General features: G+C 69.1%; 52 protein-coding genes and 1 pseudogene (1 of these 53 cut by a window edge). 25 read left to right on the forward strand and 28 right to left on the reverse strand.

Going from position 1 to position 56,384, the window contains the following annotated elements:
* Together AC2D10_RS17790 and AC2D10_RS17795 are read right to left on the reverse strand one after the other, a co-directional pair.
* Positions 1-1,416: the 5' portion of a sensor histidine kinase gene (locus AC2D10_RS17790; protein ID WP_484711874.1), read on the reverse strand. The gene continues 60 nt to the left of window position 1, outside the view; 1,416 of the gene's 1,476 nt are visible here — the first part of the coding sequence; it begins with the start codon at positions 1,414-1,416; its stop codon lies off the left edge, out of view.
* A gap of 26 nt (positions 1,417-1,442) precedes the next feature.
* The gene (locus AC2D10_RS17795) at positions 1,443-2,171 is read right to left on the reverse strand and encodes a response regulator transcription factor (RefSeq protein WP_484709525.1); all 729 of its coding nucleotides are present in this window, start codon (positions 2,169-2,171) and stop codon (positions 1,443-1,445) included.
* A 184-nt stretch (positions 2,172-2,355) separates the two neighbouring features.
* On the opposite strand from AC2D10_RS17795, the gene AC2D10_RS17800 reads away from it, so the two are divergent.
* The gene (locus AC2D10_RS17800; RefSeq protein WP_484709526.1) at positions 2,356-3,825 is read left to right on the forward strand and encodes an ABC transporter permease; all 1,470 of its coding nucleotides are present in this window, start codon (positions 2,356-2,358) and stop codon (positions 3,823-3,825) included.
* Between the two features lie 44 nt (positions 3,826-3,869).
* Positions 3,870-4,595, forward strand: a complete 726-nt coding sequence (locus AC2D10_RS17805) for an ABC transporter ATP-binding protein (RefSeq protein WP_484709528.1) — start codon at positions 3,870-3,872, stop codon at positions 4,593-4,595.
* Positions 4,596-4,648: 53 nt separating this feature from the next.
* Here the strand turns inward: AC2D10_RS17805 and gndA are convergent, their stop codons facing one another.
* Entirely contained in the window at positions 4,649-6,097 is a 1,449-nt protein-coding gene (gene gndA, locus AC2D10_RS17810) for an NADP-dependent phosphogluconate dehydrogenase (RefSeq protein ID WP_484709529.1), read from the reverse strand.
* A gap of 171 nt (positions 6,098-6,268) precedes the next feature.
* Between gndA and AC2D10_RS17815 the strand changes: the two genes are divergently transcribed.
* Both AC2D10_RS17815 and AC2D10_RS17820 read left to right on the forward strand, forming a co-directional pair.
* Positions 6,269-7,327 (forward strand): D-2-hydroxyacid dehydrogenase, encoded by a 1,059-nt coding sequence (locus AC2D10_RS17815; RefSeq protein WP_484709530.1) that lies wholly within the window; start codon positions 6,269-6,271, stop codon positions 7,325-7,327.
* Positions 7,327-7,821 (forward strand): gluconokinase, encoded by a 495-nt coding sequence (locus AC2D10_RS17820; protein WP_484709531.1) that lies wholly within the window; start codon positions 7,327-7,329, stop codon positions 7,819-7,821. The genes AC2D10_RS17815 and AC2D10_RS17820 overlap by 1 nt, the downstream gene beginning before the upstream one ends.
* A 26-nt stretch (positions 7,822-7,847) precedes the next feature.
* Here the strand turns inward: AC2D10_RS17820 and AC2D10_RS17825 are convergent, their stop codons facing one another.
* Positions 7,848-7,973 (reverse strand): hypothetical protein, encoded by a 126-nt coding sequence (locus AC2D10_RS17825; protein ID WP_484709532.1) that lies wholly within the window; start codon positions 7,971-7,973, stop codon positions 7,848-7,850.
* A gap of 220 nt (positions 7,974-8,193) precedes the next feature.
* Between AC2D10_RS17825 and AC2D10_RS17830 the strand changes: the two genes are divergently transcribed.
* Positions 8,194-8,793, forward strand: a complete 600-nt coding sequence (locus AC2D10_RS17830; protein ID WP_484709533.1) for a 50S ribosomal protein L25/general stress protein Ctc — start codon at positions 8,194-8,196, stop codon at positions 8,791-8,793.
* 102 nt (positions 8,794-8,895) lie between these two features.
* Positions 8,896-9,476: pseudogene (pth, locus tag AC2D10_RS17835) on the forward strand (aminoacyl-tRNA hydrolase).
* Positions 9,477-9,500: 24 nt separating this feature from the next.
* On the opposite strand, the gene AC2D10_RS17840 reads toward pth, so the two are convergent.
* Both AC2D10_RS17840 and trpS read right to left on the reverse strand, forming a co-directional pair.
* On the reverse strand, positions 9,501-10,058 hold the full coding sequence (locus AC2D10_RS17840) for a hypothetical protein (protein ID WP_484709534.1): 558 nt from the start codon (positions 10,056-10,058) through the stop codon (positions 9,501-9,503).
* Positions 10,059-10,095: 37 nt separating this feature from the next.
* Positions 10,096-11,100 (reverse strand): tryptophan--tRNA ligase, encoded by a 1,005-nt coding sequence (gene trpS / locus AC2D10_RS17845; protein ID WP_484709535.1) that lies wholly within the window; start codon positions 11,098-11,100, stop codon positions 10,096-10,098.
* A gap of 93 nt (positions 11,101-11,193) precedes the next feature.
* Here trpS and AC2D10_RS17850 point away from each other — a divergent pair, with 93 nt between their 5' ends.
* Together AC2D10_RS17850 and AC2D10_RS17855 are read left to right on the forward strand one after the other, a co-directional pair.
* Positions 11,194-11,880, forward strand: a complete 687-nt coding sequence (locus AC2D10_RS17850) for a DUF4166 domain-containing protein (RefSeq protein ID WP_484709536.1) — start codon at positions 11,194-11,196, stop codon at positions 11,878-11,880.
* Positions 11,877-12,536, forward strand: coding sequence for a DUF4166 domain-containing protein (locus AC2D10_RS17855; protein ID WP_484709538.1), 660 nt, complete (start codon positions 11,877-11,879; stop codon positions 12,534-12,536). The genes AC2D10_RS17850 and AC2D10_RS17855 overlap by 4 nt, the downstream gene beginning before the upstream one ends.
* Here the strand turns inward: AC2D10_RS17855 and AC2D10_RS17860 are convergent.
* The 6 genes from AC2D10_RS17860 to sdhC form a co-directional block, all read right to left on the reverse strand.
* Complete coding sequence (locus AC2D10_RS17860) at positions 12,530-13,369, reverse strand: exodeoxyribonuclease III (RefSeq protein ID WP_484709540.1); 840 nt, start codon at positions 13,367-13,369, stop codon at positions 12,530-12,532. The genes AC2D10_RS17855 and AC2D10_RS17860 overlap by 7 nt on opposite strands.
* A gap of 9 nt (positions 13,370-13,378) precedes the next feature.
* Positions 13,379-13,606, reverse strand: a complete 228-nt coding sequence (locus AC2D10_RS17865; protein ID WP_484709543.1) for a hypothetical protein — start codon at positions 13,604-13,606, stop codon at positions 13,379-13,381.
* Positions 13,607-13,995: 389 nt separating this feature from the next.
* Positions 13,996-14,763 carry a succinate dehydrogenase iron-sulfur subunit gene (locus AC2D10_RS17870; RefSeq protein ID WP_484709545.1) on the reverse strand — a complete coding sequence of 256 codons (768 nt, stop codon included), beginning with the start codon at positions 14,761-14,763 and terminating at the stop codon, positions 13,996-13,998.
* 2 nt (positions 14,764-14,765) lie between these two features.
* Positions 14,766-16,592: a succinate dehydrogenase flavoprotein subunit gene (gene sdhA / locus AC2D10_RS17875; RefSeq protein ID WP_484709547.1), complete on the reverse strand. Its 1,827-nt coding sequence runs from the start codon at positions 16,590-16,592 to the stop codon at positions 14,766-14,768.
* Positions 16,593-16,611: 19 nt separating this feature from the next.
* Positions 16,612-17,055: a succinate dehydrogenase hydrophobic membrane anchor subunit gene (locus AC2D10_RS17880; protein ID WP_484709548.1), complete on the reverse strand. Its 444-nt coding sequence runs from the start codon at positions 17,053-17,055 to the stop codon at positions 16,612-16,614.
* On the reverse strand, positions 17,055-17,489 hold the full coding sequence (gene sdhC / locus AC2D10_RS17885) for a succinate dehydrogenase, cytochrome b556 subunit (protein WP_484709549.1): 435 nt from the start codon (positions 17,487-17,489) through the stop codon (positions 17,055-17,057). The genes AC2D10_RS17880 and sdhC overlap by 1 nt, the downstream gene beginning before the upstream one ends.
* A gap of 182 nt (positions 17,490-17,671) precedes the next feature.
* Here sdhC and AC2D10_RS17890 point away from each other — a divergent pair, with 182 nt between their 5' ends.
* The 9 genes from AC2D10_RS17890 to AC2D10_RS17930 all read left to right on the forward strand — a co-directional run bounded on the left by AC2D10_RS17890 (position 17,672) and on the right by AC2D10_RS17930 (position 28,274).
* Positions 17,672-18,787: a mannose-1-phosphate guanylyltransferase gene (locus AC2D10_RS17890; protein ID WP_484709551.1), complete on the forward strand. Its 1,116-nt coding sequence runs from the start codon at positions 17,672-17,674 to the stop codon at positions 18,785-18,787.
* A gap of 145 nt (positions 18,788-18,932) precedes the next feature.
* Positions 18,933-20,045 carry a BMP family lipoprotein gene (locus tag AC2D10_RS17895; RefSeq protein ID WP_484709552.1) on the forward strand — a complete coding sequence of 371 codons (1,113 nt, stop codon included), beginning with the start codon at positions 18,933-18,935 and terminating at the stop codon, positions 20,043-20,045.
* A gap of 107 nt (positions 20,046-20,152) precedes the next feature.
* A complete protein-coding gene (locus tag AC2D10_RS17900; RefSeq protein ID WP_484709553.1) occupies positions 20,153-21,667 on the forward strand; it encodes an ABC transporter ATP-binding protein in 1,515 nt (504 codons plus the stop codon).
* Positions 21,664-22,983, forward strand: coding sequence for an ABC transporter permease (locus AC2D10_RS17905; protein ID WP_484709556.1), 1,320 nt, complete (start codon positions 21,664-21,666; stop codon positions 22,981-22,983). Before AC2D10_RS17900 ends, AC2D10_RS17905 begins: the two co-directional genes overlap by 4 nt.
* The gene (locus tag AC2D10_RS17910) at positions 22,983-24,266 is read left to right on the forward strand and encodes an ABC transporter permease (RefSeq protein ID WP_484711875.1); all 1,284 of its coding nucleotides are present in this window, start codon (positions 22,983-22,985) and stop codon (positions 24,264-24,266) included. Before AC2D10_RS17905 ends, AC2D10_RS17910 begins: the two co-directional genes overlap by 1 nt.
* Positions 24,267-24,293: 27 nt before the next feature.
* Positions 24,294-24,707 carry a cytidine deaminase gene (locus AC2D10_RS17915; RefSeq protein ID WP_484709558.1) on the forward strand — a complete coding sequence of 138 codons (414 nt, stop codon included), beginning with the start codon at positions 24,294-24,296 and terminating at the stop codon, positions 24,705-24,707.
* 1 nt (position 24,708) lies between these two features.
* Complete coding sequence (locus tag AC2D10_RS17920; RefSeq protein WP_484709559.1) at positions 24,709-26,001, forward strand: thymidine phosphorylase; 1,293 nt, start codon at positions 24,709-24,711, stop codon at positions 25,999-26,001.
* A gap of 51 nt (positions 26,002-26,052) precedes the next feature.
* The gene (locus tag AC2D10_RS17925; RefSeq protein ID WP_484709560.1) at positions 26,053-27,168 is read left to right on the forward strand and encodes an adenosine deaminase; all 1,116 of its coding nucleotides are present in this window, start codon (positions 26,053-26,055) and stop codon (positions 27,166-27,168) included.
* Positions 27,169-27,170: 2 nt separating this feature from the next.
* The gene (locus AC2D10_RS17930) at positions 27,171-28,274 is read left to right on the forward strand and encodes a polysaccharide deacetylase family protein (protein WP_484709562.1); all 1,104 of its coding nucleotides are present in this window, start codon (positions 27,171-27,173) and stop codon (positions 28,272-28,274) included.
* Positions 28,275-28,297: 23 nt separating this feature from the next.
* Here the strand turns inward: AC2D10_RS17930 and AC2D10_RS17935 are convergent, their stop codons facing one another.
* From AC2D10_RS17935 to AC2D10_RS17965, 7 genes are all read right to left on the reverse strand, one after another.
* Complete coding sequence (locus AC2D10_RS17935; protein ID WP_484709563.1) at positions 28,298-29,050, reverse strand: alpha/beta hydrolase; 753 nt, start codon at positions 29,048-29,050, stop codon at positions 28,298-28,300.
* Positions 29,051-29,101: 51 nt separating this feature from the next.
* Positions 29,102-30,259, reverse strand: a complete 1,158-nt coding sequence (locus AC2D10_RS17940; protein WP_484711876.1) for a mannitol-1-phosphate 5-dehydrogenase — start codon at positions 30,257-30,259, stop codon at positions 29,102-29,104.
* Positions 30,260-30,276: 17 nt separating this feature from the next.
* Complete coding sequence (locus tag AC2D10_RS17945) at positions 30,277-30,708, reverse strand: PTS mannitol transporter subunit IIA (protein WP_484709565.1); 432 nt, start codon at positions 30,706-30,708, stop codon at positions 30,277-30,279.
* Positions 30,709-30,789: 81 nt separating this feature from the next.
* Positions 30,790-32,409, reverse strand: coding sequence for a PTS mannitol transporter subunit IIBC (locus tag AC2D10_RS17950; protein WP_484709566.1), 1,620 nt, complete (start codon positions 32,407-32,409; stop codon positions 30,790-30,792).
* Positions 32,406-34,091: a phosphoenolpyruvate--protein phosphotransferase gene (gene ptsP, locus AC2D10_RS17955; protein ID WP_484709567.1), complete on the reverse strand. Its 1,686-nt coding sequence runs from the start codon at positions 34,089-34,091 to the stop codon at positions 32,406-32,408. Before ptsP ends, AC2D10_RS17950 begins: the two co-directional genes overlap by 4 nt.
* Positions 34,088-34,369 carry an HPr family phosphocarrier protein gene (locus AC2D10_RS17960; RefSeq protein WP_484709568.1) on the reverse strand — a complete coding sequence of 94 codons (282 nt, stop codon included), beginning with the start codon at positions 34,367-34,369 and terminating at the stop codon, positions 34,088-34,090. Before AC2D10_RS17960 ends, ptsP begins: the two co-directional genes overlap by 4 nt.
* Positions 34,366-34,680, reverse strand: a complete 315-nt coding sequence (locus tag AC2D10_RS17965; protein WP_484709569.1) for a PTS sugar transporter subunit IIB — start codon at positions 34,678-34,680, stop codon at positions 34,366-34,368. The genes AC2D10_RS17960 and AC2D10_RS17965 overlap by 4 nt, the downstream gene beginning before the upstream one ends.
* A 169-nt stretch (positions 34,681-34,849) precedes the next feature.
* On the opposite strand from AC2D10_RS17965, the gene AC2D10_RS17970 reads away from it, so the two are divergent.
* Positions 34,850-36,772 (forward strand): BglG family transcription antiterminator, encoded by a 1,923-nt coding sequence (locus AC2D10_RS17970; RefSeq protein ID WP_484709570.1) that lies wholly within the window; start codon positions 34,850-34,852, stop codon positions 36,770-36,772.
* A gap of 4 nt (positions 36,773-36,776) precedes the next feature.
* Here the strand turns inward: AC2D10_RS17970 and AC2D10_RS17975 are convergent, their stop codons facing one another.
* Genes AC2D10_RS17975 through AC2D10_RS17985 form a run of 3 tightly spaced genes read right to left on the reverse strand, consistent with a single transcriptional unit; the run spans position 36,777 to position 39,601 of the window.
* Positions 36,777-37,040: an HPr family phosphocarrier protein gene (locus AC2D10_RS17975; RefSeq protein ID WP_484709571.1), complete on the reverse strand. Its 264-nt coding sequence runs from the start codon at positions 37,038-37,040 to the stop codon at positions 36,777-36,779.
* 60 nt (positions 37,041-37,100) lie between these two features.
* Positions 37,101-38,771, reverse strand: coding sequence for a phospho-sugar mutase (locus AC2D10_RS17980; protein ID WP_484709572.1), 1,671 nt, complete (start codon positions 38,769-38,771; stop codon positions 37,101-37,103).
* Positions 38,768-39,601, reverse strand: a complete 834-nt coding sequence (locus tag AC2D10_RS17985; protein ID WP_484709574.1) for a purine-nucleoside phosphorylase — start codon at positions 39,599-39,601, stop codon at positions 38,768-38,770. Before AC2D10_RS17985 ends, AC2D10_RS17980 begins: the two co-directional genes overlap by 4 nt.
* 48 nt (positions 39,602-39,649) lie before the next feature.
* On the opposite strand from AC2D10_RS17985, the gene AC2D10_RS17990 reads away from it, so the two are divergent.
* The gene (locus AC2D10_RS17990) at positions 39,650-41,098 is read left to right on the forward strand and encodes an NAD(P)H-quinone dehydrogenase (RefSeq protein WP_484709577.1); all 1,449 of its coding nucleotides are present in this window, start codon (positions 39,650-39,652) and stop codon (positions 41,096-41,098) included.
* A gap of 55 nt (positions 41,099-41,153) precedes the next feature.
* Here AC2D10_RS17990 and AC2D10_RS17995 read toward each other — a convergent pair whose 3' ends face one another.
* Both AC2D10_RS17995 and AC2D10_RS18000 read right to left on the reverse strand, forming a co-directional pair.
* Positions 41,154-42,920 carry an acetyl/propionyl/methylcrotonyl-CoA carboxylase subunit alpha gene (locus tag AC2D10_RS17995; protein ID WP_484709579.1) on the reverse strand — a complete coding sequence of 589 codons (1,767 nt, stop codon included), beginning with the start codon at positions 42,918-42,920 and terminating at the stop codon, positions 41,154-41,156.
* A gap of 85 nt (positions 42,921-43,005) precedes the next feature.
* A complete protein-coding gene (locus tag AC2D10_RS18000) occupies positions 43,006-43,659 on the reverse strand; it encodes a Maf family protein (protein WP_484709581.1) in 654 nt (217 codons plus the stop codon).
* Positions 43,660-43,682: 23 nt separating this feature from the next.
* On the opposite strand from AC2D10_RS18000, the gene AC2D10_RS18005 reads away from it, so the two are divergent.
* The 6 genes from AC2D10_RS18005 to AC2D10_RS18030 all read left to right on the forward strand — a co-directional run bounded on the left by AC2D10_RS18005 (position 43,683) and on the right by AC2D10_RS18030 (position 52,465).
* Positions 43,683-44,921 carry a class I SAM-dependent RNA methyltransferase gene (locus AC2D10_RS18005; protein WP_484709582.1) on the forward strand — a complete coding sequence of 413 codons (1,239 nt, stop codon included), beginning with the start codon at positions 43,683-43,685 and terminating at the stop codon, positions 44,919-44,921.
* A 54-nt stretch (positions 44,922-44,975) separates the two neighbouring features.
* Positions 44,976-45,635 (forward strand): response regulator, encoded by a 660-nt coding sequence (locus AC2D10_RS18010; RefSeq protein ID WP_484709583.1) that lies wholly within the window; start codon positions 44,976-44,978, stop codon positions 45,633-45,635.
* Entirely contained in the window at positions 45,625-46,854 is a 1,230-nt protein-coding gene (locus AC2D10_RS18015) for a sensor histidine kinase (RefSeq protein WP_484711880.1), read from the forward strand. Before AC2D10_RS18010 ends, AC2D10_RS18015 begins: the two co-directional genes overlap by 11 nt.
* The gene (locus AC2D10_RS18020) at positions 46,851-47,858 is read left to right on the forward strand and encodes a hypothetical protein (protein ID WP_484709584.1); all 1,008 of its coding nucleotides are present in this window, start codon (positions 46,851-46,853) and stop codon (positions 47,856-47,858) included. The genes AC2D10_RS18015 and AC2D10_RS18020 overlap by 4 nt, the downstream gene beginning before the upstream one ends.
* Positions 47,859-48,122: 264 nt before the next feature.
* The gene (locus AC2D10_RS18025) at positions 48,123-49,355 is read left to right on the forward strand and encodes an ROK family transcriptional regulator (protein WP_484709587.1); all 1,233 of its coding nucleotides are present in this window, start codon (positions 48,123-48,125) and stop codon (positions 49,353-49,355) included.
* A 92-nt stretch (positions 49,356-49,447) separates the two neighbouring features.
* Entirely contained in the window at positions 49,448-52,465 is a 3,018-nt protein-coding gene (locus tag AC2D10_RS18030; RefSeq protein ID WP_484709588.1) for an alpha-mannosidase, read from the forward strand.
* Between the two features lie 31 nt (positions 52,466-52,496).
* Here AC2D10_RS18030 and AC2D10_RS18035 read toward each other — a convergent pair whose 3' ends face one another.
* The 4 genes from AC2D10_RS18035 to AC2D10_RS18050 form a co-directional block, all read right to left on the reverse strand.
* A complete protein-coding gene (locus AC2D10_RS18035; protein WP_484709589.1) occupies positions 52,497-52,721 on the reverse strand; it encodes an acyl-CoA carboxylase subunit epsilon in 225 nt (74 codons plus the stop codon).
* Positions 52,718-54,307: an acyl-CoA carboxylase subunit beta gene (locus AC2D10_RS18040; RefSeq protein ID WP_484709591.1), complete on the reverse strand. Its 1,590-nt coding sequence runs from the start codon at positions 54,305-54,307 to the stop codon at positions 52,718-52,720. The genes AC2D10_RS18035 and AC2D10_RS18040 overlap by 4 nt, the downstream gene beginning before the upstream one ends.
* Before the next feature lie 87 nt (positions 54,308-54,394).
* Entirely contained in the window at positions 54,395-55,396 is a 1,002-nt protein-coding gene (locus tag AC2D10_RS18045) for a hypothetical protein (protein ID WP_484709592.1), read from the reverse strand.
* Between the two features lie 94 nt (positions 55,397-55,490).
* Positions 55,491-56,183: a phosphocholine cytidylyltransferase family protein gene (locus AC2D10_RS18050; RefSeq protein ID WP_484709593.1), complete on the reverse strand. Its 693-nt coding sequence runs from the start codon at positions 56,181-56,183 to the stop codon at positions 55,491-55,493.
* Between the last annotated feature and the right edge of the window lie 201 nt (positions 56,184-56,384).

Below are 56,384 nucleotides of genomic sequence, written 5' to 3' on the forward strand. Positions count from 1 at the left end.
TCCGGGCTCGCTGTTCACCGTGATCTCGCCGCCGTGCCCCTCGACGATCGCCTTCACGATGGCGAGGCCCAGGCCCGTGCCTCCGGTCTGCCGTGCGCGCGATGTGTCGGCGCGGGCGAAGCGGGCGAACAGCTCGTCGCGCACGCTGGGGTCGATGCCGGGCCCGTCGTCATGCACCCGCAGCACGGCCTCGTGGCCCTCCTGCGCGACGCTGAGCGTGATGACGGTGCCCGCCGGGGTGTGCGTGCGCGCGTTCGCGAGCAGGTTCGCCACGACCTGGTGCATGCGGCCGGCGTCGCCGACGATCACGACCGGCTCATCCGGCACCTCGATCGCCCACTCATGATCGGCTGCGGTCGGGCGTGCGTCCGAGAGCCCCTCGAGCGCCAGCTGGGCGAGGTCGACCGTGCCGTAGACGAGCTCGCGCCCCTCATCGAGGCGCGCGAGGAGCAGCAGATCCTCCACCAGGCGCGTCATGCGCAGTGACTGGGCCTGGATCCGCTCGAGCGACGTCGTGGTGCCCTCGATCGCCTCGGCGGGGGACTGCATGCTCAGGGCCCGCAGCGAGAGCTCTGAGTAGCCGCGGATCGACGCGAGCGGCGTCCGCAGCTCATGGCTCGCATCGGCGACGAATCGCCGCATCCGCTCCTCGTTCTTCTGCCGCGCCGCCAGTGAGGTGTTGACGTGATCGAGGAGGGTGTTCAGCGAGGCGCCGACGAGGCCCGTCTCGGTGCGCGGATCGGCTTCGGATGCCGGGATGCGCTCGGTGATGCTCACCTCGCCGCGGTCCAGCGGCTGATTTGCGACGCGCATCGCAGTGGCGGCGACAGCGCGCAACGGCTTGAGGCTGACCCGGATGGTCACCGCGGTCGTGAGTGCGAGCAGGATCAGACCGCCGAGGGTTGCCAGGGCGATCACCGTGAGCAGGGTGGCGAGCTGGTTCTGGATGTCGTCGCGAGGGAGCCCGGCGACGACGGCGACGTTGCCGGGGGTCGACGTGATGGCGACCCGGTACGAGCCGACGCCGTCGATCGTGACATTGGCGACATGGTTGCCCTCGAGAGCCCCGGCGACCTGGGTGAGCTGGGCATCGGTGAGCGTCGAGCTCGTCGCTTCGAAGTCGCCCTCGGCGCTGGAGAGCACCACCCCGCTCGTGCCGGTCACGGCGTTGGAGACGAGGAAGAGCAGCCCCGGCACCTGGAGGCTGCGACCTTTCAGCACGTTCTCGACGGTGGCGAGGTTGGGCGGCACCTGCTCCACGAGCTGGGCGAGCGACCGGGCGTTCCCATACAGCTTCTGGTCGAGCTGATCCTCGAGGGTCCGGCTCAGGGTGGCGCTGGTGATCACCGCCACGATCACGAGGATCAGCGACACGAACCCGATCACGGCGGTCATCAGCCGCGTCTGCAGGCTCATCGGCCGCCGCGTGATGGGGGGTGTGCTCACTGCGGCGCCTTGATCATGTAGCCGACGCCGCGGACCGTGTGCAGCAGCGGGGTGCGTCCCGCGTCGATCTTCTTGCGGAGGTACGAGATGTACAGCTCGACGACGGAGGACTTGCCGCCGAAGTCGTAGCTCCACACCCGGTCGAGGATCTGCGCCTTCGACAGCACGCGTCGCTCATTGCGCATCAGGTAGCGGAGAAGCTCGAATTCGGTGGCGGTCAGGTCGATCTCGGTGCCGTCGCGCATCACCTCGTGGCTGTCCTCGTTGAGCGTGAGGTCGGCGACGCGCAGGATCGACTGCCCCTCATCGGCGAGCGCATGGCCGGTGCGGCGGATGATGGCGCGCAGGCGAGCGATCACCTCTTCGAGGCTGAACGGCTTGGTGACGTAGTCGTCTCCGCCGGCGGTGAGCCCGGCGACGCGGTCGCCGACGGCATCCTTCGCGGTGAGGAAGAGCACGGGCACGAGGCTTCCGCCCTCGCGCAGGCGGCGCAGAACGGCCATGCCGTCGAGGTCGGGCATCATGATGTCGAGCACGAGCGCGTCGGGTTCGAACTCGCGCGCGACCTGCAGTGCTTCCATGCCGGACGACGCGGTGCGCACCTCCCAGCCCTCCATGCGCAATGCCATCGCGAGCAGATCCGTGAGCATCTGCTCGTCATCGACGGCGAGGATGCGCAGGGGCGAGCCGTCGGGGCGGCGCAGTTCAGGGAGGTCGTTGCTCATGTCACCATTCTGCGGAATCTCCTATGGGGTTTCTATGGAGAGGGCTATGCGTTGCCTGTGACTTATGCCGGTGTCGGCCCCTCGAGCGAGGACATAGCTGGTGCATCACCCGCGCCTCGATCCTGCATAGTCGCGATCTTTAGCGTCATCCCTGCCCCGCGATGTCCGCGGCAGAAGGAGAGACATGTTCAGAACATACCTGCGGCGCGAACTCGCCGGCCGCAAGAAGCAGACGATGATCGTGGCGATCGGGTTGGCCATCGCGATCGCGCTCGTGATCATCGTCAACGCCCTCACCGCTGGAGTGCGCGATGCTCAGACCCAGGCGCTGGAGTCCGTGTACGGCGTCGGCACCGACCTCACCGTCACCGGCGCGGCGGCCGAGCCGGGGCAGGGCGGTGGCCAGCGTTTCCAGTTCGACGAGGACGAAGGCGAGACGGAGGGCGACACCACCACACTCGACCAGTCGATGCTCACGGCCGACCGGATGAGGGGGACTCTGGATGCCTCCGTGATCGAGACCGTCGCGTCGACGGAGGGCGTGGCTGCCGCATCCGGAGCCCTCAGCCTGACGAATTCGACATTCTCGGGCGAGCTGCCCAGCGGTGGCTTCGGTCAGCAGGACGGCGCCGAGGATGCAGCACCCGCGGAAGGACAGGTGCCGCCGGAAGGCGGACAGGGCGGAGGCGGCGACTTCGGCATCGACTCGTTCAGCGTGCTCGGGATCGACCCGGCTGTGCAAGCGATCGGCCCGCTGGCATCGACCGCCATCGCCGACGGTCGCGAGCTCGACGCTTCCGACGCCGGTGCGCTGGTCGCCCTGGTCGACAGCACGTACGCAGGGACGAACGAGATCGCTGTGGGCGATGTGATCGATGTCGCCGGTTCCGACGTCGAGGTGATCGGGATCCTGGCATCGACATCTGACGCGGCAGACACCGCGGCGAACGTGTATCTTCCCCTGGACACCGCGCAGCAGCTCGCCGGACTCGAGGACGTGGTCTCCACGGTGTACGTGCAGGCCGACTCGGCCACCTCGATCGGCGCCGTCCAGACCTCCCTCGGCGAGGAGCTTCCTGATGCGACCGTCACATCTCAGGCGGAGCTGGCGTCCACGGTCTCGGGCTCGCTCTCGAGCGCGACCACGCTGATCACGAACCTCGGCACCTGGCTCTCGGTCATCGTCCTCGCTGTGGCGGTCCTGCTCTCGGTGCTGTTGACGATGTCGGGGGTCTCTCGTCGCACTCGCGAGTTCGGCACGCTGAAGGCGATCGGGTGGTCTGACGGACGGGTCGTCCGCCAGGTCGCGGGCGAATCGGTGGTGCAGGGGCTGATCGGCGGCGCCGCCGGGCTGGTGCTCGGCGTCGTCGGCATCATCGTGGTCAACCTCATCCGTCCCACCGTGGCTGCGAGCGCGTCCACCGGCCAGGGGGGCGCGCCCGGCAGCGCGGGCGGCGGTCCGACCGGTGGGGGAGGCGCTGCGATGTTCACGACCGCTCCGACGGCTGACGTCGTGCTCCAGGCGCCGTTCACGCCGTGGGTGCTCGTCCTGGCGGTCGGGCTCGCGGTGCTCAGCGGTCTGGTCGCCGGAGCCTTCGGCGGCTGGCGCGCCGCGCGTCTCAGCCCGGCTGAGGCACTGCGATCCGTCGCATGAACGATTCCCGCGTCACAGACCGCACTGCTCTGAAGGAGAACGACATGACCCTCACCGACCCCACCCAGACCCCGCACCCTCAAGGCGACGTATCGCTGCTCTACCGAGCCGTCGGCGTCACCCGTACCTACGCTCAGAAGGGACGCACCGTGAACGCTCTCGCCGGCGTCGATCTCGCGATCGCGCCGGGCGAGTTCGTCACGATCCAGGGGCCGACCGGAGGGGGCAAGTCGACGCTCCTGCAGCTGCTCGGCGCGCTCGACATTCCGTCGTCGGGATCGCTGCAGCTGAACGGCGTCGAGTTGGCCGCCGCGTCGTCGAAAGAGCTGTCCCGGATCCGTGCCGAAGAGATCGGCTTCGTGTTCCAGGCCTTCAACCTGATCCCGACACTCACCGCGGCGGAGAATGTCGATATGGCGCTCGAGCCGATGCGCCCGGACAAGGCGGAGCGTCGCAGCCGCGTCACCGATGCGCTCGCGCACGTCGGACTCGCCGATCGCGGTGAGCATCTGCCGACCGAGCTCTCGGGGGGTCAGCAGCAGCGCGTGGCCATCGCCCGTGCGCTGGTGAAGCGTCCCCGCGTCCTTCTGGCTGACGAGCCGACCGGCAACCTCGACGAGAGCATGCGCGATGAGATCCTCGCCCTGTTGGAGGGGCTGTGCGCCGACGGCATCACGGTGATCGTCGTGACGCACGACTCTGCCGTCGCACGCCGAGCGACCCGTCGTCTGCGCCTGACGAAGGGAGCGGTGCAGGACATCACCCGCTGACGCAGAAGGGGCCCGGCGATCGCCGGGCCCCTTCTGCGTGTCAGACCGTCAGATCAGTGCGTGTCTTCTGCTTCGATCTCGGTGCGGTCGCCCGACCACTGGGTGTGGAAGGTGCCTTCCTTGTCGATGCGCTTGTAGGTGTGCGCGCCGAAGAAGTCGCGCTGCCCCTGCACGAGCGCAGCGGGGAGGCGGTCGGCGCGGATGCCGTCGTAGTACGACAGCGACGACGAGAACGCCGGGGCGGGGATGCCCGCTTCGGCGGCGGCGATGACCACGCGGCGCCAGGCGGCCTGGGCGCGGGTGATCGCCTCGGTGAAGTACGGCGCGGTCAGCAGCACCGGCAGTTCGGGCTCGGCGGCGTAGGCGTCGGCGATGCGGTTCAGGAACTGAGCGCGGATGATGCAGCCGCCGCGCCAGATCTTCGAGATCGCGCCGAGGTCGATGTTCCAGTCGTATTCGGCAGCACCGGCGCGGATCTCGTCGAAGCCCTGCGAGTACGCGACGATCTTCGAGGCATAGAGCGCCAGGCGCACGTCTTCGATGAACGCATCGGTGTCCTCGACAGAGAACTCCTCGTCGGGGCCGGGCAGGTCGCCGGCTGCGGCGCGCTGCTCGGGGTGTGAGGACAGCGAGCGGGCGAAAGTGGCCTCGGCGATGCCCGAGACGGGGACGCCGAGCGAGAGTGCGGTCTGCACCGTCCACGCGCCGGTGCCCTTGGCGCCGGCCTGGTCGAGGATGACGTCGACGAGCGGCTTGCCGGTCTCGGCGTCGACCTGACGCAGCACCTCGGCGGTGATCTCGATCAGGTACGACTCCAGCTCGCCGCGGTTCCACTCGGCGAAGATCTCGGCGATCTCGGCCGGGGACTTGCCCGTGCCGCGGCGGATCAGGTCGTAAGCCTCGGCGATCAGCTGCATGTCGGCGTACTCGATGCCGTTGTGCACCATCTTCACGAAGTGTCCGGCACCGTCGTGGCCGACGTGCGTGACGCACGGCTCGCCCTCGGCGACCGCGGCGATCGACGTCAGGATCGGTCCGAGCGTGACCCACGACTCGTCGGAGCCGCCGGGCATGATCGAGGGGCCCAGGAGGGCGCCCTCCTCGCCACCGGAGATGCCGGCGCCGACGAAGTTGATGCCGGTCTCGCGGACCGCCTTCTCGCGGCGGATCGTGTCGGGGAAGTAGGCGTTGCCGCCGTCGACGATGATGTCGCCCGGCTCGAAGACCTCGACGAGGGAGTTGATCACGGCGTCCGTGGGGCCGCCGGCCTTGACCATGATGATCGCGGTGCGCGGCTTCTGCAGCGAGTCGGCGAACTCCTGGTACGTCGACGCGGGGATGAAGCCCGCCTCCGGATGAGCGTCGAGAAGCGACTGCGTCTTCTCGTAGCTGCGGTTGAAGATCGCCACCGTGTTGCCCTCGCGGCTGGCGAGGTTGCGGGCGAGGTTCGACCCCATGACGGCGAGTCCGACGACTCCGATGTTCGCTGATGCTTCGGGCACAGAACGCTCCTCGATCGTGATGAAGGGATGGCTTTCAGCGTATCGCTGTGCGCGGGGTCGGCGCGCGCCTGTGTCAGCGTTCATGTCATGCGGTGACGCGGTGCGTTCCGTGTGCGGGGGAGCGCGGCTCTACGCTGGAGGCACGAGAAGCGTCGAGGAGGATGGATCAGCGTGACGGAATCCGGAAAGCCCCTGAAGGTCGTCGTGGCGGTTCCCCTGCCCGAAGAGCTGTGTCAGCTCATCGAGGAGCGCGAACCCCGACTGCAGGTCATCCGCGACCACTCGCTGGTGCCGCCGATGCGCGGACCGGCGGACTGGTCGGGCGATCCGGACTTCGAGCGCACGCCCGAGCAGCAGCAGGCGTTCGAGGCCATGGTCGACTCGGCCGATGTGCTGTTCGGCATTCCGGACGTCGACGCCGACGCGCTCGCCCGCACGGTCGCGTCGAACCCCGATCTGCGCTGGGTCATGACCACGGCGGCCGGCGGCGGCAGCACGATCCGGGCTGCAGGACTCGACCGTGCCGATCTCGATCGCATCGTCTTCACCACCAGCGCGGGCGTGCACGGCGGCACTCTCGCGGAGTTCGCGGTGTTCGCCGTGCTCGCCGGCGCCAAGGGACTGCCGCGCCTGATCGAGGACCAGCGTGCACGCACCTGGCCGGATCGCTGGGAGATGCGTCAGATCGACGAGATGACCGTCCTGGTGGTCGGTCTCGGCGGCATCGGCTCGGAGTGCGCGCGGCGCTTCCATGCGCTCGGGGCGACGGTGTGGGGAACCACGCGTTCCGGCGAGCCGGTTCCCGGCGTCGACCGGCTGGTGCCGCTCGACGAGCTGGTCGAGGCCGTCCGCGAGGTCGATGCGATCATCGTGACCCTGCCCGGCACGGCGCAGACGACCCATCTGATCGGCGCCGAGGTGCTGGCGGCGGTCAAGCCCGGCGTCATCGTGACCAACGTCGGCCGGGGCAGCGTCATCGACGAAGATGCCCTGCTGCCGGCGCTCGACGACGGACGTGTGGCGTTCGCGGGCCTCGACGTGTTCGAGCATGAGCCGCTCGACACGTCGTCGCCGCTGTGGTCGCATCCGCGAGTGCTGGTCAGCCCGCACACGGCCGCGCTGAGCTCGCACGAGGCCGAGCGCATCGCCCGTCGCTTCGCCGACAACGCCACCCGCCTGCTCGACGGCCGGGAACTGCGCGCCGTGGTCGACACGGTGGAGTTCTACTGATGGCCCGCATCGTCGTGATGGGGCCGAGCGGCTCCGGCAAGTCCACGGTCGGAAGTGCGCTCGCAAAGCGGATGGGAGCGCGTTTCGTCGATGCCGACGATCTGCATCCGCTGACGAACGTCGAGAAGATGGCGGCCGGCATCCCGCTCGACGACGCGGATCGAATGCCGTGGCTCGCCGTCGTCGGAGCCGCACTGCACGATTCGCACCACATCGTGGTCGCCTGCTCCGCACTCAAGCGCACGTATCGAGATGCCATCCGCGACCAGGCGCCCGAAGCCTTCTTCGCCGAGCTCTCGGTGAGCCGTGATGTCCTGCAGGCGAGGGTGCGCACGCGCGGCGACCACTTCATGCCGACCTCGCTGGTCGACTCTCAGCTGGAGACGTGGGAGAAGCTCGAGGACGACGAGGCCGGAGTGTCGATCGGGGAGTCCGCGAGCGTGGATCACGCCACCGTACTCATCGAAGAGGCTGCTGCCGCGCAGACCGCCTGAGGCGGCCCAATGGTCAGGCGGTATGGTCAGTCCTTGCGGTAACCGGAGCGGCCGAGGGAGAACAGGGCGGCGGAGCAGGCGATCGCAGTGAAGACCGACATGGCGCCGATCACCCAGTGGATTACGTGCGAGAAGAAAGCGCCGTCGAGCATGGTGATCTCCGTGATCTGCAGAAATGGCCGGTGTTCCCAGCTTATCGGGTCATCCGGTACGATTGACTCCGTACCTCGGCGAGGGATGCTTCTGCGCGTGCGCGAACATCCGTTATCGACGCGGCGAAGCAAGCCCGGTGGCTTTCCTCACGTGTCTGCGTTCGAGATCGATTCCAAGACCACCGCGCGGCGCCTCGCTGCGTGCCCCGAAGGAGATTCCATGTCTGAAGACACCCAGGTCCACGTCGAGCTCCGCGAGAGCTTCGGCAAGGGCTTCGCACGTCGCCTGCGCGCCGCCGGCAAGATCCCCGCCGTCATCTACGGTCACGGCACCGACCCGGTGCACGTCGCACTGCCGGGCCACCAGGTCTCGCTGATCATCCGTCGCGCCAACGCGCTGCTGGATCTCAACATCGAGGGAACCTCGCAGCTCGTGCTGGTCAAGGACGTCCAGAAGGACCCCGTGCACCAGATCATCGAGCACATCGACCTCATCGTCGTGAAGAAGGGCGAGAAGGTCGCGATCGACGTTCCGCTGTTCGTCACGGGCGAGTCGGCTCCGGGCACCATCGTCAACCTCGACACGACCACGCTGTCGATCGAGGCCGAGGCCACGCACCTCCCGCAGAACGTCGAGGTCTCGGTCGAGGGTCTCGAGGACGGCGCGCACATCACCGCCGCCGACGTCAAGCTCCCGCAGGGTTCGACGCTGCTGACCGACCCCGACGTGCTCGTCGTCGCGATCTCGATCCCGGCACTCGAGGACGACGAGGAAGGCACCACCGAAGGCGCAGCCTCCGAGGACGCTTCCGCGGAGTAATCCGCCGGTTTCACAGCAGAGGGGGCGCGAGCAGATCGCGCCCCCTCTGTCGTATCCTGACCCGGAGTCCCGCGAGGACGGGTCGGGGAGAGGATCAGGACCATGACATCCACCTGGCTGGTCGTGGGGCTCGGCAACCCCGGCCCCCGCTACGAGGCGACCCGGCACAACATCGGCCAGATGGTGGTCGATGTGCTCGCCGCACGCCGAGGCGAGACCTTCCGCGAGCACAAGGGAGGCGCCCGCGTCGTCGAGACGTGGCTGCGCCCGGGCGGCGACAAGCTGGTGCTGGCGAAGCCGAACACGTTCATGAACGTCTCCGGCACGCCGGTGGCAGCCCTGGCGCGCTTCTACTCGGTGCCCGCCGAGCAGATCATCGTCGTGCACGACGAACTCGACATCCCCTTCGACACGATCAAGCTGAAGGTCGGGGAGGGCACGGCGGCCACAACGGCGTGCGCGACATCGCTCGGGCCATCGCCACGCCTGACTTCCCACGGGTGCGGGTGGGCATCGGACGCCCGGTCGGGCGTCAGGATCCGGCGGACTGGGTGCTGTCGCCGTTCGGCAAGGACGAACGCGCGAACCTGCCGATCCTGGTCGATGACGCCGCCGACGCGGTGGAGCTCCTCGTCGCTGAGGGGCTCGTCGCGGCGCAGCAGAAGCACCACGCGCCGCGCTGATCAGCGGCGCGTGCGCGTGATCGGCTAGCTGTAGAGGCCGGCCGTACCCGCGGCGCTGCCGGTGGCCAGCATGATCACGACCACGACGGCGAAGAGCATCGGCCCGATGACCGCGATGATGAGCCCGGCGATGCCCTGACCGCGTCCCTGCCTGCGGACGATGGCCATGATGCCGAGGACGATCGCCGCGACACCGAGGACCGTGCCCGTCCAGAACGACAGCTCCGCCCAGAGCACCTGGTCGCGCGCCGGCGCGAGGAAGGCGAACGAGTCGATGTCGCTGCCGGCCTGCGTGAGCGCCTCGGGGATGCGGCGCCCGATCTCGTAGCTCGCGATCGAGGCCACGATGGGCGTGACGACCGCGGCGACGAGGGCGAGAAGCAGCGAGATCAGTCCGAGGACGGAAGAGCGACGCGTCGTCGTCTCGGGCGCCGCGTACGATCCCGACGGGTTCGCGTACCCGCCCACCGGCACCTGGTAGGCGCCCGGGGGAGCCTGGTACGGGGCGGGCGGAGCCGCAGGATACGCCGGTGCCGACGGGGCGACTGGAGTGTACGGCGGGGGCAGCTGCGGATCTGTCACGCCCCCATCCTAGAGGCCGCCCGCATCGCTCCCCGGGTCAGACGCGGCGGAGCAGACCGACGCGGTCGTAGACGTCCGAGAGGGTCGCATCGGCAACAGCATCGGCGCGCCCGGCGTTCGCGGCCAGGATGCGGTCGAGCTCCGCGGGGTCGTCGAGCAGCTCGAGGGCGCGCGTGCGCACCGGCTCGAACTCGGCCACCACGACCTCGGCGAGGCCCTTCTTGAAGTCGCCGTAGCCGCGGCCCGCGTACTCGTCTTCGATGGCGGGCACCTGGCGACCCGTGAGAGCGGCGTAGATGGTCAGCAGGTTCGAGACGCCCGGCTTGTTCTCGCGGTCGAACCGCACCGATCCCTCGTTGTCGGTGACAGCACGCATGATCTTCTTCGCCGACTTGGCCGGCTCGTCCAGCATCCACAGCACGCCGGCGTCGCTCTCGGCCGACTTCGACATCTTCGACGTCGGGTTCTGCAGGTCGTAGATGCGCGCGGTCTCCTTCTGGATCACCGGCTTGGGAATGGTGAAGGTCGCACCGAAACGACTGTTGAAGCGCTCCGCGAGGTCGCGGGTCAGCTCGACGTGCTGCTTCTGGTCGTCGCCGACCGGCACCACATCGGTCTGGTAGAGCAGGATGTCGGCGGCCATCAGCACCGGGTACGTGAAGAGTCCCACGCTGGTCGCGTCCTGCCCGTAGCGGGCGGACTTGTCCTTGAACTGCGTCATCCGGTTCGCTTCGCCGAAGCCCGTGATGGTGCTGAGGATCCACGCCAGCTCGGCGTGAGCGCGCACGTGCGACTGCACATACAGGGTCGACAGCGACGGCTCGATGCCGGCCGCGATGTACTGCGCGGCGGTGCGACGGGTCTTCTCGCGCAGCTCGGCGGGGTCCTGCGCGACGGTGAGGGCGTGCAGATCGACCACCGAGAAGTACGCGTCGTAGGAGTTCTGCAGGTCTCGCCACTGCAGAAGAGCGCCGATGTAGTTGCCGATCTGAAGGGAGTCGGCGGAGGGCTGCATTCCGGAATAGAGGCGAGGCTTGGTCACGAACCAATCCTACGGCGAACCGGGTGGCGGTCCTCGACGCGCCCGAGCGGGCGTCCCCTAGGCTGGCGAGATGACGTCCCCGGACACCAGCGCGTGAGCTCCGACGCCGGGGTGTTCCGTCGGGCGCTCGGCGCCGACTTCGACCGCCTGCATCCGCAGCTGCAGCGTCGCTTCGGCGTGGGAGTCGACGCGGGGTACAGCTGCATCGGCCGCGGCGTCATGACCGAGGTGCGACGAGGACCCTGGTGGACGCTGCCCTTCCTCGCGCTGGGCACGTTGCGACACATCATGTTCCCCGAGCGAGGACGAGACATCCCGTTCCAGATCGACAACCACGCCTATATCGACAGCCTCGGCCGCGAGACCGTCACGTTCGTGCGCACCATGACCGTGCGTCCAGGGCACCGCCGCCGCTTCGATGCCACGATGATCTACAGCGAGAAGCGGGGGAGGATCATCGACTACCTCGGCACGCATCAGCACCTCGCGGTCGACCTGGATCTGGCCGTGACCGACGACGGTGCGCTGCAGTTGACCTCGGGCGCGCAGCGCTTCTACGAGGGGCCTGTCGCGTTCCGCTTTCCGATGAGGTTCAGCGGACGTGCGCGCCTGACCGAGCGCTTCGACGACGAGCAGGATCGCTACGTGATCGACCTCGAGGTGCACAACGACGTGCTCGGCTTTCTCTTCGGCTACCGCGGTACGTTCGAGTGCGAGTTCCTCGAGGGCGAGACCCCGCCCGAGACCGTGAAACCCGTTCGAGAGGAAGTGCGCGAGTGATCGCACGAGGGGAGATCTTCCTGACGGTGCTGGGGGAGGAGGCAGAGCGCCTGCACCCGGAGATCCTGGCGCAGATGCGCGCGCCGGCTCCGGCCGGAGGGGAGCGGGTCGACGGCGTCTTCACGGTCGCCGGAAGCCGCCTCGGCCGCCTGACCGCACTCGCGATTCCCGTCGTCGGGCCGCGGATGCTCGTGACTCGGTTCGCCCGGGACGTGCCGTTCACTCTGACGGCGACTCCGGGGCGCGATTCATCCGGGCGGTCGACGCTCGACTCGACACGCGAGTTCCGCTTTCCGGACGTCACGCAGTTCATCAGCGATCGGCTCACCGCCACCCCGCGTCACGGGGTCGTGCACAACGTCCTCGGTGAGCGCGGCAGGTTGCAGCTGCTCGAACAGTGTTCGGTGACGTCGGGTGGTGCGCTGCGCATGGACTCGCTGCGCGTCGCACTGCGCATCGGTGGTCGGCGACTGCCGCTGGGCGGCATCCTCGGCGTCACGGTCGCGCTGGAGGACGGCTGGGACGAGCAGCAGAAGCGCCGCACGATCGCGATGACCGTGAAGAACCCGCTGCTGGGAACGATCCTCGAGTATCGCGGGTGGTACCGCTACGCCGATGCAGATACGACCGACGGCGGCAGCGGAGAAGCTCAGTAGGTGTAGTCGACGATGACCGGCGCGTGATCGCTCCACCGCTGGTCGTAGGCCACAGCGCGCGCCACCCGGTACGACTCGGCGTGCTCGGCCAGAGCGGGTGATGCCAGGTGGTAGTCGATGCGCCAGCCCGAGTCGTTGTCGAACGCCTGTCCGCGCATGGACCACCAGGTGTAGGGCCCCTCGACCTCGCCGTGGAACCGCCGACCGATGTCGACCCAGCCCAGCCCTGTCCCGACCGATCCGTCGGCGCCCGTGACCTCGGCGCCCGCCGCACCCAGGAAGCGGTCGAAGTACGCTCGCTCGCGGGGCAGGAAGCCCGCCTTCTTGCGGTTGCCGCGCCAGTTCTTGATGTCGAGCTCGCGGTGGGCCACGTTCAGGTCGCCCGTGACGAGGGCGAGCGCGTTCTCCGCTCCGAGTGTGCTGAGCCGGGGACCGAAGGCGTCGAGAAACTTCCACTTCTCGTCCTGCTTCGGAGTGTCGGCCTCGCCGGAGTGCACGTATGCGCTGACGACGGTCAGCGGGCGATCGCCGAGCAGGAAGTCCGCCTCGATCCAACGCCCGCGCGAGTCGAAGTCCTCGTCTCCGAACTCGGTGCGCACACCGAGCGCCGCGGTGCGACTGGCGATGGCAACACCGGCTCGCCCCTTCGCCGTGGCCTCGTCATGCGCGATGCTCCATCCGGGGAGGGCGGCCTCGAGGTGCTCGTCCTGCCCGCGTACCTCTTGCAGGGTGAGGATGTCGACGTCTGCGGCGTCGAGCCAGCCGCTCATTCCGTTGCGGGCGGCCGCCCGGATCCCGTTGACGTTGACCGAGGCGATACGCAGATGAGGCATGAATCCAGCCTAGGGGCCGGGTCGGACATTCTCGGATCGGGCCCTCATCTCGGCGCGATGGGTGGCCCCGGCATCCTGTCGTGCCAGCGGCTGATCGCGATCTGCCGCGGCGACGGCGATCGACGAGACGCGCGCCCCGACCGTGAACGCCCAGGAATCGGTGCTCCACGCGAACAGGATGAAGGCCTGCTCCAGCGCCCACACGCCGATCCAGCTCAGCACGGGCCCGACCAGCATCGCGCCGCCGAAGACGATCGCCAGGAAGAAGTCCCGCGCCTTCGACAGCCAGTAGCCACAGCGCGATGGCTCCGGTGATGCCCAGGAGCCCGGTCGCGTCTGTGGCTATCTGGGTCACGTCGGCCACCGTGAAGAGTCCGCCGGGGCCGATGATCCCGGGGATGTACGTGTTCATCAGCCGTACGAGGGCATCGATCGCGATCGCGCTGCCGCCCAGCCAGAGTCCCGCCCCGGCGGCTCCTCGAAACGAGTGTGCAGCGGCGGGCGATCGGACACGTGACCACCCTATCGAGCGGCTCGTGTCGCACATCGCGACGCGAGAGCGACCGCAGACAGGAGAACAGGCGGCCTCCGAAGAAGCCGCCTGTTCTCGTGTGCGTCAGCGTGGGTCAGGGACGACCGCGCAGAATGGCCTGCTTGACCTCGGCGATCGCCTTGGTGACCTCGATGCCACGGGGGCAGGCCTCGGAGCAGTTGAAGGTGGTGCGGCAGCGCCACACGCCTTCCTTGTCGTTGAGGATGTCGAGACGCACGGCCGCGTTGTCATCGCGCGAGTCGAAGATGAAGCGGTGCGCGTTGACGATGGCGGCCGGGCCGAAGTACTGCCCGTCGGTCCAGAACACAGGGCACGACGAGGTGCACGCCGCGCACAGGATGCACTTGGTGGTGTCGTCGAAGATCTCGCGGTCGGCGATCGTCTGCACGCGCTCCTTGCCCTTCTCGGGCACGGAGTTGGCGACCAGGAAGGGCTGCACGTCGCGGTAGGAGGCGAAGAACGGCTCCATGTCGACGATGAGGTCCTTCTCGAGGGGGAGACCCTTGATCGCCTCGACGTAGATCGGCTTCGAGATGTCGAGGTCCTTGATCAGCGTCTTGCACGCGAGGCGGTTGCGGCCGTTGATGCGCATGGCGTCGGAGCCGCAGATGCCGTGGGCGCACGAGCGGCGGAAGCTCAGCGTGCCGTCGACCTCCCACTTGATCTTGTGCAGCGCGTCGAGCACGCGGTCGGTCGAGTACAGCTCCACGTCGTAGTCGACCCAGTGCGGCTCGGCGTCGACCTCGGGGTCGAATCGGCGGATGTTGAAGGTCACGATGAACGACTGGATGCCGCTCTCCTGCGTGGTGTCGGCGGGTGCTTCCGCGATGGCGGTGGACATGCTCAGTACTTCCTCTCCATCGGCGGGTAGTTGAACTCGCCCTTCTCGTTCTTGGTGAAGACCACGGGCTTCCAGTCGAGCTTGATGTGATCGCTCGGGGTCGACGAGTGCGGGTCGCCCGTCAGGTAGGCCATCGTGTGCTTCATGTACTTCTCGTCATCGCGCAGGGGGAAGTCGTCGCGCATGTGACCGCCACGGCTCTCCTTGCGGTTCTGCGCGGCGTAGACCACGACCTCGGCGATGTCGAGCAGGAACCCGAGCTCGACCGCTTCGAGCAGATCGGTGTTGAACCGCTTGCCCTTGTCGTCGACGTGCACGTTCATGTAGCGGTCGCGGAGCTCCTTGATGACGCCGAGGACGTGCTCGAGGGACTCGTGCGTGCGGAACACCTGCGCACCCTTGTCCATCTCGTCCTGCAGCGCCTTGCGGAGCACGGCAATCCGCTCGGTGCCCTGGTTGTTGCGCAGGTCCTCGAGCATGCCCGAGACGAAGCCGGCCGGGTTCTCCGGCAGCGGCACGAATTCGGCGGTCTTGACGTACTCGACGGCCTTGCGACCGGCGCGCTTGCCGAAGACGTTGATGTCGAGCAGCGAGTTGGTGCCCAGACGGTTGGCGCCGTGCACCGAGACGCACGCGCATTCGCCTGCCGCGTAGAGACCCGGCACGACGGTGTCGTTGTCGGCGAGGACCTCGGCGTCGTTGTTGGTCGGGATGCCGCCCATGGCGTAGTGCGCCGTGGGCATCACGGGCACGGGCTCGACGACCGGGTCGACACCCAGGTAGGTGCGGGCGAACTCGGTGATGTCGGGGAGCTTGGTCTCGAGCACCTCGGCTCCCAGGTGCGTGCAGTCCAGCAGCACGTAGTCCTTGTGGGGACCGGCACCACGCCCTTCGGCGACCTCCTGCACCATGCAGCGCGCGACGATGTCACGCGGGGCGAGGTCCTTGATGGTCGGCGCGTAGCGTTCCATGAAGCGCTCACCGGAGGCGTTGCGGAGGATGGCGCCCTCGCCTCGGGCGCCCTCGGTGAGGAGGATGCCGAGTCCGGCGAGGCCGGTCGGATGGAACTGGAAGAACTCCAGGTCCTCGAGGGGGAGGCCCTTGCGCCACAGGATGCCGACGCCGTCTCCGGTGAGGGTGTGCGCGTTGGAGGTGGTCTTGAAGATCTTGCCGAAGCCGCCGGTCGCGAAGATGACGGCCTTGGCCTGGAACACGTGCAGCTCGCCGGTCGACAGGTCATAGGCGACGACGCCGGACACCTGCGTCTTGCCGTCGGCATCCTTCACCGTCAGCAGGTCGAGCACGTAGAACTCGTTGAAGAAGTTGATGCCGAGCTTGACGCAGTTCTGGAACAGCGTCTGCAGGATCATGTGGCCGGTGCGGTCGGCGGCGTAGCAGGCGCGACGGACCGGAGTCTTGCCGTGCTCGGCGGTGTGTCCGCCGAAGCGGCGCTGGTCGATCTTGCCCTCGGGCGTGCGGTTGAACGGCAGGCCCATGTTCTCGAGGTCGATGACCGCGTCGATGGCCTCCTTCGCCAGGATCTCCGCCGCGTCCTGGTCGACGAGGTAGTCGCCGCCCTTGACGGTGTCGAAGGTGTGCCACTCCCAGGAGTCCTCCTCGACGTTCGCGAGGGCCGCGGCCATGCCGCCCTGCGCCGCACCGGTGTGCGAACGCGTGGGGTACAGCTTCGAGATCACCGCGGTGTTCGCTCCCGAGCCGGCCTCGATGGCCGCGCGCATGCCGGCGCCGCCGGCGCCCACGATCACGATGTCGAACTGGTGGTAATGCACTCCGTCGCGCACGACGGAATCCTGGGTCTCAGTAGTCACTTCTCGTTTGCCTTCTCTTCTACTTGCCCAGCGTCTGGCACTGTTCCCACAGCGTGCTCGATTCGGTCACGCCGAGGCACGGGTCGAACGTGAAGACGACCAGCGTGCCGAGGATGATGAGGAGAGCGGCCGAGAGGCCGATCGCCCAGACGAGGGCCTTGCGGGCCTTCTCGGTGGTGACGTAGTCGTTCACGATCGTGCGCATGCCGTTGGCGCCGTGGATGAGCGCCAGCCACAGCATCAGCACGTCCCACCACTGCCAGAACGGCGTGGCGAACTTGCCGGCGATGAACGCGAAGTCGAGGGCGTGGATGCCCTCGCCCACCATGAGGTTGATGAACAGGTGCCCGAAGATCAGCACGACGAGCACGACGCCCGACACGCGCATGAAGATCCAGCCCCACTTCTCGAGGTTGAATCCGCGCTGACGACGGACCGGGGCGGCGACGGTCTGCGTGGCCATCAGTGTCCTCCTCCGAAGCCGGCGAACGCGAGGATCAGGTGGCGGGGCACGAAGCCGGCCATGATGATGGCCCACACGCCCAGGACGCCCCAGAAGAGCTGGCGCTGGTAGCGGGCGCCCTTCGACCAGAAGTCGACCGTGATGATGCGCAGGCCGTTCATGGCGTGGAACACGATGGCGGCGACCAGCACCACCTCGCCGATGGCCATGACGGGGTTCTTGTACGTGCCGATGACGGCATCGTATGCCTCGGGTGAGACCCTGATGAGCGCCGTGTCGAGCACATGCACCAACAGGAAGAAGAAGATGGCGACTCCGGTGATGCGGTGAAGCACCCACGACCACATGCCTTCACGACCCCGGTAGAGGGTGCCGCGGGGGGTCTTTGACGTGGTTTCCGAAATCGACGGTGTCAAGCGAGCGCTTGTGGACACGGTCGTCCTCCCTGGATCGATGAGCGTCGGTCGCGTGCGCTGCGCCCGTCCAGGAGTGATCCTGTCGAAGTCTCAGGCATGCCCGATCGGGTTCCATCCTATTCCCGTCTGACGGGGAGGGGCGACGAAGGCGAGCCTTACCGCGACCGGGTTCGCGAGGATCGACGGGCTACGCTGACGGGGTGACCCAACCGATCGACGACTTTTACGCGGTGATCCCGGCCGGCGGCATCGGAAGCAGGCTCTGGCCGCTGTCTCGTGCCGACGCCCCGAAGTTCCTCCATGACCTCACCGGATCGGGGCATTCTCTGCTGCGCGACACGTGGGATCGGCTGGAGCCGCTCACAGGCCCCGACCGCATCGCCGTGGTCACCGGACGCGCGCATCGCGCCGCGGTGGAGGCCGAGCTCCCGGGCATCCCCGATATCAATGTCTTCCTCGAATCGGAGCCGCGCGAGTCGGCGGCGGCGATCGGGCTCGCCGCCGCGATCCTGCACCGCCGCAACCCCGACGTGATCATCGGCTCGTTCGCCGCCGACCACGTGATCCGGGGCACACGCGTGTTCGAGTTCGCGGTGCGGGACGCCGTCGAGGTCGCGCGCGAGGGATACATCTGCACGATCGGGATCTCGCCCACGGAGCCCTCCATCGGCTTCGGGTACATCAAGAAGGGACCGGAGCTCGTCGTCGAGGGGGCCCGTGAGGCTGCTCTGGTCGAGAGCTTCGTCGAGAAGCCCGACCTCGAGACGGCGAAGGGGTACCTGGCTGATCGCAGTTACTCGTGGAACGCCGGCATGTTCATCACGAAGGCGAGCGTGCTGCTGGAGCAGCTGCAGGCGAACGAGCCGGAGCTGCATGCCGGACTGATGGAGCTGGCGGAGGCGTGGGACGACCGCGAGCGCCGCGGACCCGCCGTGGATCGCATCTGGCCGCGGCTCAAGAAGATCTCCATCGACTACGCCGTCGCCGAGCCCGCCGCGAAGATCGGCAAGCTCGCCGTCGTTCCCGGGCACTTCGACTGGGACGACGTGGGCGACTTCGCCTCCCTCACCAAGCTCATCACGAACGGCCGCAAGAACGACCTCGCCGTCCTCGGCCCGAACGCTCGGGTTCTCACCGACGGCGCCAGCGGCATCCTCGTCAGTCAGACCTCGCGCGTGATCAGCCTGGTCGGGGTGAAGGACATCGTCGTCGTCGACACCCCCGACGCCCTCCTGGTCACGACCGTCGAGCACGCGCAGCGGGTGAAGGGCGTGGTGGAATCCCTCAAGCTCACAGGCCGGGGCGACGTGCTCTGATGAGCAGAGCACGTCGCTCATCGGTCGGTTGATTCCAGGTTCATAACCATTCACTGGCACAGACGTCGGCGGAGTGCGCGATCGCCGAAACACTGGGTAACTTTGAGCGATCCGCGAGGGCCGCGGATTCTGAGGGAGGCATCCGTTGACCATCTCCACCACCAAGAAGCTGCTGGGCGCGACCGTCGCCGCCGGCGTCATCTTCGCACTCGCCGGTTGCGGCCAGGCTCCGGCCGATGCCCCCGAAGGCTCCGCCGCACCCGCAGACTCCGACTTCATCCCCTGCCTCATCTCCGACGCCGGTGGCTGGAACGACAAGTCGTTCAACCAGTCCGCCAAGGAGGGCATGGACAGCGCCGCCGAGGAGCTCGGCATCGACCCGATCGAGTTCGAGTCGGCCAACGACAACGACTACGCGCCGAACCTCGAGACCGCGGTCTCCGAGGGCTGCTCGCTGATCGTCTCCGTCGGCTTCAAGCTCTCGGCCGCGACGGTCGAGTCCGCTCTCGCGAACCCCGAGATCGACTACGCGATCATCGACGACTTCGCCGACAACGACTTCGACGGCACCGTCGACGCTCCGAACATCAAGCCCCTCGTGTTCGACACCGCTCAGGCGGCATACCTCGGCGGCTACGCCTCGGCTGCCTGGTCCGCAGAGAGCGGCGTCAACAAGGTCGGCACCTTCGGCGGAATGAAGATCCCGTCCGTCGCCGTCTTCATGGACGGATTCGCCCTCGGCGTCGACAAGTACAACGAGGACAAGTCGGGCGCGGTTGACGTTTTCGGCTGGGACGTCGCAACCCAGGAGGGCTCCTTCACGGGTGGCTTCGACGCCAACGACACCGCCAAGCAGACCGCTCAGGGCGTGCTCGACCAGGGCGTCGACGTCATCCTCCCCGTCGGTGGTCCGATCTACCAGAGCGCCGCGGCGGCCATCGCCGACAGCGGCAAGGACACGCTGATGGTCGGTGTCGACAGCGACCTCGCCGTCGCCGACCCGAGCGTCGCAGGCGTGACGCTGTTCTCGATCATGAAGGCGATCGATGTGGCCGTCCACGACGCGACCATCGCGGCCGCCGAGGGCGAGTTCGACCCGGCGCCGTACGTCGGCACGCTCGAGAACGAGGGCGTCAAGCTCTCGGGCTTCGGTGACTTCGAGGGCGACCTGCCCGATGGCCTGACCGACGAGATCGCCGCTCTGCAGGAGCAGATCATCGCCGGCGACATCACGGTCGAGTCGGAGAACTCCCCGTAAGCAGTAACCGTTTCCGTGCGGGGCGAGTGGCGAGCAGTCTGCCACTCGCCCCGCACTGTGGTCGGATGACGACCCTTCTGGATGACTCCTCTGGATAAGGTGCAGATATGAAGCTCCAACTTCGCGGCATCACCAAGCGATTCGGCACTCTCGTGGCCAACGATCACATCGACCTGGTGGTCGAGCCGGGGCAGATCCATGCCCTGCTGGGTGAGAACGGCGCCGGCAAGTCGACGCTGATGAACGTGCTCTACGGTCTCTACCAGGCCGATGAGGGCGAGATCCTCCTCGATGACGAGGTGCAGCACTTCCGCGGTCCCGGCGACGCGATGGCGGCCGGCATCGGCATGGTCCACCAGCACTTCATGCTCGTCCCCGTGTTCACGGTGGCCGAGAACGTGATGCTGGGCCACGAGCAGACCAAGGCCCTCGGCACGCTCGACATCGCGAAGGCGCGCGAGCACGTGCGATCGGTCGCCGCGCGATTCGGATTCGACATCGATCCCGACGCCGTCGTCGGCGACCTTCCCGTCGGTGTCCAGCAGCGCGTCGAGATCATCAAAGCGCTGTCGCGCGATGCGAAGGTGCTCGTGTTCGACGAGCCCACCGCGGTCCTCACGCCGCAGGAGACCGACGAGCTTATGGGCATCATGCGCCAGCTCCGTGCAGAGGGCACCGCGATCGTCTTCATCACCCACAAACTGCGCGAGGTGCGCGAGGTCGCCGACAAGATCACGATCGTCCGGCTCGGGCGCATCGTCGGCGAGGCGGCACCGACGGCCACGAACGCCGAGCTCGCCTCTCTCATGGTCGGCCGAGCGGTCGAGCTCACCGTGCAGAAAGAGGCGCCGCGTCTGGGCGAGGGCGGTCTCGAGGTCTCCGGACTGCGCGTTCTCACCCCCGCCGGCGCGATCGTGGTCGACGACGTCGACTTCGTCGTGCGGCCCGGTGAGGTGCTGGCGATCGCCGGTGTTCAGGGCAACGGGCAGACCGAGCTGGTCGAGGCCATCGTCGGCCTCGCCGCTCGCGTCGAAGGCCACATCACGCTCGACGGCGTGGAGCTCGTCGGCAAGAGCGTGCGCAAGATCCTCGACGCCGGCGTCGGCTTCGTCCCCGAGGACCGCTCGGAGGACGGACTGGTGGCCGGCTTCTCGGTCGCCGAGAACCTGATCCTCGACCGGTCGGACGATCCGGCGTTCAGCCGCGCGGGCACGATCAACCGCTCCGCGCTCGAGGAGTTCGCGCAGGCGCGCATCCGCGAGTACGACATCCGCGCCCAGGGACCGCACACGCCGGCGGGGACGCTGTCGGGCGGCAACCAGCAGAAGGTGGTCATCGCCCGTGAGATGAGCCGGGAACTCCGCCTGCTCGTCGCAGCTCAACCGACCCGCGGCGTCGACGTGGGCTCGATCGAGTTCATCCACAAGCGGATCATCGAGACCCGCGATTCCGGTATCCCGGTGATCGTCGTCTCCACCGAGCTCGACGAGGTCGCAGCTCTCGCCGACCGGATCGCCGTCATGTACCGCGGCACGATCGTCGGCATCGTCCCGGGCGACACGCCTCGGGAGACACTCGGACTGATGATGGCCGGAGCGGCCGAAGGGGAGGTGGCCGCGTGAGCGGAGCGACACCCGGCGCAGGAGATGTGACCAGGGGCATCCCCCCGGAGCAACTCGCCACCAGCACGGGCACGGTCCCGCGCGACTCGGGTGAGGTGCCGCCGCCGCCGCGCCGCAACGTCATCCTCAAGGAGATGCTGCGCGGCAGCGCCGTGACGACGGTTCTCGCGATCGTGCTCGCGCTGATCGTGGGCGGCATCCTCATCGCGCTCACGAATGAAGACGTGCAGGAGGCTTCCGGGTACTTCTTCGCCCAGCCGGGTGACACGTTCGTCGCGGCGTGGAACGCCGTGTACAACGGCTACGAGGCGCTGTTCCGCGGGGCCATCTTCAACGCGCGCGGGGCTGATTTCGCATCGCAGATCCGCCCGTTGACGAACACCCTCGGTTTCGCCGCTCCGCTGATCGCCGCCGGCCTCGGCGTCGCGCTGGCGTTCCGCGTCGGCCTGTTCAACATCGGTGCGCGCGGGCAGATGCTCATCGGTGTCGCCGTCGCCGCGCTGCTGACGTTCTCGCTCGATCTGCCGCTCTGGCTGCACATTCCCGTCACGCTGATCGCCGGTATCGCCGGGGGAGCGCTCTGGGGCGCGATCGCCGGTCTCCTCAAAGCCCGCACCGGTGCGCACGAGGTGATCCTCACGATCATGCTCAACTACATCGCCTACTACCTGCTGCTGTGGATGATCCGCACCCCGGGTCTGCTGCAGAAGCCGGGCACCAACCAGGCGCTCGGCTCGGCCACGCCCGAGAGCGCGCAGTTCCCGACGCTCCTCGGCCCGCAGTTCCCGCTGCTCGACCTGGGCTTCGTGATCGTCGTCATCGCGACGCTGTTCGTGTGGTGGCTCATCGAGCGGTCCTCGCTCGGAATGCGCATGCGAGCGGTGGGGGAGAACCCCCACGCGGCCCGTGCCGCCGGCATCAGCGTGCAGCGCATCTATGTCTACGCGATGCTCTTCGCCGGTGGTCTCGCCGGCCTCGCGGGCATGAACCAGCTGCAGGGCGCCGTGACCACGGGCGTCACCGAGACGATCGACGCGGGGATCGGCTTCGACGCGATCACCGTCGCGCTCCTCGGACGCAGCCGTGCGTGGGGGACGTTCGCCGCCGGCATCCTGTTCGGGGCGCTCAAGGCCGGCTCGTTCTCGATGCAGGCGCAGGACATCCCCGTCGACATCGTCCTCGTCGTGCAGTCGCTGGTGGTGCTGTTCGTCGCCGCCCCGCCGCTCCTGCGCTCGGTGTTCTTCCTGCCCAAGACCGACGTCGAGAAGGCGCTCAAGGCCAGACCCAAGGCCGCGAAGAAGGCGGTGACGGCATGATGTCGCTCGTACAGTCCCAGGCCTCCGACGGCACGGTGCAGCTCGCCACCGTGCGGGAGCGCCGCCTGAAGACGCCGATCACGCTGGCCGTCGCCACCGCACTGCTCGCTCTGCTCTTCCTGCTCGTGCCGCGCGACGGCGTCAGCAGCTTCCGGCTCTCCGACCAGTCCTCCGCGCTCGCGCTGCCGGACGTCGCCCTGCCGACCGTCTCGACCTTCTGGGTCGTCGTCGGGATGCTGGTGGTACTCACAGTCGCGGCATTCCTCAGCGCCTGGACCTACCGCAAGCCCTCGCTGTGGCTGGTGGCCGGGTTCGGCATCCTCGCCGTCTTCGCGTTCCTGGTCTGGGCATCGGCCGGAGGTCTCGTGCCCGTCACGAGCCTGCTCTTCGGGGCCGTGTCTCTCTCGGTCCCGCTCGTGTTCGGCGCCCTCGGCGGCGTCATCGGCGAGCGAGCCGGAGTGGTCAACGTCGCCATCGAGGGCCAGCTGCTGCTCGGGGCCTTCTCGGCAGCGCTGCTCTCGAGCATCACGGGCAACCCCTTCGTCGGACTGATCGGTGCCATGATCGGCGGCGTGCTCGTCGCGAGCGTGCTGGCCGCCTTCGCGATCAAGTACCTCGTCGAGCAGGTCATCGTGGGTGTCGTGCTCAACGTGCTGGTCACCGGTCTCACTGGATTCCTCTACGGCGCGCTCCTCGCGCCGAACGAGGCGACGCTCAACACCCCCGAGCGGTTCCCGCGCGTCGAGATCCCGCTGCTCAGCGACATCCCGATCATCGGACCGGTGCTGTTCAACCAGACGTTCATCGGATACCTGATGTTCATCACCGTCGCCGTGGTGGCGTGGGGCCTGTACCGCACGCGCTGGGGGCTGCGGCTCCGCGCGGTGGGCGAGCACCCGCAGGCCGCCGACACCGTGGGCATCAAGGTCAATCCCACCCGCTTCTGGAACGTGCTCCTCGCCGGAGCGATCGCGGGTATGGGAGGCGCGTACTTCACGCTCGTCTCGGTGCCGCAGTTCGGCAAGGACATGACCGCCGGCCTCGGCTTCATCGCGCTGGCCGCCGTGATCTTCGGCCGATGGGACCCGATCCGCGCGACCCTCGCCGCGCTGCTGTTCGGCTTCGCGACGAATCTCCAGAACCTGCTCTCGATCCTGAAGACGCCCATCCCCGGCGAGTTCATGCTGATGCTGCCGTACCTGGTCACGCTGCTCGCCGTCGCCGGATTCGCCGGACAGATCCGGGCACCTGCCGCCGACGGCAAGCCCTACATCAAGTCCTAGGTCCGAGAGCACGAAGGAACGAATCGAATGACAGACATCGACTGGGACGAGCTTCGTCAGGTCGCCACCGATGCCATGACCAAGGCGTACGCCCCCTACTCGCGCTACCGCGTGGGTGCGGCTGCCCTGGTCGCCGACGGACGCATCGTCGCGGGCTGCAACGTCGAGAACGCGTCGTACGGCGTCACCCTGTGCGCCGAGTGCGCGCTCGTCGGCGACCTGCACATGTCGGGCGGCGGACAGCTCGTCGCCTTCGTGTGCGTGAACAACGACGGCCAGACGATCATGCCGTGCGGCCGCTGCCGGCAGCTGCTGTTCGAGCACGCGATGCCCGGCATGCTGCTGGAGACCGTCTCCGGCATCCGCACGATCGACGAGGTTCTGCCCGACGCGTTCGGGCCGCGCGCCCTTCGTCAGGCTCAGGCACCAGAGGAGTATTGAGATGACCATCGAGCCTTTCGACGCGGTGGACGTCATCCGCAGCAAGCGCGACGGCGGCGTCGTCGCCGAGCCCGCGTTGCGGTGGATGGTCGACGCCTACACCCGCGGCTACGTCTCGGACGCTCAGATGGCCTCGTTCGCGATGGCGATCTTCCAGCGCGGCATGGAGCGCGATGAGATCCGCGTGTTGACCGACGCGATGATCGCATCGGGGGAGCGGATGAGCTTCGCCTCCCTCGGCAAGAAGACCGTCGACAAGCACTCCACCGGTGGGGTGGGCGACAAGATCACCCTGCCGCTGGCGCCGCTCGTCGCCGTCTTCGGCGTGGCGGTCCCGCAGCTCAGCGGTCGGGGGCTCGGTCACACCGGCGGCACGCTCGACAAGCTCGAGTCGATTCCCGGGTGGCGCGCCGCGCTGTCGAACGACGAGATCTTCGCGCAGATGCAGGGCGACGTCGGCGCGGTCATCTGCGCCGCGGGTTCGGGTCTCGCCCCCGCCGACAAGAAGCTCTACGCGCTGCGTGACGTGACCGGCACGGTGGAGGCGATCCCGCTGATCGCCTCGAGCATCATGTCGAAGAAGATCGCCGAGGGCACGGACGCCCTCGTACTCGACGTGAAGTTCGGCTCCGGTGCGTTCATGCAGGACATCGACCGTGCGCGCGAGCTCGCCCGCACCATGGTCGCGCTCGGAACGGACTCGGGTGTGGCGACGACGGCGCTGCTGACCGACATGAATGTGCCGCTCGGGCTCGCGATCGGCAATGCCAACGAGGTGCGCGAGTCAGTGGAGATCCTCGCCGGCGGTGGCCCCGCCGATGTGCGCGAACTCACGATCGCGCTCGCGAAGGAGATGCTCGCACTGGCCGGTCAGCCCGACGCCGACGTGGAGCGCGCGCTCGACGACGGCCGCGCGATGGACGGCTGGAAGGCCATGATCCGCGCCCAGGACGGAGACCCCGACGCGCCGCTGCCGACCGCGCGCGAGACGCACGTCGTCACGGCGACCGCAGACGGCGTGCTCGCCCGCATGGACGCCCTGCCCTTCGGGATCGCCGCCTGGCGGCTCGGTGCCGGTCGCGCCCGGGCGCAGGACCCCGTCGTCTTCGAAGCCGGGATCGACCTGCATGCCAAGCCCGGTGACCGGGTGGTCGCAGGTCAGCCGCTGTTCACGCTTTCGGCCGCCGATGAGGCGCGCTTCCCGCGCGCTCTCGAGGCGCTGGAGGGTGCCTGGGAGCTCGGCGCCGAGGCTCCGGCGCGTGGCCCGATCGTGCGGGAGCGGATCACGGCATAGGCTGGGTCTGGCCGTTCGGCGGCCTCCCTGCACCACTCTGAGAGGACCACCATGTCGATCGAGCCCGACGGCGACGTCACGATCCAGGGCGCGTCACTGCGCAGCCTGCCGAAGGTGTCGTTGCACGATCATCTCGACGGCGGTCTGCGCCCCGCGACGGTCATCGAGCTCGCGGACGCGGCCGGCATCGCGCTCCCCGCCTCGGACCCGACGGCGCTCGCCGCGTGGTTCCGCTCGCAGAGCGACGCGGGTTCGCTGGTCGAGTACCTGAAGAGCTTCGACGTGACGATCTCGGTGATGCAGACCGCTGCCGCCCTCACCCGCGGCGCCCGCGAGTTCGTCGAGGATCTCGCCGCCGACGGTGTGATCTACGGCGAGATGCGCTGGGCGCCCGAGCAGCACCTGACGGGCGGGCTGACGCTCGAGCAGACCGTCGAAGCGGTGCAGCAGGGCATCGAGGAGGGCGAGGAGGCCGCGGATCGCGCAGGCAAGAGCATCCGCGTGGGTCAGCTGATCACCGCCATGCGCCAGACCGGCCGCGCCCGGGAGATCGCCGAGCTCGCGGTGTCGTTCCGCGGTCGCGGAGCCGTCGGCTTCGACACCGCCGGCCCCGAGGACGGCTTCCCGGCTTCCCAGTCGCGCGACGCCTTCGACTACCTCGCCGACAACTTCTTCCCGGTCACCGTGCACGCCGGAGAGGCGGCAGGGCTGGACTCGATCCGCTCCGCGCTCATCGACGGACGCGCACTGCGACTCGGCCACGGTGTGCGGATCGCCGAGGACCTGCAGGTCGTCACGGAAGAGGGCGACGAGGTGCAGGTGCAGTTCGGCGACCTGGCCCGATGGGTGCGTGATCGAGAGATCCCGCTGGAGCTCTCGCCGTCGTCGAACCTGCAGACCGGCGCTGTCGCCGCATGGGGAAAGACGCTCGTCGACCACCCCTTCGACCTGCTGTACCAGCTCGGCTTCGCCGTGACGGTCAACGTCGACAACCGCACGATGAGCGGCACCTCGCTGACGCGGGAGCTGGCGCTGCTCGTCGAGGCGTTCGAGTACGACCTCGACGACCTCGAGGCGTTCCAGTTCAACGCGGCTTCAGCCGCCTTCCTGCCGGTCGAGGAGCGTGAAGAACTCGTCGAGATGATCGCCGAGGGCTTCGAAGCCTGATCGTGACTGCCAGGCGGAGGCGACGCGGGGGCGTCATCGCAACGATCATCACGGCTGTCGTCATCGCGGGGGGCGTCGGAACCGGCGCCGCCGTGTGGCTGAACAGGACGCCGCCGGAGCCGGTGCCGCGCGCGCAGGCGACGGCCATCGGGCATCCGCTGTCACCGGCCGAGCAGCTGGTGGCGGATTCGGGTGATCCGGCGGCGTGTGCAGCGTCGTTCTCGGGCGACGGCATCGCGCTGGAGCCGATGCTGCAGCATCAGGGGGCGCTCTATCAGGGCCTGCCCATCCCGAGCCGCGAAGGCTTCGTCTTTGCCGGCTGGTACCCGACCGCGGCCGACGCCGCCGCCGTGACACCCGCCGCGCGTGTCAACGGCGCCGACCCGGTGGTGTGCACCGACCAGCAGATCGAGCTCGTCGGCGCCTGGAAGACGCCCGAGGAGAACGTCGCCGAGGCGGCGCAGATCCCGATCCTGATGTACCACCAGTTCACGGCGAACCCCGACGGGGAGAGCGGCTGGCTGCGCGGGAACTACGCGTACATCGGCGACTTCGACGCCCAGATGAACCACATCGCCACCACCGGCTTCTACCTGCCGACCTGGGATGAGCTGAGCGCCTTCATCGACGGACGTCTGTTCCTGCCCGCCCGGTCGGTGATCGTGACGGACGACGACGCGGATCAGAGCTGGTTCGATCTGGCCGTTCCGGTCGTCGACAAGTACAAGGTGCTCACGACGTCGTTCATGATCACCGCCTATCGCCAGGATCCCGCTCCGTCGCCGTACGTGCTCCGCCGCTCGCACACGCACGACATGCACAAGGCCGGCGCGAACGGCAAGGGACTGATCACGAACCTGACCGCCGACGAGATCGCGGCCGACCTGAACACCTCCGGCGATGTGCTCGGTGCGCGCGAAGTGATCGCGTATCCGTTCGGGCACTACAACGACACGGCGAAGCAGGGCGTTCAGCAGGCGGGCTTCGAGATGGCGCGGAGCATCGAGCCCGGAACAGTCGGGATCGGCACCGACAAGCTCGACCTGCCCGTGGTGCGCATCGATTACGGCATGGGTCTCGACGCGCTCATCAAGCGCATCGGCTGAGCGCGCTCCGCGGGGCGAAGGGGTCAGCGTCCGCTGAGACTCTGTGACACGAAGTCGTCGAGGTATCCGGTGACGATCTCGTGCATCTCGTCGCTCGTGAGGCTCGGGGTGCCGTCGCCCGACTGGGGCCCGTAGTCGCCGAACGAGGCGTGTGACGCGCCCTCGATCTCGACGAGCTGTGCGTCGGCCGGCAGCAGGTCACGAGCCGCAGCGATCTTTTCCGGGGTCGAGAGGCCGTCCTCGGAACCCGCGAGGCTCAGCACCGCCAGGTCGGTGTCCGAGACGTCGCTTGCGCAGTACGAGCCGAACAGCACCAGGGCCTCCGCGTCGGCGGCGAGCTGGCACGCGCGGACGCCGCCGAGGGAGTGACCGCCGACCGCCCACGTGTCGATCTCGGGTGCGGCCGAGGTGAAGTCGTCGAGGCCGCGCGGGTCGAAGAAGGCGAGGTTCAGCCACGGCCGGGTGATGACCACGGTGACGCCGTCCTCGGCGAGGCCCTGCAGGATCGCCGCGTACGCCCACGGGTCGACCTTCGCGCCGGGCACGAACACCAGCCCCGTGTCGGACTCACCGGCCGCCGGCGAGAGCACGATGCCCTGTGCGGCGTCGTCGACGGTGATCGCGGGGTTGTCCTGCACGCTCGCGAGCGGTGCGCGCTCGGCCGGCATGACTCCCACCTGGCTCCAGATGAGGATGCCGCCGACACCGAGCACGAGCACCAGCGCCACACCGCCGAGGATCCACCGGAGGACTCGCCGGCCACGCTTGTTCTGCATGGTTCCAGGCTACGTGCTCACCGGACCGTCACCGGGCTGTCACAAGCACCCTCACGAGACTGCGATGGCGTCCTGACGCTCCTGCACGGCATCGCGGACGGCCGCGAACAGTGGGTGCTCGGGATCGAGCCCCGTGGCACGCGTGGTGAAGGCATTCGCGTCTTCGGAGCGCAGCTGCTGCTGCATCTCGACGGACTGCTCGTCGTCGGCGTCGTCGAAGTCCAGCGCGGCGGCGACCGCGGCGACCAGGGCGGTCGATGAGAGACCGTGCTCCGCGGCCATCGCGGCCGGTCCGACGAAGCGCTCGTTGCGTGAGATCTTGCGCAGCGGCTGGCGTCCGACCCGCTGCACGGTGTCGACCAGCTGCGGATTGCGGAAGCGTTCGAGGATCGTGGTCCGGTACTGCGCCAGATCGTCGGGGTCGAGTCCGTGCGCGGCGACCAGCACGGCCGACGTCTCTTCGAGCGCCGCGGTGACGCGGGCCGAGACCTCGTCGTCGGCCAGAGCGTCGGAGATCCGCTCGATGCCCCGCTGCGCGCCGAAGTAGGCAGCCGCCGCATGCCCGGTGTTCACGGTGAAGAGCTTGCGCTCGATGAACGGGCCCAGCGTGTCGACGAAGTGCGCGCCCGGGATGTTCGGCAGTGCGCCGCCGAACGGGCCGGATTCGATCGCCCACTCGAAGTACGGCTCGACCGTGACGTCGACACCGGCACCCGGCGCCTGTGCGGGCACGATGCGGTCCACGGCCGTGTTCGCGAACACCGCGCGCGAGAGCAGCGATGCGGCATCCGCTGCCGCCGCCTTCTCGATCTCGTCGCGGAGCAGGTCGGTCGCCCCGATCGCGTTCTCGCAGGCGATGACCTGCAGCGGCGCAGCCTCGGGAGCGCGCGCGGCCAGACCGGCGACGATCGCGGGTGCGACGAAACGCAGCACGGTCGGGCCCACCGCGGTCGTGACCACGTCGGCCGTCGCGATCTCCTGCGTGAGGACGTCGGGGTCGGTGCGGCTGTTCACCGCGCGGAACCCGGTCACCACGTGGTCCACGCCGCCGGGACCGGCCTCGTGCACGGTGTAGGAGTCTGTGGCGTTGATCGCGTCGACCAGGGCGTCGGCTACGTCGGAGAACACGACCTCGTAGCCGCCCTCGTGCAGCAGCAACCCGACGAACCCGCGTCCGATGTTCCCCGCGCCGAAGTGGACGGCCTTCATCGCTCGTTCGTCGCCCATCAGTCGTTCACCGCGGAGAGCAGCGCGTACAGCTCGTCGGGAGTCTGCGCGGCGTTGAGCTTCGCGACGTCGTCGTCATCCGAGAACAGGATCGCGATCTGCGAGAGGATCTCGAGGTGCTCGTCACCGCGACCGGCGATGCCGATCACGAACGTGGCCTGCTCACCTGCCCAGTCGACACCGCCGTCGTAGCGGACGACCGACAGGGCCGAGCCGAGGATGGCGTCCTTCGTCTCGTTGGTACCGTGCGGGATCGCGAGCCCGTTGCCCATGAAGGTCGAGACGGTCTCCTCTCGCTGACGCATCGCGTCGACGTAGGCGGGGGTGACCGCGCCGGCGGTGACGAGGATGTCGGTGGCCTCCTGCAGGGCCGCCTCCTGGGTGACGCTGCCGGAGTGGATGCGGACCTGGTCGAGAGAGAGAACGCTCATGGTTTTTCCTTTCAGGAGTGGTGGCGGTGGGGCGGACGCCGTGGCATCCGCCCCACCGGGTCTGTCACGCGTCGATGCTGGTCATACGTCGGTGGCGCGCTGCTCGCGCACCATCTCGACGACCTCTTCATACTTCGGGGAGTTCATGAAGTTGTCCACCGACACGTGGATCGAGTTCGGCGACTGGGCCTGCGCGCGGTCCGTCAGCTGCTGCTGCGTGATCACGAGATCGGCCGTGCCGTCGAGGTTCGCGATGGCCTGGTTGGTGACGGTGACGCCCTCCACCCCGGCCTTCTTGAACTTGTTGCGCAGGACGCTGGCGCCCATCGCCGAGGAGCCCATGCCGGCGTCGCAGGCGAACACGACGTTCGAGATGCGACGGTCGGTCGCCACAGCGCCGGTGCCGGCGGCTGCCGAGCCCGACGAGGCGCGCAGGGCGTCCATCGCGGCGGACGACTTGCCCTTGTTCGCCTCGGTCTGCGCGATGGCGGCGCCGAAGCTGTCGCCCTCGGCCTCGAGGTCGCGCTTGCGCGAGGCCCGCAGGATGACACCGGTGATCAGGAAGGTGACCACGGCGGCGATGACCACCGAGAGGTAGACCACCAGCAGGTTGCCGACGCCGCCGCCGACCGCGGCTGCGGTCACGGCGATGATGCTGCCGGGAGCGGCGGGGAACGCGAGTCCGCCGCCGAGGATCATGTTGGTGGTGACACCGGCCGCGCCACCCGCGATCAGCGCGAGGATCGTGGTCGGCTTGCTGAGTGCATACGGGAAGTAGATCTCGTGGATGCCACCGAAGAACTGGATGATCGCGGCTCCCGGAGCGGACGCCTTGGCGGCACCGACCCCGAAGAACGTGAACGCCAGCAGCAGACCGAGGCCGGGGCCGGGGTTCGCCTCGATGAGGAAGAGGATCGACTTGCCGGTCTCGGCCGCCTGCTCGATGCCCAGCGGCGTGAAGACGCCGTGGTTGATGGCGTTGTTCAGGAACAGCACCTTGGCCGGCTCGACGATGATCGACACCAGCGGCAGCAGGCTCAGCGACACGAGCCAGTCGACTGCCGCACCGAGCACGGCGCTGATGCCGAGCATCACGGGGCCGAAGGCGAAGAAGCCGAGGATGGCGAGGAGCATGCCGAGGATGCCGGCCGAGAAGTTGTTCACGAGCATCTCGAAGCCGGGGCGGATCTTGCCCTCCCACAGGCGGTCCATCTGCTTGGTGATCCAGGCCGCGAGCGGGCCCATGATCATGGCGCCGAGGAACATCGGGATGTTCGTGCCGACGATGACACCCATGGTGGCGATCGTCGCGACGACGCCGCCGCGCTCGCCGTAGACCATGCGGCCTGCGGTGTTGGCGATCAGCAGGGGCAGCAGGTAGGTGACCATCGGGCCGACGAGTCCGACGTAGCCGGCGAAGTTGCCGCCATCGCCCTCGGACAGGGCCGTCATCGCGCCCTGCCAGCCGATCACGGCCGAGTCGCCTCCGCCGCCGATGATCTCGGCGACCGGATACCAGTGCCAGCCGAACGGACTGTCGACCCCGAAGAATCCGGCGGGGATGAAGAGCATGGTGATGAAGCCCCACGCGATGAAGGCCGCGATGTTGGGCATGATCATTCCGGACAGGAACGTGCCGAACCTCTGCACGCCCGTTCGGAGGCCGCGCGTCTTCTGCGCGGCCGGTGACGTCGTCGTCATGATGTCGTCTCTTTCTGGTGAAGGGGGAGGGATGCCGCGGCCTCCGCCGCAGCGTGACGTGCACTGGCGGCGTCGTCCGTCGCCAGTGCGGCCTCGGCGAGGAGTCGGGACTCGTCGAGGGTGCGCTCGGAGAGCGCGAGTCGGACATCGGACAGGGCCGCGGGAGCCATGGAGAGGCTCGTCGCTCCCAGACCGACCAGGACCACGGCGAGCAGCGGGTCGGCCGCCGCCTCGCCGCAGATGCCGACGGGTTTGCCGGCGCGAGCACCGGCGTCCCCGACCTCGCGCACCAGGCGGAGGACCGCCGGGTGCCACGGGTCCTGGAATCCGGCCACCGAACCGAGCATCCGGTCGGCGGCCATCGTGTACTGCGTGAGGTCGTTGGTGCCGATCGAGGCGAAGTCGGCGTGCGCGAGCACCCGGTCCGCGAGCAGCGCGCTCGCGGGCACCTCGACCATGACACCGGCGGTCTTCAGCCCGTACTCGCGAGCGAGCGTGGTGAAGTAGGCGGTCTCCTCGACGGTGGTCACCATCGGCGCCATGACCCACAGGTCGGCGTCGGTGGCGGCATCCGCCTCGGCGAGAGCCGTGAGCTGCTCCCGCAGGATGTCCTCGCTGGCGCGCAGCGCACGGAGTCCGCGAAGACCCAGCGCGGGGTTCTCCTCGTGCGCGTCGTTCAGGAACGCGAGCGGCTTGTCGGCACCGGCATCCAGCATGCGGACGACGACCTTCTGCCCCGGGAACGCGGCGAGGAGCTCGCGATACGACTCGCGCTGCTGCTCGACCGTCGGAGCCCGCTGCGCCGAGAGGAACAGGAACTCGGTGCGGAAGAGCCCCACGCCCTCCGCTCCGCGCTCGACGGCGTCGGCCGCGTCCGACGGCTTGCCGAGGTTCGCCAGCAGCGGGATCGGCGTGCCGTCGGCCAGAGCGCCCGGGGTGGGAGGTGCGGAATCCGCGGCCTGTCGAGCGGCCGAGCGCTGTGCGGCGCGCTCCTTCTCGTCGTCGCTCGGATCGATCGTCACGACACCGGCGGCGGCATCCACGATCACCGACCGCCCGGTCTCGAGTGACTTCGCCTCGACGGCGCCCACGATCGCGACGATGCCCTTCTCGCGCGCCAGGATGGCGGTGTGCGAGGTCGGACCGCCGTCGACGGTGATCAGCGCGAGCACCTGGTCGAGGTCGAGGAGTGCGGTGTCGGCGGGGGCGAGGTCGCGAGCGACCAGGACGAACGGATGCCCCGGGTTCGGGACGCCCGGCGCCTCGACGCCGCGGAGCCGCGCGAGCACGCGCTGAGCGATGTCGTCGAGGTCGGCGGCGCGCTCGCCGAGGTAGCCGCCGACAGCTTCGAGCGTGGCGCGGAAGCCCGCGAAGGCGTCGTGCACGGCCCATTCCGCCGTGGCACCGGTGTCGAGACGGGCATCGACCTCGTCCTGGAGCGTCGGGTCCTCGGCGATCATCGCCTGCGCCTCGAGTACCTCCTGCGCCGAACCGCCGGCCGCGGCACCGCGGTCGTTCAGCTCCCGTGCGACGTGGGCGACGGCATCGCGCACCCGGGTGCGCTCCTCGTCGGCGCCGCGTGTGCTGGGCGTCTGCTCGGGCGCGGGCATCGCCTCGGTCATGCGCACGACAGGGCCCTGCGCCACGCCGAGGCCGATCCCGACTCCACGAAGGGTGCTCATCCGGCGGAGTCCTGGTCGTGGTCGGTGGTGAGCAGCTCGGTCAGCGTGTCGAGCACCGTCTCGGCGTTGTCGCCCTCAGCCGTGAGGGTCACGTAGTCGCCGTGCTCGATCGCGAGGGCGATGACACCGAGGATGCTGGCGGCGTTGACCGCCTTGCCGGAGTCCTTCGCGATGGTCACCGGGATGCCGGACTCCTTCGCCGCTTGCGCGAACAGCTTCGCGGGGCGAGCGTGCAGCCCGTGGGATGAGCCGATGCGGACGGTGCGAGTGGCGGTCATGGTGTTCCTTCCGTGGTGCGGACGTCGGTGAGAAGAGTGCGGGCGAGCGCGAGCGTGCGCAGGCCGTCCCGATCGGCGAAGACGTCGTCGGGGAGGAGGGCGACCGGCGCGTTCACGCGACTGCGGATCGCGGTGAGGCGGTCGGCGAGATGCGGTCCGAGGAGGACGAGGTCGTGGTCGCCGTCGATGACAGACGTCTCCGTTCCGGCGAAGGCGTCCCACGAGAGACCCGCGTCGGTAGCGGCACGACGCAGTCGCTGGGCGACGAAGGTGCTGGACGCGCCGGCACCGCACACCACGAGGATCCTCATCGATCTTTCCCACCTTCCTGCTAACAGTCTGTGAAACATCGGTCCCCGTCACCACCAGGTTCCTTTCCGCCCCCGCGGAACCTCGGCTTCCGCGCGCACCCCTCCGGTTCCTGACATCATGGAGACACGTCGAGACGGTGCAGTCAGCACGGGGGAAAGCAGGAGGATCATGTCGCGTCAGCGCCAGGACCAGCTGCTGTCGCACCTGCTGCGCCAGCGCGGATGGGCGACCGCGGGCACCCTCGCCGACGTGCTGGGCGTCACCCCGCGCAGCATCCGCAGCTACGTCGCCGCACTCAACGCCCGCACCGCCTCTGCGGATGCCGTCGAGTCCGGGCCCGCCGGGTACCGCGCCGGAGCCGGCGCCCGCGACGCACTGCGCACACGGCAGTCGGGAGAGTCGGCGCCGCGAGACCGGCTGCACGGGCTGGTGCGCACGCTGCTCGATCTCCCCGACGGGATCGACGTGTTCGAGACGGCGACGCAACTGCACGTCAGCGAGGCGACGCTGGAGGCCGACCTCGCGCGTGTGCGCGGACTGCTCGACGGCACCGATCTGACGCTCGAACGCGATCGCGAGGTCGTGCGGCTGCGGGGCAACGAGGCGGCCCAGCGACGACTCCTCAGTCGTCTCGCGCATGACGAGATGGATGCCGCGTCGTTCCACCCCGAGACGTTCCGCCGCGCGCTCTCGGGCAGCGCCGTCGCCCCGCACGCCGTCGCGCCGTTCAAGTCCGCGCTGGTGCGCGAGCTCGGGGCGCTCGGCTACTTCGTCAACGAGCTCGCGATCTCCGACGTGCTGCTGCACATCGCGATCGCGGCGGACCGCGTGGCATCAGGGCACGCGCTCGAGTCCGGACCCGCGGGCGCGCGAGCCGAGATCCCGCGCGTGGGCGCCGTGATCGCCCGTCTCGCCGCCGAGCACTTCGCCGTGACTCTCGGCGACGGCGACAGCGGACACCTGGCGTCGCTCGTTCTCACCCGCATCGTCGCCCCGGGTGAGGATGCGCGGGGCGACGTCGCCCGCAGCAGCGTCGATCCCGCGGTCGACGCCGCCGTGCGAGCCGAGGTGCGGCGCGCGGCCGAGGACTACCAGGTCGACCTCGACGACGAGACGTTCATCCTGCGTCTGGCCCTGCACGTGCAGAACCTGCTGCGCCGCGCCGAGGAGAGCGGGCTCACCCGCAACCCGCTCACGCGGTCGCTCAAGACCTCGTACCCGATGATCTTCGAGGTCGCGGTGTCGATCGCGAGCGGCCTGCATGATCGTCTGGGCGCGCCCATCCACGACGACGAGATCGCCTACATCGCGATGCACGTCGGAGGGCGGCTGGAGCGCAGCCGCAAGGCCGAGTCGATCCTCACCGCCACGATCGTTTGCCCCGGCTACTACGAGCTGCACGAGCTGCTGCGCTCGAGTGTCGACCGCTCGCTCGGTTCGGCGATCGAGGTCACCAGCGTCGTCACGAACGTCGACCCCGACTGGAGCTCGTTCGACACCGACCTCGTGCTGAGCACGATCGAACCCGGTGCTGCGGGCGACCGCTTCGTGCGCATCCAGCCGTTCCTCACAGACGCCGATGTCGACCGCGTGCAGTCGGCGGCCGGGCGGCTGCGCCGCGCGCGCCGGCTGACCCGCCTGCGCGGCGAGCTGGCGCGCTACTTCCACGCCGACGCGTTCATCGCTCCGCTGCCCGACGCGGGAGAGGAGGCGATCATCCGACTGCTCGGAGAGCGCCTGGTGCGCGCAGGGCTCATCGGCGAGGACTACATCGAGAACACCATCGCCCGGGAGCAGATGTCGTCGACTGCATTCACCGACGCCCTCGCCGTGCCGCACGCACTGCAGATGACGGCCAGTCGCACCGCGATCGCCATCGGTGTCGCCGACGGGTCTGCCGCATGGGGCGACGGGCGCGTGCAGGTCGTGGCGCTCGCCGCCTTCAGCGAGAGCGACCGGGCCGCGTTCCAGACTGTCTTCGAGCAGCTCGTGGAGGTCTTCAGCGAGCGCGAGAGCGTGCAGCGGATCGTGCGCCGCTCATCGAGCTTCGAGGCCTTCCTCGACGAGCTCGTCTCGGTCATCGACGGCTGAGCGTTCAGCTGCGCGGGTCGAGCACCCGGGCCAGAGCGTCGAGCACCGAGACGGCGCCCGCGGCGTCGGCGGTCTCGAGTTCGACGGCATCGCCGCGCTCGAGCCCGAGGTCCATCACGGCGAGCACGCTGCCGAGATCGACCGACGTGCCTCCCGCGGTGCGCAGGGTGACGGTGCGGCCGTGCGCCTGCACCACCCGCACGAGTTCGGCCACCGGACGGGCGTGCACGCCGTTGTGCGCGCTGATGATCACGTGGCGGCGGAGCATGTTCCCGATGCTATCCGCGCGGGGCGGGCCGGGGCCAGCACCCGCGCGGAGCCAGTCCTGCTACGACCGCTCGTCCAGCAGTGCCCGCACTCCAGCCTCGAGCGCGGCGACCGCCGTCTGCGCGTGCGCCGCGTCGTCGCCCTTCGCGTCGATGTAGACCTTGAGCTTCGGCTCCGTGCCGCTCGGTCGCACGATCACGCGCGATCCGTCGGACAGGCGATACCGCAGCACGTCGCCCGAGGGCTGGCCTTCCGGCGCGTGGAGGAGGTCTTCGGCGGAGGAGACCTCGTGTTCACCGATGCGCGTAGGCGGCGTCGCGCGCAGCGACGACATCACGGTCCCGATGATGGTGAGGTCTTCGACGCGCACCGACACCTGGCCGCTGGCGAAGTGACCGTAGGTGTCGCCGAGCTCCGTGAGCAGGGTCGACAGCGTCGCGCCGCGCTCCCGCGCCTCGGCGGCGAGACCCAGGATCGCGACGGCGGCCGAGATGCCGTCCTTGTCGCGGACCGTCTCGGGGTTCACGAGGTAGCCCAGCGCCTCCTCGAATCCGAACACGATTCCCGGCGCACGCGAGATCCACTTGAACCCGGTGAGTGTCTCGTGGAAGTCGAGTCCGTGGTGGGCCGCGACGGCACCGAGGCCCGGCGACGAGACGAGCGAGCACGCCAGCGAGGCGCCGGGAGTCCCTGCGGCCGCCCTCGCCGCTCGTGCACCCAGCAGCAGTCCGACCTCGTTGCCGGTCAGTCGGCGCCACCCGTCAGAGGCGGAATCATCGGGTACCGCGACCGCGAGTCGGTCGGCGTCCGGGTCGTTCGCGAGGATGAAGTCGGCGCGCGCGCGACGGGCGCGCGCGACGGCCAGGTCCATGGCGCCGGGCTCCTCCGGGTTCGGGAACGACACCGTGCGGAAGGTGGGGTCGGGTCGGAGCTGCTGGTCGACCACGGCGGGCTGCGGATAGCCGGCAGAAGCCAGGATGCGCGAGAGCGTCTCCCATCCGACGCCGTGCATCGCCGTGTAGACCCAGCGCAGGTCGGCGGCGGAGGCCGGCGCGGGGGCGACCGCCGCGGTGGCCGCGACATACGCCTCGACGACGTCGTCTCCGGCGGTCTCATAGGTCGTGGAGCGGGCCAGAGCGCCCACGTCGCCCGCCGCCGCCACCCGCGCGATGTGCGCCGCGATCTCGGCATCGGCCGGGGCGACGATCTGTGACCCCAGGTCGGCGCCGCCGAGATAGACCTTGTACCCGTTGTCGTTGGGCGGGTTGTGGCTCGCCGTGACCATCACTCCGGCATCCGCACCCAGGTGGCGGACCGCGAACGCGAGCACCGGCGTGGGAAGCAGGCGGGGGAGCAGGATCGCCCGCAGCCCGGCGCCGGCGAAGATCTCGGCGGAATCGGTCGCGAACACGCGCGAGTTGCGGCGTCCGTCGTACCCGATCACGACCGTCGGCGTCGCGTCCCCCGAGCGCTCGCGCAGATACGCGGCGAAACCAGCCGCGGCCTGGGCGACCAGCACACGGTTCATCCGGTTGCTGCCGGCACCCAGCTCGCCCCGCAGCCCGGCCGTGCCGAACGCCAGGCGAGACCGGAAGCGGTCCGCGATGTCGGCGATCGCTGCGGGGTCGTCACCGGCTGCGCGGGTGATGAGGGCGGCGAGTTCGTCGCGGGTCTGATGGTCGGGGTCCTGGCGCATCCAGGCGCGCGCCTGCGCGAGCAGCTCGTCGTTCACAGCGCCTCGACCACGCGGGCGAGCAGCGCCGAGATCACGGGCTCGGCCTCTCGGCCCGCCTCGATCACCTCGGTGTGGCTGAGCGGTGTCTTCTGGATGCCGGCGGCGAGGTTCGTGATCAGCGAGAACCCGAGGATCTCCATCCCCGCCTCGCGGGCCGCGATCGCCTCGAGCGCGGTCGACATGCCCACGATGTGCCCGCCGATGTGCTTGGCCATCTGCACCTCGGCCGGTGTCTCGTAGTGCGGGCCGCGGAACTGCGTGTAGACACCCTCGTCGAGGCTCGAGTCCACGCTGCGGGCGATGTCGCGCAGGCGCCGCGAATACAGGTCGGTGAGGTCGATGAACGTCGCCCCTTCGAGCGGCGAGTCGGCCGTGAGGTTGATGTGGTCGCTGATCAGCACCGGCTGGCCGGGGGTCCAGGTTTCGCGGATGCCGCCGGCGCCGTTGGTGAGCACCATGATGCGGGCGCCGGTCGCGGCGGCGGTGCGCACGCTGTGCACGACACGGCGCACGCCGTGCGACTCGTAGTAGTGGGTGCGTGCGCCGATCACGAGCACGTTCTTGCCGTCGGGCGTGCGGATGCTGCGCAGCGTGCCGCTGTGCCCTTCGAGCGCGGGCTTCGAGAAGCCGGTGACCTCGGTCGCGGGGATCGTCGCGATGGTCTCGCCGATGATGTCGGCCGCCTTGCCCCAGCCGCTGCCGAGGGTGAGGGCGATGTCGTGATTCTCGACTCCGGTCAGGCGCGCGATGTCGGCGGCGGCCTGGGTGGCAACCTCGAACGGGTTCGCGGATGGGTCGTCGAGGGGGTTCGTGAGTGTCTCGGGCATGGATCCACTCTAGGAAGGTGCAGGCTCCGGTGCCAGGATTGCGAGACAATGGTTTCCATGTCTTCCACCACTTTCGAGCGCACTCAGCGCGTCGCCGTCCTCGGCGGCGGTCCCGGCGGTTACGAGGCGGCCCTGGCCGCCGCCCAGCTGGGAGCGGAGGTCACCCTCGTCGAACGCGTCGGAGTGGGCGGATCAGCCGTGCTCACCGACGTCGTACCCTCCAAGAGCCTGATCGCGACGGCCGATGCCGCGGTCGCGATCTCCGAGGCGAGCGACCTCGGCGTGCAGTTCTACGCCAAGGGCGAGAACGGCAAGCCGCTGAAGCCCGAGATCGCCATCAACCTCGCCGCCGTCAACAAGCGGCTGGTGGCACTGGCCGGTCAGCAGTCCGAGGACATGCGCTCCACCCTGATGGATGCCGGGGTGCGCATCCTCTCCGCGCACGGCCGTCTCGAGGGGCCCAACGCCATCGTCGTGTCGACCGGACAGGGCGGCACGGACTTCGACCGCGTCGAGGCCGACACCATCATCGTCGCCGTGGGTGCGTCGCCGCGCGAGCTCGACACCGCCAAGCCCGACGGCAAGCGCATCCTCACGTGGACCCAGCTCTACGACATGAAGGCGCTGCCCGAGCACCTCATCGTGGTCGGCTCGGGGGTGACCGGGGCGGAGTTCGCCTCGGCGTACATGAACCTCGGCGCCAAGGTCACTCTCGTCTCCAGCCGCGAGCAGGTGCTCCCCGGTGAAGACCAGGATGCCGCGAGCGTGCTCGAGAAGGTGTTCAAGCGCGGCGGCATGGAGGTCCTCTCCAAGGCTCGTGCCGACCAGGTCACCGCGACGAAGGACGGGGTGGTCGTCACGCTCTCCGACGGCCGCACGGTCGAGGGCAGCCACTGCCTGATGGCGGTCGGCTCGATCCCCAACACCGCCGGCATCGGCCTCGAGGAAGCGGGGGTCGAGCTCGACGACTCCGGTCACGTGCGGGTCAACAAGGTCGCCCGCACCTCGGTGCCCAACGTCTACGCGGTCGGCGACTGCACGAACTTCTTCCCGCTGGCATCCGTCGCCTCGATGCAGGGCCGCACCGCGGTCTTCCACGCGCTCGGCGACATCGTGATCCCGCTCGACCTGATCAAGATCACGTCGAACATCTTCACCGCCCCTGAGATCGCCACGGTCGGCTACTCGCAGAAGGATGTCGAGGACGGCGTCGCCGACGGACTGGTCTACAAGCTGCCGCTGGCCGCCAACCCCCGCGCCAAGATGATGGGCATCAAGGACGGGTTCGTCAAGATCATCGCCCGCAAGGGGTCGGGCACCGTGATCGGCGGTGTGATCGTGGCGCCGAAGGCCTCGGAGCTGATCTACCCGCTCGCGGTGGCCGTGGAACGACGACTGACCGTCGACCAGGTGTCGCGCGTGTTCGCGGCGTACCCCTCGCTGTCGAGCAGCATCACCGACGCGAGCCGGGCGATGCACCTGTTCAACATCTCCTGAGCAATCGCGAACGGCGCCCCACCTCGGTGGGGCGCCGTTCGCGTATGTCGGAGGGTCAGCTGATGGTGAGCAGCTGGTGCCCGGCCGAGACGGTGCTCCCGGCCTCGGCGTTGATGGCACCCACGACGCCGTCCTTGTGGGCCTGCAGTGGCTGCTCCATCTTCATCGCCTCGAGGACGACGACCAGGTCGCCCTTGACGACCTGCTGCCCCTCCTCGACGGCGACCTTGACCACGGTGGCCTGCATGGGGGACTTCACCGCGTCGCCCGCAGCTCCCGCGTTCGCGGTGGTGGCGTGGCTGCGCCGTGACGGCGGCACGGCGGCCGGACGACCCGCGGTGCCGGCGGCGACGGCGACCCGATCGGGCAGGCTCACCTCGAGGCGCTTGCCGCCGACCTCGACGACGACCGTGTGCCGACCGCCGGTGGCGGGGGAGGAGTCCAGCTCGCCGTCCCAGGCGGGGATGTCGTTGTCGAACTCGGTCTCGATCCAGCGGGTGAAGATGCCGAAGCGGCCGCCCTCCGCGGTGAACGCCGGGTCGCGCACGACCTTGCGGTGGAAGGGGAGCACGGTGGGCAGGCCCGCGACCTCGAACTCGTCGAGCGCCCGACGCGAGCGCTCGAGCGCCTCTTCGCGGTTCTTGCCCGTGACGATGATCTTCGCCAGCAGTGAGTCGAAGGCGCCCGAGACCGTGTCGCCCGCAGTCACGCCGGAGTCGAGACGGATGCCGGGACCGCCGAAGGTCTTGAACACGTGCACCGGGCCCGGCTGCGGCAGGAAGCCCCGACCGGGGTCCTCGCCGTTGATGCGGAACTCGAAGGAGTGGCCCTGCGGCGTCGGGTCGTCGTAGTCGATGGTGCCGCCGGCCGCGATGCGGAACTGCTCGCGCACCAGGTCGATGCCGGTGACCTCTTCGGAGACGGGGTGCTCGACCTGCAGGCGGGTGTTGACCTCGAGGAACGACACGGTGCCGTCGGCGCCGATCAGGAACTCGCAGGTGCCGGCACCCACGTAGCCGACCTCTTTCAGGATCGCCTTCGAGGCCGAGTACAGCAGGTCGTTCTGCTCGTCGGTGAGGAAGGGCGCGGGGGCCTCTTCCACCAGCTTCTGGTGACGGCGCTGCAGCGAGCAGTCGCGCGTCGAGATCACCACGACGTTGCCGGCCGCGTCGGCGAGGCACTGGGTCTCGACGTGGCGGGGCTTGTCGAGGTACTTCTCGACGAAGCACTCGCCACGGCCGAACGCGGCCACGGCCTCACGCGTGGCGGATTCGAACATCTCGGCGACCTCGTCGAGCTCGCGGGCGACCTTCAGGCCGCGTCCGCCGCCGCCGTATGCGGCCTTGATGGCGATGGGGAGTCCGAACTCCTGCGCGAACGCGATGACCTCGTCGGCCGTCTCGACCGGGCCGGGCGTTCCGGGAGCAAGCGGCGCGCCCACCTTCTCGGCGACGTGACGCGCGGTCACCTTGTCGCCGAGGGCCTCGATCGCTTCGGGTGAGGGGCCGATCCAGGTCATCCCGGCGTCGATGACCGCGCGGGCGAACTCGGCGTTCTCGGCGAGGAAGCCGTAGCCGGGGTGCACGGCGTCGGCGCCGGCACGACGGGCGATGGAGAGGATCTTCTCGATCTGCAGGTAGGTCTCGGCGCTCGTGGACCCGCTGAGCGCGTAGGCCTCGTCGGCGAGCCGGGTGTGGAGGGCGTCGCGATCCTGGTCGGCGTACACGGCGACCGAGGCGATCCCCGAATCCCGAGCGGCGCGGATGATGCGGACGGCGATCTCGCCGCGGTTGGCGATGAGCACCTTGGCGATAGCAGGCATGACTGTCAGCCTAGCGAGAAGGATTCCGATCCCCTTGACGACTCTCCACAAGAAAGACGCGGAAACGTGGAGGGGGTCCTACGACTCAGGCGTCGAGTTTCGGGGTCCACAGTGAGGTCCACGTCACGCCGAGCTCGGTCGCCAGGCGCCGCACGGTCGACAGCGACATGCCCACCACCGTGGACGGGTCGCCGTCGACGCGGGTGATGAACGCGCCGCCGAGGCTGTCGACGGTGAAGGCGCCCGCGACGAGCAGCGGCTCGCCCGAGGCGACGTAGGCGGCGATCTCCTCGTCGGTGATGTCGTCGGCGAAGGTGACGGCCGCTTCGGCCGTAGCCGTCGCCTCCACCGGCTCGGCGCCGGGGGAGACCCGGAAGACGGAGTGGCCGGAGTGGAGGATGCCGGTGGCCCCGCGCATCTCGTGCCAGCGCCGCGTGGCTTCCTCGGCGGTGTACGGCTTGCCGTAGACGCGTCCATCGAGCTCGAACATCGAGTCCCCGCCGATCACGATCCCGTCGAACGAGCCCTCGGCCGCGAGCCGATGCGCGACGTCCGCCGCCTTTGCGCGGGCGAGCAGCAGCACGAGCTCCGCCGGCGCGAGCTCCGCGCCACGGACCTCGGCCGCAGCGGCCGCGAGATCCTCCTCATGGACGTCGGGCGACAGCGTCAGAGGTTCGATGCCGGCCTGGCGCAGCAGCATCAGACGGGCGGGAGACGTGGAAGCGAGGCAGACGCGCATGTGCACCACCGTATCCTCGAAGGATGACTTCCTCCCCTGCCGACGTGCTCGAACTCGACATCACCGGAATCGCACACGGCGGTACCTTCGTCGCCCGGCACGAAGGGCGCGTGGTGTTCGTCTCCGACGCCATCCCCGGCGAGCGCGTGCGCGCCCGACTCCTCGATCCTCAGGACGAGGCAGCCGACTCCCGCAGTTTCTGGCGCGCCGAGACCGTCGAGGTGCTCGAGGCGTCTGAGCACCGCCGTCCGCACATCTGGGCGGAGGCCGACGTCTCGAACGACCCGGCGCAGCGTCCCGGCGGAGCCGATCTCGGTCACATCGAGCTCGCCCACCAGCGCGCGTTGAAGAAGCAGGTGCTGTCCGAGGCGTTCGACCGCTTCGCGGGCGGCGGACTCGAGGTTCCCGAGATCGAGCCGGTCGATTCCGGTGACGGCACGGGATGGCGCACACGCGTGACGCTGCACGTCGACGATGCCGGCAACGTCGGTCCGTACGCCGCACGCAGCCACCGGGTGATCCCCGTCTCGAGTCATCCGCTCGCGCGCCCCGCGATCGCTGCCGCCGCGCGGCGCCTGAACGGGGGCGAAGCAGGCCGGATCGATCTGGTCGAGCCGGCGGACGGCGTGGTGCGGATCATCCGTCATGAGGACGGCGCGAAGCCTGCGCGGGGTCGCGGCGGGCGTCGTCCCGAGCCCGAGGTCATCCACGAGATGGTGAACGACCGTCGTTTCGAGGTCGACGCGGGTGGCTTCTGGCAGGTGCACCCGCGTGCGGCATCGGTCCTCGACGCCGCCGTCTACGGCGTGCTCGACGGCCACGTCGACCCGGCATCCACGCACTACGACCTCTACGGCGGCGTGGGGCTGTTCGCTGCGACCCTGGCTGACCTCGGCGCAGAGAAGATCGTCAGTGTCGAATCCAGCAAGCGCGCCACCCAGCACGCGCTGGCGAACCTCGCGCCGCTCGAGATCTCGGCCGTCACCGCGCGCGTCGACCGGTTCCTGCACGGTGTCACCGATCGTCAGGGCACTGGTGCGATCGTGCTCGACCCGCCGCGCGCCGGCGCCGGCCGCACGGTCGTCGAAGGGGTGCACGCACTCTCACCCGAGGCGATCGCGTACGTCGCATGCGACCCGGTGGCTCTGGCGCGCGACCTCGGCACGTTCCGCGGCCTCGGCTGGCAGGTGAAGACGCTGCGCGCCTTCGATCTCTTCCCGCACTCGCACCACTTCGAGGTCATCGCCCTGCTCACCCGCTGACGCCGTGCGTCGGTGGCGCGTCGTTCTGCGTCGCCGACTCACTAGGCTGGGCGGATGAGCACGGTCGCCCTCATCGATGATCACGAGTCCGTACGCCTGGGTCTCGAGGCGGCGTTCGCGCGCGACTCGCAGACCGTGGTCTTCTCCGGGAGTTCGGTGAGCGCCTATCTCGACTGGCGCGCGGCATCGCGCACCGAGTCAGCCGAGGTCGTCGTGCTCGACCTCACGCTCGGCGACGGGTCCACGGTGACCGAGAACGTGTCGCGGCTGGTGAACGACGGTGCGAACGTGGTGATCCACAGCGTCGCGGACCGGCCGGCCGCCGTCCGCGAAGCCCTGTCGGCGGGGGCCGCGGGTGTCGTGAGCAAATCCTCCACCCTCGACGACGTGCTCGATGCGATCCGCACGGTCGCCGGAGGCGAAGCCCTCAACAACGTCGAGTGGGCCAGCGCCGTCGACGGCGATCGCGACTTCGCCGACGCGCAGCTGTCCACCCGCGAACGCGAGGTACTGCGGCTGTATGCCACCGGCCTGCCCCTCAAGGCCGTCGCCGAACGACTCGGCGTCGCGTACTCCACGGCCAAGGAGAACATCACCCGCATCCGGGTGAAGTACGTCGAGGTCGGCCGTCCCGCTCCCACGAAGGTCGACCTGCTGCGCCGTGCGATGGAAGACGGGATCGTCGAGACGGACAGGGACCCGAGTGGCCACTGAACCGCTGAGCATCCGGGAGGCCTGGAGCAAGATCCCGTCTCCTGGCACGGCGGAGACCGAGTTCGAGCGCTTCACCGGCAAGCGGATGGAGCGCATCCTCGCCACGGTCGTCGCGATCGGATCGGCCGTGTTCGGCACTCAGGCCTTCCTCGCCGCGCTCGGGGCGATGTCGCACACCGATGTCGCGCACATCGTGGTCGTCGTCGTCGTCAACGTGCCGCTGGTCGCGATGCTCATCGCCTGCCTGGTCGGACGCGGGGTGCGTGTCGCATCGGGCTCCTTCGCGATCGCGTACCTGCTGGCGCTCGCCGCGTGGCCGACCGTCGTGTCCCCGGGGGCCGCCGGCGGCCAGCCGTGGATCTTCTTCCTCGTCAACGTCGGCGTCGTCGCGGCGATGCTGGCGTTCCCCGTGCGCATCCAGTTCGCCTGGGCCGTCGCGATGCCGTTCGTGTACGGATACGTGCGACTCGTGGAGGGCGGATTCACGCCCGAGTTCTGGGTCACCACCGCGTTCGACGTCTCGTTCACGCTGATCCTCGGCATCGTGATCATCTCCCTCGGGTGGATGTTCCGCTCGGTCGCCGCCGGGGTCGACGACGCCCGCGGGCGGGCCGTCGCCTCTTACGCGTCGGCCGCAGCGACAGCCGCCGCCGAGGAAGAGCGGATCGCGATGTCGGCCCTCATGCACGACAGCGTGCTCGCCGCCCTCATCGCCGCTGAACGGGCCGAGAGCGAGCGCGCGAGAGAGCTCGCGGTGGCAATGGCGCGCGAGGCGCTGACGCGTCTGGCGAACACCGAGGCCGCCGTCGCCCAGGAGGGCAGCGACGAGCCCGTCGGCATCACGCAGATCGTGGCGGAGCTGCGCCGTGCTCTTTCCGAGCTGGGCGCTGACGCGCTGGTCGAGGAGGGCGGCGGCGTCGGGCTGATCCCGGGTCGCGCCGCGCGTGCCCTCGTGCTCGCCGCGCGTCAGGCCATCGGCAACGCGGTCTCGCACGCGCACGGGCGAGGTCTGCACATCAGCGCCACCGCGCACGGCGACGAGGGGATCGCGGTGACCATCTCCGACACCGGACCGGGCTTCGACATCGACGGCATCGGCGAGGACCGACTCGGCATCCGCGCCTCGATCATCGCCCGCATGGCGGGGGTCGCCGGAACCGCCGACATCGTCTCGGGGCCCCAGGGCACCACCGTGACCCTCGGATGGGAGCGCTCGTGAACCGCACAGTGCGCAGTGTCGCCACCTCACTCGCCGTCGGCTTCGCGCTCTACTTCGCCGCGCGATCACTCTGGTGGGTGCCGCAGCCGTCCTCGCCCCTGCTGATGGTCGGGGCGACGGTGCTCTTCCTGGTCGTGGTGAACATCGCGATCCTGTGGAACTCCGCGACCTCCCTGCAGATGCCGCTCTGGGTCGCCTGGCTCTGCGTGGCCGCCAGCGCCACCATTCCCACGCTCGTGACGATGTCACTCGACGACGCCTCACGCACGGCTCCGTACGCCACCTCGTACATCGGCGGGCTCGGAATCCTCGGAGTGGTGTGCATCGTCCGGCGGCGGTTCCTGTTCGGCTGGGGGACGCTCCTCATGCTCGTGGCGACGTCGGCGGCGTACCTCGGCATCGGTGTGGCGCTCAACCTCGGCCTCGTCGGCTCGATCATGTGGCTGGTGATCGCCCGACTCCTGGTGTTCTTCTGGGATCGCGCGATCCGCGACACCGAGCGTCTCGCCGAGATCCAGCAGGCCGTCTCGGCGTGGCACGCCACGCAGCTGGTGCGCCAGCGGGAGCGACGGGTGCGCACCCAGTTCGCCCTCGCGGTCGCCGGCCCCGTGCTGGGGCGGGTCGTCGCCTCGCGGGGCGACCTCACCGAGGACGAGCGTCTGCAGGCGCGTCTGGCTGAAGGGCGCCTGCGCGACGAGCTGCGCGGAGCCGACCTCCTCAACGACGACGTCCGGGACGCGATCGAAGACGCCCGCCGCCGTGGTGTCGTCGTGACGGTGTTCGACGAGAGCGGGCTGGAGGGCATCGACGAGGATCGTCGCGCCGAGATCCGCGACGAGCTGGCTGTCGTCGTCTCCACCTCGCACGCCGCGCGCCTGATCATCCGGTCCTCGAACGACCCTCGCGTCGCCGTCACCGTCGTGGGTCGGGCGCGATCGGGCTCGCGGGACGACGACGACGTCGATCTCTTCCACGAGATCCAGCGCGATCCGTCCGCGGTATGAGCGCACACCCTGCGGCTCCGACCGGGGGAGGAGGCCGGGGCCGAGGAAGGGAGTGGGCGAGGGGGGCGGCTGAGCCGCACACCCCTCGCCATGCGGCCAGTTACCCGAAAACCGACCGCGGTGACCGTTCTGCGTCTATCTACCCTGTGACAGAGAGAACAGCCGAAACGCGAAGCGTCCTGTTTAGTCTGCTCGGTTGATCAAACAATGTATGTAGGTATTTTGGGGGACATCTTCATCCCCCGGATGAGGGAGGATTGAGGGATGGCAATGCGTCGCGGAACCAACCTCCCCCGCATGGGAGATTTCAACCAATCCGTGATCCTCGAAGCGATCAGGCGCTCGGTCTCCGGCCTGAGCCGCACCGAGCTCGCGATGTCGACGGGGTTGTCCGCGCAGACGGTCACGAACATCACGCGGCGCCTCCTCGACGACGACCTGATCGCCGAGGCGGGCCGCACGATCAACGGTCCCGGCAAGCCCCGGGTGACACTGCGCCTGGTCGCCGAGAGTCGCTACTCGGTCGGCGTGCACCTCGACCCCTCCCTCCTGACCTTCGTGCTTCTCGATCTCGCGGGCACAGTCGTCCAGCGGCGCACGATGCGAACACCCGCCAAGGATCCGCAGCGGATCGTCGACGCGATGGCCGAGACGATCGAGGCACTGCTCGATGCCGCAGGCATCGACCGCACGCGCATCGCCGGCATCGGTGTCGCCGCGCCGGGCCCGCTCGACGCCGCGCGCGGAATGGTGGTCGACCCGCCCAAGCTCGACGGGTGGGAGCGCGTCGCCCTGCAGGACGCGCTCGCCGAGAAGGTGGGCATGTCGGTCACGCTCGAGAAAGACACGACTGCCGCCGCCGTGGGTGAGCTGTGGACGCATCATGGCGCGGCCGACGACTCGTTCGTCTTCATCTACCTCGGCACGGGCATCGGCTCGTCGGTGGCACGCGACGGCGACGTGGTCCGCGGCAGCTCCCACAACCTCGGCGAGCTCGGCCACATCATCGTCGACCCCGACGGACCGCCCTGCCTGTGCGGCTCACGCGGATGCGTCGAGGTCATGTGCACGCCGCAGGCCATCGTCGAGCAGGCGCAGCGCGCCGGAGTCTTCACCGACGAGGTCGACGGCGACGATGCCGAGGCCGTCGACACCCGCCTCGCGGAGCTGTGTGCGCGGGCAGACACCGGGGATGCCGCGGCGATCGACGTGCTGCGGGCCGCGGCCGGACACCTGTCGGTCGTGGTCGCCGTGCTCACGAACCTGCTCGATGTGGATCGCGTCGTGCTGGGCGGGCCGTTCTGGTCGAGGCTCGCGCCCGTGTACCTCGCGGAGCTCCCGGGGCGTCTCGAGCGACTCAGCGCCACGCGCGCGGTGCATGCGCTGGCCGTCGAGGGAACGGTCGTGGGTGATGACGTGGGCGCGGTCGGCGCGGCGTGCGTCGTGCTCGACTCGGTCCTGACACCGCGGACATCCGCGCTGCTGCTCGACGCCTGAGCGCCGCCGCTCGAAGAGCCGCGGAAGGTTTTTGACAGCGTGAAGCATCGTCGAGGTAGTGTCTGACCTACGCCTTCGACCGGAAGCCCCCGATGCATCAAGATGCCGCCCTCGTCGAAGCGCGAGTGCGCCGCTTCGTGTCGGAACGTCTGCAGCCCGCGGTGGAGATCCGCTCGATGCCGCTCGACCTCGCCGTCTGGCGCGTACCGGGTGAGCCGGTGGCCTTCGCCGAGGCTCTGACGCAGCAGTACACGCCCTTCCGCGTGGGGACGCGGTGGGGACCGGCGTGGAGCACGATGTGGATGTGTGTGACCGGTGTGGTGCCGGCCGTCGGGGCAGGGCAGCGCGCCGAGCTGGTCTTCGATCTCGGCTTCAGCGACGCGCAGCCCGGATTCCAGGCGGAGGGCACGGTCTACGGGGCCGACGGCACGATCGTCAAAGCAGTCGAACCGCGCAATGCGCATGTGCCTCTCGCCGCCGCCCCCGGCGATCCGATCGAGCTGTACCTCGAGGCCGCCGCGAACCCCGACGTCGCGGGCGGATGGGACTTCCGTCCCACGCCGCTCGGCGATCTCGCCACTGTCGACGACGAGCCGCTCTACCCGCTGCGGCGGGCGGACATCGTGATCCGCGACCTGGCCGCGCAGGAGTTGGTGTACGACGTCACGGCGCTCCTCGGACTCATGCGGGAATCGCCCGAGGCGTCCTCCCGGCGGGCGGAGATCCTCGCGGCGCTCGAGCGCATGGTCGACGCCGCAGACCCGGACGACATCCGCGGAACCCTCGAGGCCGCGCGACGCGAGCTCACCGACGTGCTGGCGCGCCCCGCTCACGGCTCCGCCCACGCGGTGCATGCCGTCGGCCACGCGCACATCGACTCCGCGTGGCTCTGGCCGGTGCGCGAGACGCAGCGCAAGGTCGCGCGCACGTTCTCCAACGTGCTGTCGCTGCAGCAGGAGCACCCGGAGTTCTCATTCGCCGCCTCCTCGGCGCAGCAGTATGCCTGGATCAAGCAGCATCAGCCCGAGCTCTTCGCTCGGGTGCGCGCCGCGGTCGCGGCGGGCCGGTTCCACCCGGCGGGCGGCATGTGGGTGGAGTGCGACACGAACCTGCCTGGCGGTGAGGCGCTCGCGCGGCAGTTCCTGCACGGCAAGCGGTTCTTCCTCGCGGAGTTCGGGGTCGAGCCCCTCGACGTCTGGCTTCCTGATTCCTTCGGCTATTCGGCGGCGCTTCCGCAGATCGCGCGCGCAGCGGGTTCGCGATGGATGCTGACGCAGAAGATGTCGTGGAACGAGACCAACGTCATGCCGCACCATACCTTCCGGTGGGAGGGCATCGACGGCACCCGCATCTTCACGCACTTTCCGCCGGTCGACACCTACAACGCCCGTCTCACATCCGAGGAGCTGGCGCACGCCGAGCGGAACTTCGCCGAGAAGGGTGGCGCGAACACCTCGCTGGTGCCGTTCGGGTACGGCGACGGCGGGGGCGGCCCCACCCGCGAGATGTTGGCGGCGGCAGACCGGCTGCGGTCGCTCGAGGGCTCGCCGACCGTCACGTTCTCGACGCCACGGCGCTTCTTCGAGACCGCCGAGGCGGAGTACGTCGACCCGCCGGTGTGGACGGGCGAGATGTATCTGGAGTTCCACCGCGGCACGTACACCTCTCAGGCCCGCACGAAGCGCGGGAACCGACGCGCCGAGCACGCGTTGCGCGAGGCCGAGCTGTGGGCGGTCGCGGCGGCGCTGCGTGGGTCGGCGTACCCGTACGACGCGCTGCAGCAGGCGTGGGAGACCGTGCTGCTGCAGCAGTTCCACGACATCCTCCCCGGGAGCTCCATCGCCTGGGTGCATCGCGAGGCGGAACGCCACTACGCCGAGGTGCTCGCATCGACCGAGGCGCTCGTCGCGGAGTCGCTCGCGGTCGTCGCCGGCGCCGGAGACATCGAGCTGCGTGCCAACGCCGGGCCGTACGCACACGGTGCGACCGCGGCGATGGGCATCTCCGTGGCGCTCCCCGCCCAGGGCCGCGCCACCGCCGAACGCGGGCCGGACGGCATCACGCTCCAGAACGAGCACCTGTCGGTGTCGATCGACGAGAACGGGCTGATCACGTCGCTCGTCGTGCGTGCCACGGGTCGCGAGGCGATCGCAGCCGGCGAGCGGGGCAACCTGCTCCAGCTGCACCGCGATACGCCGACGCGCTGGGATGCGTGGGACATCGATGCGCACTACCGTCGCCATGCGGTCGATGTGACCGACATGCAGACGCTCGACATCGTGCCGCACGCCTCCGCGGCGGTGGTTCGGATACTGCGTGCCGTGGGCGATTCGCGCATCACGCAGACCCTGTCGCTGTATCCCGACGCCCAGGCGCTCGACATCGAGACGACCGTCGACTGGCGAGAACGGCAGAAGCTGCTGAAACTCGCGTTCCCGTTCGACGTGCACACCGATCGAGCGACTTCCGAGATCCAGTTCGGGCACGTGCATCGGGCCACGCACACCAACACGTCGTGGGATGCCGCACGATTCGAGACCGTGGCGCACCGATGGGTGCACGTCGGCGAGCCGGGGTTCGGTGTGGCGGTGGCGAACGACGCCACGTACGGCCACGACATCACCCGGAACCCGCGGGCGGGCGGTGGCACGGCGACCACCGTGCGCCTGTCGCTGCTGCGCGCGCCGCTGTTCCCCGACCCCGATGCGGATCAGGGCGAGCACACCTTTCGCGTGAGCGTGCGTCCGGGCGCATCGATTGCCGACGCGGTGCGCGAGGGCTACCGGCTCAATCTGCCGACGCGCTCCATCCGCGGCGCAGGACCGGTCGAGCCGCTGCTTGTGAGCTCGTCGGATGCGGTGGTCGTCGAAGCCGTCAAGCTGGCCGAGGATCGCAGCGGCGACGTGATCGTGCGGATCTACGAGGCGCACGGTGGTCGCGCATCGGCGACCGTGTCGACGGCGTTCGCATTCGACGGCGTGCTCGAGACCGATCTCATCGAGCGCGAGATCACCCCGACCGCCCTCGGATCCGTGTCCGGGCAGCACGTTGTGATGGACTTGCGTGCGTTCCAGCTGGTCACGCTGCGCTTCCGACGCCCGCGCCTTTGAGCTGTGCACTCCGCGGGCGCGACACGCGGCGTCAGCCCGAGAACCGACCCCACGGGATGTCGCGCCGCAACGGCGCCCGCAACGGGCGCTGGGTGCGCGCCCACGCGGAGACCTGCGGCTCCGGCGCGACCGCCTCCGATGCCTCGCTCGCGTACGCGTCGCTGACGACGGCGATCAGCGCCGCGAGCTCTTCCTCGGTCGCACTCCCGCGCGTGATGTCGAGCGTGAGCGGCTGCTCGTCGGGCTGCGCGCTCACAGCGGGATGTTCCCGTGCTTCTTCGGCGGCAGATCGGCGCGCTTGCCGCGGAGGGCGCGCAGCGACTTCGCGATCGAGACCCGGGTGTTGGCGGGCTCGATGATGCCGTCCAGTTCGCCGCGCTCGGCGGCGAGGAAGGGAGAGGCCACGTCGTAGGTGTACTGGTTGGCCAGACGCGTGCGTACGGCGGCGACGTCTTCGCCCGCCTCTTCGGCTCGCTTGATCTCGCCGCGGTAGAGGATGTTCACGGCACCCTGGCCACCCATGACTGCGATCTCGGCCGTGGGCCAGGCGAGGTTGACGTCGGCTCCGAGCTGCTTCGACCCCATCACGATGTAGGCGCCGCCGTAGGCCTTGCGCAGGATCACCGTGACCAGGGGAACCGTCGCCTCGGCGTAGGCGTAGAGCAGCTTGGCGCCGCGGCGGATGACGCCCTCCCACTCCTGGTCGGTGCCCGGAAGGTATCCCGGCACGTCGACGAGCGTCACGATCGGGATGGAGAACGCGTCGCAGAACCGCACGAACCGGCTGGCCTTCTCGCCGGCCTGGATGTTGAGCGTGCCGGCCATCTGCGAGGGCTGGTTGGCGATGATGCCGACGGTGCGCCCCTCGACCCGGCCGAAGCCGATGACGATGTTGGGTGCGAACAGCGGCTGCACCTCGAGGAAGTCGCCGTCGTCCACGACATGCTCGATCACCGTGTGGATGTCGTACGGCTGGTTGGCCGAGTCCGGGATGAGCGTGTTCAGGGTGCGGTCGGCGTCGGTCGTCTCGAACTCGAACACGCCCTCGTACGTCGGCTGCTCGGCCATGTTGTTGTCCGGGAGGAAGCTCAGAAGGGTGCGCGCGTAGTCGAGCGCGTCGTCCTCGTCCTCGGCCAGGTAGTGCGAGACGCCCGAGCGGGTGTTGTGGGTGAGTGCGCCGCCGAGCTCCTCCATACCGACGTCCTCGCCGGTCACGGTCTTGATGACGTCCGGGCCGGTGACGAACATCTGGCTGGTCTTGTCGACCATGATCACGAAGTCGGTGAGGGCAGGGGAGTACACCGCACCACCGGCGGCGGGGCCCATGATGATCGAGATCTGGGGGATGACGCCCGAGGCCCGGGTGTTCAGGCGGAAGATCTCACCGTACTTGCCGAGCGCGACCACGCCCTCCTGGATGCGCGCTCCGCCGGAGTCGAGGATGCCGATGCACGGCATCCCTCCGGCGAGAGCGAACTCCATGATCTTGATGATCTTCTCGCCGGCGACCTCGCCGAGCGAGCCGCCGAAGGTCGAGAAGTCCTGCGAGTACACCGCGACAGTGCGACCGTGGATCGTTCCGACGCCGGTGACGACGGAGTCGCCGTAGGGACGCGAGCGGTCCATGCCGAAGGCGGTGGTGCGGTGCCGCACGTATTCGTCGAACTCGACGAAGCTGCCCGGATCGACCAGTAGCTCGATGCGCTCGCGGGCGGTCATCTTGCCCTTGGCGTGCTGCTTGTCCTTCGCCTTCGCCTCGGCGTCGACGACGGCCTCGGTGTAGCGAGCGCGCAGATCCGCGATCTTGCCGGCGGTGGTAAAGAGGTCGGGCTTGTCCGTCACGGATTCCACCCTAGCGTCGGCTCGGCTTCGTCCGTTGGATGCTCGCCACAACGGGTCGAGCGATCCTTTGGCGTCGCCGTGAAGACGTCAGCGCGAGCGGTCGGCGGGGGAGACGTCGTCGCCGAGTCCGTCCCGCAGCTCGTGGTCGCCGCTGCCGGCACCGGTGCCGAGCTCCGATGTCGCTCCGCGGTCGCGGCGAGTGGTGAGCGAGCCGACCTTGCGACCGGCCCAGCCGACGCCCCGCGCCGCCGTGCCGGCCACACCGGCCACGGCGGTGCCCGCGAATCGTGCGCCCCGCAGCATCCGCAGCTCCGTCTTCTCGGCGCCATCCACCGGCTCCAGCTCGATCGGGAGCATCACGGGCGGCGTGCCGAACGCCCGGTGCGATGTCGTCAGCACACGTCGGCCGAGGATGTGGTTGCCCGCACCGCCGACCGCGGCGCCGATGCCGAAGGGAAGCGCCTTGCCGAGGAACGACGCGCCGCCGCGGGCGGCGAACTGCCGGACGAACATACTCTTGAGGCGGTCGACCAGGGGACCGACGGCCGCGCGCGGCAGCGACTTGGTGACCATCTCGCCCCAGTACGACGAGCGGCTCGACCCGCGCCCGGCCACCTGTCCGGCGAGCTGACTGACGAGGTCCACGCCTTCCTTGCCGAGCATCAGCGTCATCACCAGGGCGCGCGCCCGCTCCGGATTCGCGATCGCGATGCCGTGGACTTCGGCGACCGACTGCGCGAAGAGCGCGGTGGACTCGACGAAGCCGAGCGTCTCGACGCCCGAGAGCGCGAGTGTCACGCCCGTGCCGATGCCCGGGACCACGGCGGTGGCTCCTACGGCGGCGCCACCGGTGGTGACCGCCGCGAGATAGCGCCGCTCCAGGATCGAGATGATCTCGGCAGGGGTGGCCTGCGGGTTGCGCAGCCGGATGCTCCGGATGTGCGCCAAGACGAGAGGGCGCTGGATGGAGAGCACACGGTCGAGGCCGCGCACCATCATCGGATGCTCCGGTGATCCCACCGGCGGGAGCCCCTGATCCCAGGGAGCGCTGTCCGGAAGGGAGTGGATCTTGTGCACCTTGGCTGCCATCCCCCGATCCTAGGGAGGCAGTCCGCGAAAACGCCGGGAGCCGCATCCGTGACGGATGCGGCTCCCGGCGTTCTGCGAGGTCGAGGACCTCAGGTCAGACGAACAGGTTGGCCCGCTCGAGGTCTTCTGCGAAGTCGACCTCGACCGCGTACAGGTCGGAGACGTCCATCGGCTCGAGCAGCAGGCCGTCTTCGGCGATCGCGAGCTCGAGGCCGCGCTCGAAGTAGTCCTGATCCTCGACGCGCTGCAGCTGACGCATGAAGGCGCGCTTGTTCGCGGAAGAGATGTAGTTGATGCCGACCGCTTCGCCCAGACCGTTCTTGACGGTCTTGGACAGCTCGTCGATGAAGCCCTCGGCCGTGACCGTGTACTTCACCTCTTCGTCGCTGACCTTGGAGGTGTTGACGGTGACGAACGACTGGTCGCGCTCGATGTACGCGGCCGCGCGGCCGAGGATCATCGGGTCGAACACCACGTCGCCGTTCATCCACAGCACGCCGCTCTTGCCGGTGGCCGCGAGGGCACGCAGCAGGCTCTTCGACGTGTTGGTCTCGTCGTAGCGCTCGTTGTGAACGTAGTTCGCGGTGGGGAACGCGTCGATGATCGTCTCGGCGCGGTAGCCCACGACAGCGGTGATGCGGGCGTCGGAGCCGAAGGCGGCGCGGATGTTGTCGTGCTGCTGGCGCATGATGGTGCGTCCGTCGCTGAGCTCGGTGAGCGGCTTCGGCAGCGCGCGGCCGAGGCGCGAGCCCATGCCGGCGGCGAGGATGACGGTCTGAAGAGTCACGAGTGCTCCTAAAAAGAAAGTGCGTTAAGGGCCGGTTCACCGACCGGACACTTCTTCGTGCCGTCTTCATGCTAGCCATGTGGACGGAGAAGGCCCGAGGCTTATCGGTCCTGTTGCCGTTTCGTGATCGAGTACACACCCAACACCCAGGGTCGGTCAAGGGCACAAAACGCGCAGATCGGCGAATCGCGCGGCCGATTG

The organism is Microbacterium sp. PI-SA-G, from assembly GCF_057215335.1.

Excerpts from the sequence above, each read along its gene's own strand:
- AC2D10_RS17915 (WP_484709558.1), top strand. The coding sequence starts at position 24,294 with ATGACAGACATCGACTGGGACGAGCTTCGTCAGGTCGCCACCGATGCC.
- AC2D10_RS18025 (WP_484709587.1), top strand. The coding sequence starts at position 48,123 with ATGGCAATGCGTCGCGGAACCAACCTCCCCCGCATGGGAGATTTCAAC.
- AC2D10_RS17820 (WP_484709531.1), top strand. The coding sequence starts at position 7,327 with ATGGCCCGCATCGTCGTGATGGGGCCGAGCGGCTCCGGCAAGTCCACG.
- AC2D10_RS17795 (WP_484709525.1), bottom strand. The coding sequence starts at position 2,171 with ATGAGCAACGACCTCCCTGAACTGCGCCGCCCCGACGGCTCGCCCCTG.
- AC2D10_RS17920 (WP_484709559.1), top strand. The coding sequence starts at position 24,709 with ATGACCATCGAGCCTTTCGACGCGGTGGACGTCATCCGCAGCAAGCGC.
- AC2D10_RS17870 (WP_484709545.1), bottom strand. The coding sequence starts at position 14,763 with ATGTCCACCGCCATCGCGGAAGCACCCGCCGACACCACGCAGGAGAGC.
- AC2D10_RS17805 (WP_484709528.1), top strand. The coding sequence starts at position 3,870 with ATGACCCTCACCGACCCCACCCAGACCCCGCACCCTCAAGGCGACGTA.
- AC2D10_RS17900 (WP_484709553.1), top strand. The coding sequence starts at position 20,153 with ATGAAGCTCCAACTTCGCGGCATCACCAAGCGATTCGGCACTCTCGTG.
- AC2D10_RS17830 (WP_484709533.1), top strand. The coding sequence starts at position 8,194 with ATGTCTGAAGACACCCAGGTCCACGTCGAGCTCCGCGAGAGCTTCGGC.
- AC2D10_RS18030 (WP_484709588.1), top strand. The coding sequence starts at position 49,448 with ATGCATCAAGATGCCGCCCTCGTCGAAGCGCGAGTGCGCCGCTTCGTG.
- AC2D10_RS17880 (WP_484709548.1), bottom strand. The coding sequence starts at position 17,055 with ATGGCCACGCAGACCGTCGCCGCCCCGGTCCGTCGTCAGCGCGGATTC.
- AC2D10_RS17965 (WP_484709569.1), bottom strand. The coding sequence starts at position 34,680 with ATGAGGATCCTCGTGGTGTGCGGTGCCGGCGCGTCCAGCACCTTCGTC.
- AC2D10_RS18005 (WP_484709582.1), top strand. The coding sequence starts at position 43,683 with ATGACTTCCTCCCCTGCCGACGTGCTCGAACTCGACATCACCGGAATC.
- AC2D10_RS17990 (WP_484709577.1), top strand. The coding sequence starts at position 39,650 with ATGGTTTCCATGTCTTCCACCACTTTCGAGCGCACTCAGCGCGTCGCC.
- AC2D10_RS17995 (WP_484709579.1), bottom strand. The coding sequence starts at position 42,920 with ATGCCTGCTATCGCCAAGGTGCTCATCGCCAACCGCGGCGAGATCGCC.
- AC2D10_RS17825 (WP_484709532.1), bottom strand. The coding sequence starts at position 7,973 with ATGCTCGACGGCGCTTTCTTCTCGCACGTAATCCACTGGGTGATCGGC.
- AC2D10_RS17910 (WP_484711875.1), top strand. The coding sequence starts at position 22,983 with ATGTCGCTCGTACAGTCCCAGGCCTCCGACGGCACGGTGCAGCTCGCC.
- AC2D10_RS17975 (WP_484709571.1), bottom strand. The coding sequence starts at position 37,040 with ATGCTCCGCCGCCACGTGATCATCAGCGCGCACAACGGCGTGCACGCC.
- AC2D10_RS17985 (WP_484709574.1), bottom strand. The coding sequence starts at position 39,601 with ATGCCCGAGACACTCACGAACCCCCTCGACGACCCATCCGCGAACCCG.
- AC2D10_RS18045 (WP_484709592.1), bottom strand. The coding sequence starts at position 55,396 with ATGGCAGCCAAGGTGCACAAGATCCACTCCCTTCCGGACAGCGCTCCC.
- AC2D10_RS17800 (WP_484709526.1), top strand. The coding sequence starts at position 2,356 with ATGTTCAGAACATACCTGCGGCGCGAACTCGCCGGCCGCAAGAAGCAG.
- AC2D10_RS18010 (WP_484709583.1), top strand. The coding sequence starts at position 44,976 with ATGAGCACGGTCGCCCTCATCGATGATCACGAGTCCGTACGCCTGGGT.
- AC2D10_RS17970 (WP_484709570.1), top strand. The coding sequence starts at position 34,850 with ATGTCGCGTCAGCGCCAGGACCAGCTGCTGTCGCACCTGCTGCGCCAG.
- AC2D10_RS18000 (WP_484709581.1), bottom strand. The coding sequence starts at position 43,659 with ATGCGCGTCTGCCTCGCTTCCACGTCTCCCGCCCGTCTGATGCTGCTG.
- AC2D10_RS17925 (WP_484709560.1), top strand. The coding sequence starts at position 26,053 with ATGTCGATCGAGCCCGACGGCGACGTCACGATCCAGGGCGCGTCACTG.
- AC2D10_RS17865 (WP_484709543.1), bottom strand. The coding sequence starts at position 13,606 with ATGCTGGTCGGGCCCGTGCTGAGCTGGATCGGCGTGTGGGCGCTGGAG.
- AC2D10_RS17860 (WP_484709540.1), bottom strand. The coding sequence starts at position 13,369 with ATGCCTCATCTGCGTATCGCCTCGGTCAACGTCAACGGGATCCGGGCG.
- AC2D10_RS17950 (WP_484709566.1), bottom strand. The coding sequence starts at position 32,409 with ATGACGACGACGTCACCGGCCGCGCAGAAGACGCGCGGCCTCCGAACG.
- AC2D10_RS17940 (WP_484711876.1), bottom strand. The coding sequence starts at position 30,259 with ATGAAGGCCGTCCACTTCGGCGCGGGGAACATCGGACGCGGGTTCGTC.
- ptsP (WP_484709567.1), bottom strand. The coding sequence starts at position 34,091 with ATGAGCACCCTTCGTGGAGTCGGGATCGGCCTCGGCGTGGCGCAGGGC.
- AC2D10_RS17960 (WP_484709568.1), bottom strand. The coding sequence starts at position 34,369 with ATGACCGCCACTCGCACCGTCCGCATCGGCTCATCCCACGGGCTGCAC.
- AC2D10_RS17945 (WP_484709565.1), bottom strand. The coding sequence starts at position 30,708 with ATGAGCGTTCTCTCTCTCGACCAGGTCCGCATCCACTCCGGCAGCGTC.
- AC2D10_RS17935 (WP_484709563.1), bottom strand. The coding sequence starts at position 29,050 with ATGCAGAACAAGCGTGGCCGGCGAGTCCTCCGGTGGATCCTCGGCGGT.